Source organism: Pantoea sp. B_9 (genome assembly GCF_008632015.1).
In the GTDB taxonomy this organism is placed as follows: Bacteria; Pseudomonadota; Gammaproteobacteria; order Enterobacterales; family Enterobacteriaceae; genus Pantoea; species Pantoea dispersa.
In genome coordinates, this window is record NZ_VWVL01000003.1 from 1 (window position 1) to 57671 (window position 57671).

Consider the following 57671-nt stretch of genomic DNA (forward strand, 5'->3'; position numbering starts at 1 on the left):
TGATTACATCGAAATGTTTTATAACAGTAAGCGTCGGCATGGCTCGAGCGATCAGATGCCACCAACTGAATACGAAAACAAATATTATCAACGGCTCGAAAGTGTCTAGATTATCCGTGGCGATTCAAAACCGGGCAAAAGCCCGGTTTTGTTTTTACAGATATCATCTGATGCTTAAGCTGCAGCAAACTGTTTCCGTACGGCCAGGGCTGTGCGGCGGAAGGCCACGCCTTTTTCATCAAACAGATGTGCGTGCTGTGGCGGGATCATCAGCCCAACGTCATCACCCAGGCTCAGCTCCAGCTCTTCCGCATGTTTAACCAGAACAGGATCGAAGCCTTCTACCGCAATGTAAAAGTAGGCGGCTTCCCCCAGATGCTCAATGTGCTGGATTTGCCCTGTAAGATGCGCCTCAGACTTACTGCACAGACGCAGATGCTCAGGACGAATGCCTACTTTCACCTTCTCACCGGACTGCGCCACGGCGGTATTGACCTCAACATCAATGACCTCTCCTGCATGACCCAGCCGGACTTTGCTGCTTTGCGCGCCGCTATTGATCAACTCTGCAGGAAGGAAGTTCATTTTGGGTGAGCCGATAAAGCCGGCGACAAACGCATTGACCGGGTGGTGATAGAGTTCAAGCGGATGACCCACCTGCGCAATTGAACCTTCATTGAGCATGGCCGCGCCACTGTTCAGCAGCACAATCTTATCGGCCAGCGTCATGGCTTCAACCTGATCGTGCGTGACGTAAATCATCGTATTGCCAAGTTTATGGTGCAGCCTGGCGATTTCCACGCGGGTTGCTACACGCAGCGACGCGTCCAGATTCGACAACGGTTCGTCAAACAGGAACACCTCCGGGTTACGCACAATCGCGCGCCCGATGGCCACGCGCTGACGCTGTCCACCAGAGAGCGCTTTCGGAAGACGCTGGAGTAACGGCTCAAGCTGCAGAATTTTGGCCGCATTCAGCACGCGAGATTCAATCTCCGCCTTTTCGGTTTTAGAGAGCTTTAGGTTAAACGCCATGTTGTCGTAAATGGTCATGTGCGGATAAAGCGCGTAGCTCTGGAAAACCATCGCTACACCGCGATCGGCGGGTGCCAGCTTATTGACGACCTCATCGCCGATGCGAATTTCACCGGAGGAGATGGTCTCAAGCCCGGCGATCATGCGCAGCAGCGTAGACTTACCGCAGCCTGATGGCCCGATAAACACGCAAAACTCGCCGTGTTTAATTTCAAGATCGACCTGATTGATAACCTGCGTATCGTGAAAGCGCTTAAACACATTGCTCAGACGTATACCTGACATAATTCAATACTCCTCTCTTCTGAGCTACTTGACGCCGCCCATGGTTAAACCGCGCACCAGATGTTTTTGTACCAGCAGACCGAGCACCAGCATCGGCAGCATCACCAGGGTTCCTGCCGCAGTCAGCGGCCCCCACTCTGTCCCCTGGAAGGTCAGGAATGAGGTGATCGCAACTGGCAGCGTCTGTGTAGAGTCGCCAGAGAGCGTCAGGACAATCTGGAATTCATTCCAGATAAAGAACAGCGTCAATACGCCTGATGCGGCCAGGCCGGTTCTTGCCAGCGGCAACATGACACTGCGAAACACGCGCCATTCGCTGGCACCATCAACGCGCGCCGCTTCACGAATTTCAGGTGGAATATCTTCAAAGAAGGTGGTGATCATCAGAATGGTAAATGGCACGTTAGCTACGGTGTAAACCAGAATCAGCACCAGATAGTTATCCGTCATGCCAAGCTTCGTAATGAGGTAATACACCGGGATAACCAGCATAATGACCGGTGCGTAACGCAGGCTCATGATGAACTGCTTAGCCTGTCCTTTTCGCTCAATAAAGAACACTAGACCGTAGGCGAAGAGCGACCCGAATACCAGGCACAGGAACGTTGAGACCAGCGAAATCAGTAGACTGTTACCGAATGCGCGAATGAAATCGCCATTGCTCAGCACCTGTCGATAGTTGTCCAGTATCGGCGTAAACCAGAGCTTTGGTGGCATGGCGAAGGCATCTAAGTACGTTTTAAATGACATTGTCACGAGCCAGTAGATCGGCAGCAGGAAAAACGCCAGTATGACTATCAGCACCAGCCAGAAGCCGGTTCTCCGGCAGATAAACTTCAGTGAATCACTCATCTTTCATTACCTTCTTACTGGCGAATGACAGCACCACGATCACCAGCAGCGTGTTAATGATGGCAATCACCACCGCTGCGCTGATACGAAAATCCTGGAACCCGGTAAGGTAGGCGTACATGTTGGTGGTTTCCGTCGCCAGGGCCGGGCCGCCACGGGTCATCACATAAATCAGGTCGAAAGATTTGAACGCATCAATCATGCGCAGGAATAGCGCCATAAGAATGATGGGCTTCATCATCGGCAGCTTGATGAAGGCCAGCAGCCGCCAGCTACGTGCACCATCCAGCTCTGCCGCTTCAAGAGGTTCATTTGGTAATGCGTCCAGTCCTGCGGATACCAGCAGGATAATGAAAGGCGTCCACTGCCAGATATCCGCCAGTATCAGCGAGGCCATTGCCGTGCCGGGATTGCCTAACCAGTCAATTGGCGCGATGCCAAACATGCCCGCGATCCAGTTGAACAGCCCGGCATTAGGATCGTAGAAAATACGCCAGATAAGTCCCGCCACGATGGGGGTTACTATCATGGGTAAAAGTAACAGCGCTCGTACCAGCTTGCGGCCAAAAAAATCGCGGCTGATGAACAGCGCAATGGCACTGCCCAGTACCAGCTCTGCCACCGTGGATCCCGCCACATAGACCAGCGTATGCCACAGAGAGAGCCACATGCGGGGTTCTTTCAGCACCTCAATGAAGTTCGCCAGACCGATGAAATCAAACGGCGGTGGCGACATCAAATCGATGTCATACACGGACAAATAGATGGCGTAACCCAGCGTGTAGAACGAAACCAGCAGCAATACAATCAATAACGGCAGTGTAAACGCCTGCTGCGTGAGTTTTGCTTTCATAGTTTTACCTGGACCTGCGTAAGAAATTCATTTCCCTCAGCACGCCTGAACGCACTGAGGGAGAAAGGTTAACGAGACAACGCTTTATCGTTACGGGTGTTCGCGGCCTTCAGTGCGCTTTCAACAGACTGGGTGCCAGCCAGCGCTTCAGACAGGGCAATGCCGGTGATATTAATGATCTGTGTAGCCTGCGGCACGGTAGGCAGATATTTCGCGTTCCCGTTCTTCAGAGCAGCAAGCATGCCGTCCTTGAAAGCGCCATAGCGCTGAGCAAAAGCATCACTGTTAATGGCACTGAGCGAACTCACACCAGCGTTGGGATTCAGCTCAACTGATTTCATCTGCGTCTGGCTGGCGGTTGCCCAACTGATGAATTTCCAGGCGGCATCCTGATGCTTACTGTCACTGTTGATGAACATACCGTGAACCTGAAGTGCGCCGCTGTTCCCCGGATGATCACCCGGCTGTGCAGGAACCGGGGCATAACCGACTTTCCCGACGACTGAAGATTGTTTCGGGTCTTCATTGAAACCACCGTTCACGGTAGAGTCGATGGTCATCGCCGCTTTGCCCTGCTGGAACACCAGACGGTTTTCCTGCCAGCCAAAGTTAGCCGCACCAATCGGGCCGTAATTTTTCAGGATATTCACGAACGCATTTGTAGCTGCAATCGCCTCGGGTGATGAGATGGCAGACTTGCCGTTACTGTCGATCCACTGGCCGCCGTAGCCCCACAGGAAGGCAGCCCACGCAAAGGTGTTCTGAATACCCTGTGCGCCGCGAAGAGTGATACCCGCGACCTGGCCGTTCGTTTTCTCCTTGATGGTTTTAGCGGCTGCGGTCAGCTCATCAAAGGTTTTAGGCACGGCGATACCGTACTGCTCGAACAGGTCTTTGCGATACATCAGGAAGGTACTTTCCCCGTATACCGGTAGGCCGTAATAAGCATCTTTATAACGCAGCGTATCTGCATAGCTCAGTACCAGATCCGCTTTGTCATAAAATTTGGTATCACTCTTCATCCACTTATCAACGGATGTGATATAGCCTGCCGAGGCGTAACCTACGGCGTGAACCCAGTCGTCCATAACGATGTCGTAACGTCCGCTGTGCGAGGAGAAGGCCAGCAAGGCTTTAGAGGTAAGATCGTTGTAAGGTACTATTTCTGCCTGAACCTTAATACCGGTCTCTTTTTCGAATTCCGGCAAAAGCGCTTTGATGGAATCACTGGTGCTGTGTCCTTCAAGCAGTACACGAAGAGTTTCCTCTGCGCTGGCGTTACCTGCCAGCAGAAGTGTGCCAATAACACCTGCAATACCCATTTTTTTTATGCTCATCTCATCACCTGGTTTATTCAGTCAGAATGTCAGACCCGGACGATTTCGCCGGTACGGGCGGAGTCCATAATGGCAAGCGTAATGCGCAGCGCCTCGTTAGCTTCTTCACCGGTCGCGACTGTCGTCGTGCCGTTGCGGACATCACCGAGGAACGACATCAGCTCTTCACGCAGGTCGCCTTTGATTTCACCCTGGCTCAGCGGCCAGTGCTGGGTGTCGATATAACGGTTAGCCGTTTCGGACGCGTGATACAGTCCTGACTCACCGCATTCAATTTCAATCAGCCCTTTTGTCGACAAGATCGACATTTTGGCATCGAGCAGCGTGCGTGAACCGGCCGGCAGTGCCCAGGAGCTTTCCAGATTCACGACGGTGCTGTCCGCGAAGCGAATGATGGCGAACACGGAATCTTCGGTACCCAGATGGCCAAGCAACTTGTTGGTGGTCTGCGCATACACACTCACCGGCTGGGTGTGCTTCAGCAGCCACAGGATCATGTCCACGTCGTGTACCGTAACGTGCAGCGGCAACGGCAGGCTGCCACCGTAACGGGCCGGACCTTCAATCGCCGGGCTGTTACGACGAGCAGTAATGTGGCTGACTTCGCCTGCGCTACCGGTCGCCAGAATTTCCTGAGCACGTGAGTAGCGCGGGTCGAAACGCAGCAGGAAGCCAATACCCAGCTTCACATTGGCATCGCGGGCAGCGCAGATGATGGCTTCGCCGTCTTCCATCGTTGCGGCAATCGGTTTTTCCAGGAAGATGTGCGCACCCACTCGGGCGGCCGCCAGGGCCGGTGCCAGGTGGAAATCATCCTTAGTGCAGATGCTGACGATGTTGGGTTTTTCCTGATCCAGCATCTGGTTAAAATCTTCATAGCAGTTCAGCTTCGGGATCCACTCCTTCAGCGCTTCACTGCGGGACAGGTCCGGGTCGGCCACGCCAACCACATCAACGCCATACATCTGCTGCCAGATGCGGGCATGCATTGCTCCCATGAAACCTGCGCCAATAACGCATACTTTAATAACGCTGTCTGTCATTTCACTTTCCTCAGTACCTGGTTTGAAAACTACATAACGTTCCCGTGGCATATCAGATGATTCAAATAAAATGCCAGAATAAGTCCAGATTAATACCAAAGTAAAAATTAGTTGTATATCAACGCAATCAGCGTTAAATCAATATTTTTGCAACATATTTAACCTGTTATAACGCCTAATCCTGACTACTGTCCAGCACGATCATGGTGCTTCTGGTCAAAATCAGAGCACCATCACGGTGCGAGAAGTATGTCTTTAAAATACCAATTTACAGATCTGGTATTATTGTGGTTATCTGATGGGTAATTGCAAAACCAACAGGAACGAAAGATGACGCTCGATGTGAATAAACTTAAAAATCAGTTGGTTGTTTCGTGCCAGCCCGTAACTGATGGGCCAATGGATCACGTCGACATCGTGGTCGCGATGGCGCGTAGCGCAGAACTGGCAGGCGCGGGTGCCGTGCGTATCGAAGGTGTGGAGAACGTGAAGCAGGTTTCTAAGTCGCTGGAAATCCCGGTGATTGGTATTGTGAAGCGTGATCTGGATGATTCGCCGGTGCGCATTACACCTCTCCTGCAAGACGTTGTTGATCTGATAGCTGCCGGAGCCAGCATTATTGCAGTGGATGCTACCGATCGTCAGCGCCCGGTTCCCGTTACAGATCTCTATAAGCTTGGCCGTCAGTCAAATGTGTTACTTATGGCCGACTGCTCGTCACTGAAAGATGGCATTGCTGCCGCTGAGATGGGCTTTGATTTTATTGGCACCACCCTCTCAGGCTATACCGATGAAACAGCCGATCAGCCGATGGATCGACCAGACCTTGAACTCATCTCAGCGCTGGCAGCTCGCGGTTATCGTGTGATGGCGGAAGGCCGTACCCGCACGCCGGATCACGCCGCAGCAGCGCTGAAAGCAGGCGCGTTTGCAGTAACGGTCGGATCTGCCATCACCCGCGTCGAGCACATCACTGATTGGTACAAAGCAGCACTGGCTGACGTGATTAAGGGGAGAACAACGGCATGATACTGGCGCTGGACATTGGCGGGACAAAACTGTCCGCCGCATGGATTGAGGGGCAGGAATGTATTGCTCGCAGGCAGGTACCCATGCAGCATGATGAGGCGGGTTTTCTGGCGGCGTTACGCGAGGTCACCCAATCAGACTATCCAGTTGAGCGCGTGGCTGTTGCCGCAACGGGTTATTTGCGCGAAGGCCGCGTATGGTCGGTTAATCTCAACACCATCCCCTTCTGGAAAGGTTTTGCGCTGGGCGAAGCGCTGGAGAAGCAGTTTAACTGTCCGGTGATCATGCTCAATGATGCGCAGGCTGCGGCGTGGGGAGAATACCTTCCACGCCAGCATAATCGTACAGATCTGCTTTTCATTACCCTTTCTACCGGGGTCGGAGGTGGCCTCATTTGCGACGGGAAACTACGGATTGGTCCGCAGGGGCTGGCCGGACATATCGGGCATGCGACGGTGAGCGTTGCACCGCTGGATGCGGACGCAGGGCGCTGTGGTTGTGGACGCACGGGTTGTCTGGAACATATCGCTTCCGGCACTGCCCTTGCCCGCCAGGCCACGGCACTTTTTGGTCGCAGGATCGACAGCCGCGAACTGTTTTCCCTGGCGGCAGATGAACCACAGGCCAGTGCGATCCTCGACAACGCAGCCGCGGCTGTAGCACAGGCCATTGCCGATACGCTCATGGTTGTGGACATCCAGGAGGTGGTGCTGGGTGGAAGCGTAGGTCTGGCAGAAGGCATGATAGCGCGGGTTAATAAGGCACTTCAGGCCTTCCCGGCACTGTTCAACCTGCCCGTGACGGCAGCACTGGGCGAGGGTGATGCCGGTTTACTGGGCGCTGCTGACTGGGCACAGCGCAATTAGATGGCACAGGTTTACTGGCCCGACGAGATATCTCGCTGTAGCTCAACCAGAAAGTCGTAACTGTCGCCCCGGTACCAGGTATGGGTGTATTCAATCGGTCGGCCATCTTCCAGATAGCAGTGGCGTTCTACGTGTAATGCCGGGCTGTGCGCTGGCATATCCAGCAGATGGCTGTGTTCGCGGTTTAGCGGTTCTGCACGAATACGCTGAAGCGCCCGAGCAGGCATGAACCCATGCAACTGAAACACGGCATACAGGGAATCTTTTAGCTCATTCATATCCGGAATAAACGTCTGTGGCACAACCGCAATTTCAACGGCCATCGGACGATCGTCGACAGTTCGCAGGCGCTTCAGACGCCAAACCAGTGCGCCAGGAGAGAGGTTGAGCGCAATGATTTCCGAAGGCGATGCGTGCGTCAGCTCTTTCTCAAGCCATTGGGCACCTGGTTGATAGCCACGTGAAATCATGTCCTCACTGAAACTGGTCAGCGATGACAGCGGCTTTTCAACTCTGCCAGCGACCGTACTACGTGCACCGCGTCGCTGAATAATGATCTGCGCATTCGCCAGTTCGCTCAATGCCCGGCGCACCGTCACGCGAGACAGGTTCAATTGTTCTGACAGCTCGCGTTCGCTTGGAATCGCGTATCCGGCTTTCAAATCACCGCGGGTGATCATGTCGCGAAAACCTTTCTCGAGGCGAAGATACAGCGGGCCGACGGCACGATTTGTATCGTCACAGTAAGTTTTCAGTGTCTCGATGAATTTCTTATCCATGCTCAGCCGTCCCTTCCTCATGAGAGTTCAAAGATACCTGATGTTTACCTGCTGGCATAGGGATGAAACTCCCGTTTTAACAAAACTGGTATCCTCTGGTATGGTTCGCGTTATTTTACCAGGATGCAGCAATGATGAGGGGCTGCGAGAAGATCCCGGCATTCATGAAGAATAATGAAAGGTCGAAAAACTACCAGTTTGACCTGCCGGATTCAGGCCAGACATTTCAGCTACTGATCCGGCTGAAGACTTAAAACAGCACAGGTAGCGTCGCACTGGCCGTCGGCTGGCTTGCCGTTGAATACGGGTTCCTAAGTGCCGTAATTTAGACTCAAACCCCGATGGCTTTATAAAATTGACATCAATGACACAGATATCAGATTAGAGAAACATCGCTGAGTGAAATCTACAGCAATATTCATTGATGTCCGCTCCTGGCACAAAGCGCGCCGTCTGGTCAGGTTAGAAACTATTTTGCCCGGTCAATGCTGACATATAGGCATCACCCCATAGCCGACATCCCAGGCTGGACTTGTCTACTTCAAGGCAGAGATCGACATCCGCGGCGAATCCACGTTGCATCAGCTCTATTGCAGACAAACACTCCCGTAGAAGCACCAGGTTTTGCTTCTGGTAATGCTGCCAGACAGCCACCGCAGCCTCTGCTTCTGGTGAGCAATTTTGACGCCCCATTGCAGCGATAATTCCGCCAGCAGCCACATAATCCTCAATACCGGGGCGAAGGCTCCCATCGGGCCAGCGTTCTCCGCAGGGAATTACCAGCACACGGCCGAAGGAACGGCAGGCATTCGCGGTCGCAGATATGTTTCTGAAACAGCCGCTCAACACTGCTATTCCAGCATCCCTTGCTTTGAATGAAACGGCTGAACCGTTAGGCGATGGGAGGACCAGTTTTTCACCCTCGCTTATGTTTCTTAGCGAAGCCGGCGATAGGCTGTAACCTTCACCGCTGAATCGTCTGTCCGGACTCGCTGTGCTGGCTCCCATTTTCAAACCATATTCAATAGCAGAAGCATCTTTCCAGGGGTACGGATAGACACAGGCACCATTATTGACAGCCATACTGACGCAAGTTGAGAACGACATAACGTCAACAATGACAACGCAGTCGACCTCCCCGGCAAGATGCTCTACCGCAGGCAGGCCCCACTCAAGACGAACCGCAAATTTTTCCTGACTGAACCATTGCACGAGGCTTTCTCCGTTATTCCCACGCCCTGTTTTGCATCACCACCCGGTACCCGTCGGGATCGACGAAGGTTTGCCCATTCACATCCCAGTAAGGATTGAAAGAATTCGTCCGTTTAAAACCCGCGTCAATCATGGTTGCACATGCCAGCTTCCATGCATTTTCATCCGGATAATAGAGGACGAGGAGATCGTCTTCGGTTGGGGAGGGTTGAACGGGATGTCCCGGGCAGCAGGTGAATTCGAGGTGCCAGTCGAGGTCTTTTCGCCCCAGCATCACGCCATTGAAACCGTCGTGATCGTGGAATTCGGCAATTTTTTGCAGACCCAGTCCCTGACTAAACATCAGCACCGATCGTTCAAGCTGGGAGACGGGTCTGGCAATGCGCATGTGCGTAAACATCTGGCTTGACTCCTGAAAACGTTTTTCTGGGTGTTGTTAACCCGGTAGAGTTTACACATGATCGGGCTGGTCATTTGTCGATGAGAGCCTGCGCAACCTGCCCTGCCCGCGTTGCGCACGTCAGGCTACAGCACCGCGGCGGTATAACCCGAATGGCAGCAACGGTTATTCAGGTTTCCCGATCGGCGCGCTGCGCAGCGGGCGACAAATCACGGTCATGGCAACGGCGCTGCACAGGGGAAACAGCGCCAGCAGCAGCCAGGGATAAACAGCCTGCGTTGAAGGGACAAGCGCGTTGTCCAGCAGCGGTCCAAACATTAAATTGCCGGCCAGCACCGCGAAGCCGCCGGCGGTGGCCAGGGCGCCGTAATGTGCACCCAGCGTCGCGGGGTCGGCAAAACGGGGAATCAAATCCTTGGCCGACGGCACCAGCAGCATCTGGCCGAATGTCAAAAACGTCACCAGACACACCGCAGGGATCAATCGCAGCCAGCCGTCAGGCGGGGTTGTCGACGCGAACAGGGCCACGCTGGCAAACGCGGCGGAGAGCAGCAAAAAACCCACCGGTAAAACTTTTACCGTCCCCACGCGTCGTGCAAAGCGCGCCAGCGGCAGCTGAAAAGCGATGATCAACACCGAGGCCAGCATAAAGAGCGGGCCGAGATCTTTCTCGCTGCCGCCTGCCCGCCGAATCTCCACTGGCAACGCCAGATACAGCTGGTTGTAGCTCAAAAGCCACGAGCTGTAAGCCACGATGAAAGCGACAAAACGCGGCTGGCGGAAGGTCATCCACCAGGGGACAATTTTCAGCGCCTGTTTGCTGTTACCTGTAGCAGGGAGAAAAAAGTACAGCACCATCAGCGCGATGACAAAGACCGCGGCCCCTGCCAGCGCCACCTGGCGGAAACCGAATCCGGTCAGCAGTGCGCCAGCCACCGGGCCCAGTACGGCACCGAGTTCGCCGCACACCGCAAACAACGCAAACCACTCAGCGCGGCCGCGCTTGCCTTTGGCCTCGCTTTGCGTTCCCGCTTTGGCCAGCAGCGCTTCAATTGACGGGGAAAACAGCGCACCGCCGATGCCCGTCAGACAGGCACCCAGAATAATCGGCCACAGCGATTGCCCCAGCGCCAGCAACAGATAACCCGCAATCCGGACCAGACAGCCACACAGGATAATGATCTTTGCGCCGTACCGGTCAGAGAGCGCACCGCCCAGCAGAAACATCCCCTGCTGGGAGAAGGTGCGTAATCCCAGAATCAGCCCGATAACGCCGCCGGAGAGCAACATATCATCGCGTAAGAATATCGCCAGAAAGGGAACGACCGCGTAAAAGCCAATGTTGAAAACAAACTGGCTGCCCAGCAAAACGCCCGGGCGCAGGGTAGAGACAGGACGCAGCGAAAACGGAAGCATGCTACCTGACCCTAAAGAATAAAATGAATGTGCTTCTTGCCATGAAAGCGGGAGATCTCAATTTTGGTTTTCACCCGGAATACCTCCCAGAGCAGCGCCTCGGTCAGGATATCCTGCGGCGTGCCGGTTGCGATGATTTGACCGTTCTGCATCACGATCAGCGAATCACAGAACATCGATGCGTGGTTGAGATCGTGAATGGCGACAATGCTGGTAACCGGTAACTCGCTGATCAGCTGCATTAATTGCATCTGGTGATGGATATCCAGATGGTTGGTGGGTTCGTCCAGCAGAATTTCGCTCGGCGTTTGCGCCAGTGCGCGGGCAATGTGCACACGCTGACGTTCGCCACCGGAGAGACTCAGCCATCCCTGCTCACTTTTCTCCAGCATGTCCACGCGCTGCAGAGCGGCCGTCACGGTCTCGTCATCGTGCGCGCTCCAGTTAGAAAACGGCGAATGATGCGGAATGCGCCCCAGTTTCACCACATCGCGCACACGCATATTGGCGTCGGTCATGCCGTGCTGCTCGACGAATGCCACCCGACGACCAAGCTGTTTGCGGGCGATGCGGGCGATATTTTGCCCGTCCAGCGTCACATTGCCGGCATCCGGGCGCCGCAGACCGGCGAGGATGCGCAGGAGGGAAGATTTGCCGCAGCCGTTTGGACCAATCAGCCCTACAGTTTCACCACGGGAAATGTGCAGCGATACGTTATCGACGATGACCTTTTTTCCGACCTTCCAGCTAAGGTTGTCAGCGGAGATACTCATTATTTATTCCCCGAACGCCAGATAATCACCGCAAAGAACGGCACGCCAACCAGCGCGGTCACCACGCCTACCGGCAGGCTTTGCGGGGCAATCAGCAGGCGTGAAGCAATATCTGCCAGCACCATCAGAATGGCACCGGCCAGTGCGCTGGCAATCAGCAATGTGCGATGCAGCGGACCAAAGAAGAAACGCATGACATGCGGCACCACCAGGCCAATAAAACCAATCGAACCGGCCATGCTGACGATGGTGGCGGTGATAAGCGCGGTGGTGATAAAGAGCGCAAGGCGCACCTGAGGCACCGCAATACCCAGCGAGGCAGCCGCATCGTCACCAAAAGTGAACGCATCCAGCGCCCGGGAATAGTAGAGGCAAATGCCTAGTCCGATGGTCACTACCACCAGCACCAGCTGGAGTTCCGGCCAGCGCACGCCACTGAAGCTGCCCAGCAACCAGAACATCACATCGCGCGCCTGCTGCGCACTGGCAGAGGTGCTGATGGTATAAGCGGTGATGGCATTAAACAGCTGGGAAGCCGCAACGCCGGCCAGGATGGTGCGCTCATTACCGCCGCGTGCCCCTTTCGTCAGAAAAGCGACAAAGGCAAAGGCGGTGAAGGCGCCGGCGAAGGCACCCGCCGACAGCGAGACGGCTCCGCTGCCGATGCCCATGACCACCACTGAAACCGCCCCGGTGGAGGCTCCGGCAGACACACCGAGCACGTAAGGCTCGGCCAGCGCATTCTTCAGCAGGCTTTGTAAAACGGCACCGCAAATCGCTAATCCGGCGCCACAGCATGCCGCCACCAGCGCGCGACTCAGGCGAAAATCCCAAATCACACTCTCGTAGATGCGGGTCAGGGGAACATGCGTCAGCCCGATTTTATTGCTGATGGCATAAAAGACGCTTTCCAGCGGGATCGACAGCTCACCCACGCTGACGCCCGTCGCGATCACCAGCAATAATAACGCCACGGCAGCCACCAGCGAGGCGGTCAGGAACAGCCCCTGTCGCGCCTGAACAACAGCGATGGTCATCAGTTCAGTTCCAGTTTTCTCAGCTGCTCACCCACCTGTTCGGCTCCGTAGATAGTGCGGATGGTCGGGTTCATGGCCTGGCCATCCATCACTACGATGTGGCCTTTTTTCACCGCATCCAGCTGGCTGACGGCGGGATCGCTTTTCAGGAATTTGATTTTCTCTTCGGCTTTATCCAGCGCCCAGCGATTGCGATCGAGACTGGAGACCACGATCACATCCGGATTGGCAGCAATGATGCTCTCCCAGCTGACCGTCGGCCATTCGGTTTCTGACGTTATGGCGTTGTGCCCGCCCAGTACGTTAGCGATGAATCCGGATGGACTGTTTTTACCGCCCACATAGGCATCTGCAGACGGTGACGAGCTTGAGAACCAAAACACAAACGAGAGATCTTTCTTGCTGCTACCAAACTCCTGACGCAGTGCCGCTTCACGCTTTTTGAAATCGGCAATCACCGCCTGGCCACGATCTTCCACGTTGAAAATTTTGGCGAAGTCCTGAATCTCCTGATACAGGTACGTCATATCCCACAACTGCTGGCGACTGCCATACATATCCCCTGCGGCTTTTTTGGTGGCGCACATTCCTGGCGACACATAACTGTTCACGCCAAGGGTGATTAAATCTTCGCGTTTTGCCACCTTGCTCTCGGGTCCCAGCAGCAGCGGCGTCTGGGCAGGAACGAAGTCCGGGTTTTGCGCCAGCACGGATTCAAGGGTGGGGATTTCAACCGTCAGCGTTTTGATTTTTGCATTCTGTTCGGCCAGCTGTGGCAACACTTTCGTTGGCCAGAACGCACTGGCGATGACCTTATCCTGCAGGCCGAGCAGCAGCAAAATTTCTGCGGTATTTTGCCCCAGCGCCACCACGCGCTCAGGCGGTTTAGTAAAGGTCTCTTTATAGCCGCAGTTTTCAATCGTGAGAGGATAGGTGGTGGCCAGCGCAGAGCTAACCGATGCAAACACCAAACATAACGTGCAGATGACCTTTTTCATTTACCCCTATCCCCATTGATATTGTTTTGAGAAGCCCGCGCCGCTTTAATGCAAATGAAACTCATTAACGAAGCGGGCTTTTATACAATGGGCATTTTAAGGTGTCAACGGGAGATTGTTTCCCAGAGTTATCATCGTCATGGACCTGCCAGGATCGCATACCGGACGTTCTGTAAAAGCCTGTCCGCAGCCAGCCGGTCCCCTTCCCCGCTGACGTCACACATTTAATACGCAGAGCGTGCCAGGCCAGCATTCGCTTCGCGGCACCGGGTAAGCGGCGTCCACCGATTCAGGCCTGACGCTGACCGCACTCAGCGATGTTTACCGGTTGCCTGCGCTTTTCTGACAGCTGCAGACTGAGCATCGCCAGCAGAATAAAGACCACCGACATGCCGATTAGCCCGTAAAAGCCGGCCAGTGGATATATCCATGATGCGACCGCCGAGCCAAAGCCGATACCGCCAAACATGAAGGCACTGGTCAGCGCCAGCGCAATGCCGCGATGGCGGACTGATGCCAGCTCGACGATCCGGCGCTGCTGGCTGGGCCAGAGCAGATCGGTGGCAAACGCCCAGACCACCAGTGCCGCCAGCAGCACGCCCAGCGCTTTCGGCAGCACGGCGATCAAGGCCGTATCGACGATGAGCAACGTCATGCCGCTCAGCAGCAGCTTCTCAGCGGTAAAGCGTGTCGCCACGCGGGTGACCCAGAGATTGCCCAGCACGCCGGCAACGCCCAGCACGGCCAGCGCTGCGGAGACCGCATGCGTGCCGCCAGTGTAGGTGTCGCGAATGAGCGGCGCGATAAAAGCGTAAAAGCTGTAAACGCCGCAAGTAATAAAAAACACCACCAGGAAGGCCGTCAGGTATTTACCATCGGCCAGCACGCCGGCCATCTCACGCAGGCGGATGCGCGTCCCGGCACTGTCATCCGGCACCGTCAGCAAAATGTTCAGCCCGCTCAGCAGACTTAGCAATCCGACCAGCACAAACAGGGCTTTCGCGCCCCACAGGCTGGCTACCCAGGCGGCGAGCGGAATACCGGCAAGGCTTGCCATCGATACTCCGAGCAGTACCATGCCGATGGCCCGGCCGCGCTGCTGTTCATGGACCAGTTCGGAGCCCAGCGCAACCAGCACCGGACCGATGAACCCGGCGCCGGCCCCCATCAGGATGCGTGAGGCGAGCAGTGCGTTGTAGCCCGGCGACAGCACAAACGCGAAGGCGCCCAGGCTAAACAGCGCAATACCAGTGAGCACCAGCCGGCGACGGCGCAGGTGACCAAACAGCACCTGTACCAGCGGAGCCGCCAGCGCGAAGGTGAGTCCGAAAACACTCAGTAAGCGCGCGCTCTGCGCATCAGTCAGCTGCCAGGCTGCTGAGATGGCCGGCAGACTGCCAGCGACAGACAGCGCGCCGGTAGCCTGTACGAAGTAGGCAATGCTCAGCGCACGCAGCGCGCGGCGCTGGGAAGAGGTGATGACAGCGTTCATTATTTCTCTCCGGCATAAACTTCAGGGGCGCTGCCCCTGAAATGTTTACTGAACAGGAATCGGGTTATCCGCTACAGACTGGTTGAACTGATTCACCAGCGTATGCTCGTTCGCGCCCGGGTTATCGCGCACCGGCAGCACGCGGTCGACAATCGCTTCGATGGTGTCGGTACCCAGCTTTTCAAACGTCTCGCTGATGAAGGCGTCCAGTGGCATGGCGCGCGGGTCGCCGCTTTTGTAAATCAGATCGGTATCCACCCACGGCGGTGAAATTTCAATGACCTGCACGCCGGTATCACGCAGCAGGAAGCGCTGCGACAGGGTATAGGAGTGAATTGCGGCCTTGGTGGCCGAGTAAAGCGCGTTGGTCGCCAGCGGCAGGAAGGCCAGCACCGAGCTGTTGTTAATCAGCACCGCGTCCGGCTGCTGCTTCAGGTGTTCGATGAAAGCTGCACTGACGCGCACCGGGCCCAGAATGTTGGTGTTGAGCAGCGTCACCGCCTGCGCGTCATCCAGTTCGCCCGCCGCGTTGTCAAACGGCATGATGCCAGCATTATTGATGACCACGTTCAGGGCCGGATAGCGCTCCAGCACACTCTGTGCCGCGGCCTGAATGCTGTCGGCGCGCGTGACGTCCAGCACCACATAGCCCATGCCCGGACTGGCGGCGGTGACTTCCTGCAGCAGCGCCTCGCGGCGTCCGGAGATAATCACCTGGTTGCCCAGCTGATGAAATTTTTCTGCCATTGCGCGGCCGATGCCAGAAGTGCCGCCCGTGATGAAGATGGTGTTATCGGTCAGTTTCATGATCTGATTCCTTAATGGGACAGTTATTGGGATTGCGATTCTGAATAAGGGGGGCGTTCAGTGCACAGAGACGGGCCGATAGCGTTCAGCCGGCGCGTCGCTGCCGAGGTGCGGCATCATGGCCTGACGCGCCTGCTCATAGCGGGTCCAGAGCGCTTCGTCCTGCAGGGACGGAATGGTAACGAGCTCGCCGCGGGCGAAGCCGGTGAGCGCCGCATCAACCATCTCCTGCGCGCTCATGACGATGTTCGGGTCAAGCTGGTCAACCGGCAGACCGCCGTTATCCCAGAACGGCGTCGCGGTAGCGCCAGGCAGTACGGCCTGCACCTGAATCCCCTTACCGGCCAGTTCATGGTGCAGCGACTGACTGAACGCCAGCACGTAAGCCTTGCTGCCGCCGTAAACACCGTTCAGCAGCTCAGGCGCAATGCTGACGATCGAGGCGATGTTGATGATGGCACCGCGTCCGCGTGCCACCATGCCCGGCACCAGCGCATAGGTCAGGCGGGTCAGCGCGATGACGTTGAGGTTAATCATGGCGTTCATCTGCGCCACGTCGCTGTCCAGCAATGGGGTATGGGTGCCGATGCCGGCGTTATTCACCAGCAGCGTAATGCTCGCGTCCTGACGCAGCTTCTCTTCCAGCGCGTTCAGCTGTGCGGCATCGGCCAGGTCCGCGGTGATGACTTCCACGCTGCGGCCGCTGTCGGTGGTGATGTGTTCAGCCAGCTGGTTCAGACGGTTGTGATTGCGGGCCACGATGATCAGGTCATAGCCCATGCGTGCCAGGCGGCCGGCGTACAGTGCGCCCATACCGGTAGAGGCGCCGGTGACAACGGCAGTGCCGCGGTTGGTGTGTGTCTGCTGCGTCATGATATTCACCTTGTCAGTTATCGGGTTGGTGAATTCATAGTACGCAGTCGCGCACCGGCGCGGCTGACGAGAAAGGTCGTGATTTCGGACAACATGATGACCGGGATTTCGGCCATCGTGATCAGAAGGCGTTCAGGCGTGACAGCGCGCGTCAGGCTTTACCGGTGCGCAGCGACTGCGGCGGGATGCCGTAACCGCGAATGAAAACTTCCCGCATATGGCGGCGATCGCGGAAGCCGGATTCACGAGCTATCACCTCCATTGGCAGCCTGCTCTGCTCGATCAGCAAGCGGGCGTTTTCCAGTCGTAATCCCTCAATGGCTTTGGCCGGCGACTTGCCCGTCTCAGAGCGGAACAGGCGGCTGAGCTGCCGCGCGCTGAGGTGAACCGCATCCGCAAGGTCTTCGATGGTCAGCGCTTTGCTGAGATTGTTGCGCGCATATTCCAGCGCCGACTGCAGCCGGTCGCTGCGCGGAGAGAGCATCAGCATCTCAGAGTGCTGCGTCTGTCCGCCGGAGCGGCGGTGATGCATGACCAGCAGGTGTGCCACGCTGCGCGCCACTTCGGCACCGAGATCTTTCTCCACCATTCCCAGCGCCATATCCAGCCCGGCGGTGAGTCCCGCCGAGGTCCAGATGTGATCGTCAATAATAAAGATGCGGTCTTCTTCTATCCGCGTCGTCGGGTGCAGCAGTTGCAGACTCTGGGCATGTACCCAGTGCGTAGTGGCACGGCGCTCCGATAACAGACCGGCCTGCCCCAGCACGAATGCGCCGGTACAGATCCCGGCCACCCGGCGGGCCCGGGGTGCGTGCACCTGCAGAAAATCAACGATGCCCGCTGTGGCCGGCATCTCCAGCGGCGCCATCACGCCCGCGACCAGCCAGGTATCCATTTCCATCTCTGCATGAATCGGCTGGCTGTCCACGCCGAAGCCGGAAGAGGACTGCACCGTGCCACCGCGCTCTGAATAAACCGTGCAGTGGTAAAACGGTTCGCCGTTTACCTGATTGGCAAACTCAAAAATACTCAGCGTGGATAATCCCAGAACCTGGAAATGATCGGAAATCAGTAAACCTACCCGGTGCATTATCGTCTCCTTCAGTCGTCCGGCACCGTCTGCCACACTGTGTCCGGCCTGATGTTAAGCAGGGTGAGCCATGACAATAACCCGATTTCGCTCAGCGGTATCACCTGCGGAAAAATAAAAAAGGCGATGACACCGACCTGCTGCGGATCTTCTGCGCCGTTTTATGTTAAGAGTACCCGATCGGGCAGTTCGCCAGGCATAGGGTTTTAAACAGGCGGCCATTGCCCAGGTCATCAATCAGAGAAAAACCATGAAAAAATCGATCGTTCCTGAAGAATTTCAGCACTATTACCATGACTGGCACTTCTCTCCCGTTATCGAAGCCGATGGCACCCTGTATCTTTCCGGGGTGACGGCAGCGCGGAAAGACAAACCGATAAGTACCCACCCTGAAGAACAATTCCATGATGCGTTTTATAAGCTGGGTGTGTATTTAAACGCTGCCGGACTGGACTATGAACATATACTGGAGATGACCACCTTTCATATCGATCTTAAAAAACACATCGGGGTATTTTCTAAGGTCAAAGATGTGTATATCAAAGCTCCCTACCCGGCATGGTCTGCCATCGGCGTGTCAGAGTTCATTCCGGAAAACGCCCTGGTGGAAATGCGGATTGTGGCGAAAAGGGTGCTTCAGGCGGATGGGCAAAAATAACCGCAAACGCCGCTTACGTCACAGGGCTGTGATTACAGCCCTGCTTCTTCGGCAATTATTCGACTTTTCCCTGCATCAGCTGCCGGTATTTCATGCTGTCGTGGTACATCTCATGGAATACACGGTATTTACGGTCGTAATACTCTTTGATTTTGTTGGTCTGCGGCGTGATGGTCTTACCGATGCGGCTCATGGCGGCCATCGCTTCGGGTAAAGAGTCGTACGCACCCGCCGCCACGGTGCCCATCATGGCGCTGCCGAGCAACATGGCTTCACTCTCTTCCGGTAACAGCATTGCGCAGCCCGTCGCGTTGGAATGTTCCTGCACAAAGATGGGATTTTTGGTGCCGCCCCCGCTGGCCATAATGGTATCAATGCAGTAACCACTCTGGTTCATGGTCTCAATAATGTGGCGAGTGCCAAGCGCCAGCGCCTGAATGGTGGCGAGATAATGCAGCGCCATGTCTTCCGGCGTGCGTGACAGTTTCAGGCCAGTCAGCGTGCCGGTCAGGGTCGGATTGGCACGCGGTGAGCGGTTGCCATGGAAATAAGGCAGCATATGAATGTCTTTGGTCAGGAAGGCAATATTCTCGGGTTCTCCCGCCATCTTGCGCAGTATGCCGTTGAGCACTTCATAGATGGTTTTGCCGCTGTCTTTGCCCTGCTTGAGCAGATCCTGATAACACGGATGCGACTGAATCACATGGTCAATCAGCGCGCCGGTGGTGGATTGTCCGCCTTCGTTCAGCCAGTAATCCGGCAAAATCGCCGAATAGTACGGCCCCCAGATGCCGCCGATATAGCGCGCGCTGCGCGACATCGCCATATGGGCCGTGGACGTGCCGCCAATCAGCGCAATGCGGTTGTCAAAATCCGCTGATTCGCCAGATGCGCCGCTGGCACCAAGAATACCGAGGCTGCCGGCGTGCGCATCAATAATCGAAACGCTGACCGCCGTGCCCGCCATTAACCCCATCTCTGCAGCGGCGCGCTGCGTCAGGCCATGCCCCAGCGGCTCACCCATGGTTTTCACTTCGCTGCCGATCTTTGCCGCGTTGTTTTCCAGTAAATCCTCCAGGCCAATCTGGCGGAAATAGCTCGGATCCCAGCGGTCTTCATGGCCGATATAGGTCCATTTGCAGACGGTTGAGCACAGCGATCGCGTAGTATCCTGGGTGGCACGCCAGGTGAGGAAATCCGGCAGGTCGAAAAGATGCCCGACGTTACTCCAGGTGGTCGGCATGTGCTGTTTCAGCCACAGCAGTTTGGGGGTCTGCATTTCCGGCGAGATAATCCCGCCGACAAACTCCAGTACGCGATGGCCAGTGGCATTGATGCGTTCTGCCTGCGTGATAGCGCGGTGATCCATCCAGACAATAATGTTCTGCTCGCTGCGCCCGGTCGGACTCACGGTCAGCGGTTTGCCTTCTTTATCCAGCACCACCAGCGAACAGGTGGCGTCAAAACCGATGCCTTTGACCTGAATCGGGTTGATATCCGCCTGACTGACCACGTCTTTAATCGCGTTACACACGGACTGCCAGATCTCATCAGAGGATTGCTCAACAAAATCAGCTTTCGGGCGGTAGAGCGTGATCTCCCGGCTGGCCTGGCCGAGCATACGGCCAGTCATATCGAAGACGCCCGCGCGGGCGCTGCCGGTTCCTACGTCGACGCCAATAAAATAACTCGCCATGTTCTTTCCTTTCTTGAAAAGCTTTCGCTTATGATTTTCTGTTTTGCAGAGCGATAAACAGGATCAGGACACAACCCCACAGCGCCATGGTCAGGTAACTACTGACGCCCATCAGATTCAGGCCGCTTTCCAGCATTTGCAGCACGATGAGCGCCAGCACCAGCCCAATCACCCGGCCAAAACCGCCGTCAGGGTTAATGCCGCCAAGCACCGAGGCCAGAATGGTCACCAGCAAATAGGAGTCGCCGTAGCCAGCCTGTGCCGAGTTAAATTTGGACATCATCAGCAGTGCCGCGCCCCACCCCAGCAGAGCTGAAAGCACGTACACCGCGATGGTGACTTTATGCGTGTTGACCCCACTGAACCGCGTCGCCTGCTCGCTGGAACCCATCAGATACAGGCTGCGGCCGAGCGTAGTGTGTTCCAGAAACACCCACAGCAGCAGCGCCACCAGCAGGAATAACACCAGGGCGACCGGAATACCCAGCAGACTGCCGTTGCTGAGGTACTGAATTACCGGCGGGAAGCCGGAAATGACCGCGCCGTTGGTCAGCAGAATATTCAGCCCGGCGATCAGCGTCATGGTGCCGAGCGTCGCCAGAATTGGTGAAACCCCGATAAAGGCAATCAGCGCGCCATTGAGCACCCCAATCACCAGCGCCACACCCAGACCCGCAAGCAGCGCCAGTGCGACATATTCCGGCTGGTTCGGATGCGCCACCAGAATCGCCGCCATCACCAGCGAACACGCGTTGGCACCGGCAATGATCGAAAGGTTGATCCCGCCGGTCAGCATGGTAATACCCATCCCCAGCGCCAGCATGCCCAGAATCGGTAACTGCGAGGAGATCGACTGGAAATTGCCAACGCTGTAAAAGCTGCCACCCAGCGTAAAGGAGAACAGCACGGCAACGGCCACGATGATCAGCAACTGCAAACGGATGATGCGGTCGCCGGGGAAGAATCGGTTTAAGGTGGTCATGTCACATCCCCTTCGCCAGTTTGCGTTTTTCGTTCCACGCGGTGCTGCTAATGCTGACCAGAATGATCGCGCCGCTGAACACCTGATGCCAGTAAGATGAAATGCTCAGCAGGGTCATGCCATTTTGCAGGAAGGCCAGCAGCATCACGCCCAGAATGGTGCCGGTTAGCGAGCCGCGCCCGCCGGTCATGCTGGTGCCGCCTAATACCACCGCCGCCAGCACCGTCAGTTCATAACCGAGCAGGGAATTGGGTGCCACCGACTGGGTAATTTGCGCCTGTACCACGGCAGCAATACCCGCCAGCAATCCCATAAAACCGTAAACGTAAAAATGCAGTCGCAGGATGTTCAGACCAAGACGCGATGCGGCGTCACGGTTGCTGCCCATGGCGTAAATCTGGCGGCCCACGCGGGTGCGATTCATCAGGACGCCGGTAACGATGATCACCCCCAGCAGGCAAAGCAGCGGCAGTGTCAGCCCATAGTCGTAACCGTCGGCGGCGGTGAAGGAGAACCAGCTGATCCCGTTCATAAACCAGTCGGGGAAACCGTACAACCAGGTACCGTTAGTCAGATACACCAGCAAACCGTAAAACAGGTTCAGCGTCGCGATAGTGATAATGATGGCCGGCACGCGCAGCCAGTACACCAGAAAACCGTTGACCAGGCCGAGCAGCAACCCGATTCCCATCGACATGGCAAACGCCAGCGGAAAGCTGCCACCGTGATGAATGATGTAGCTCGCCATCACGTACTGCCCGATGGAGGTGACAGCGGGAAAGGAGATGTCGATGCCGCCGGCAATCAGCACCACAAACAGTCCACAGGCCAGAATGCCCAGAATGGCATAGCTGGTGGCGACGTCAGTCAGGTTACCCAGCGTCATAAATTCACTGCTGCTGGCGCTCAGACCCACCACCAGCAGCAGCACCAGTAATCCCAGCCAGAATTCGTGCTGGGTAAACAGTTTCGATAGCGATTTGTTACCCATTAATCACCTCCGCAATCTGCGCTTCGCTGCTCTGGTGCGGCGCGAACTCCGCTACCAGTTCGCCTTTGCGCATCACCAGCACGCGATGGCTGTTGTAATACGCTTCCGGGATTTCATCGCAAATCATCAGCACCGCCATGCCGGATTCCGCCAGATCGCGGGCAATACGGTAAATGCCTTCTTTATTGGCAATATCCACCCCTACCGTTGGTGAATCGAGGATCAGGATATGGGGCCGCGTCGCCACCCATTTGGCGATGGCGATACGTTGTGCATTGCCGCCGGAGAGCGTTTTAACCGGTAAACTGCTGTCCGGGACTTTAATGTTCAGGTCTCGGATCAGGTCTTTAACCACCGCCGCGGCTTTGCGGTGATCCATCAATCCGGCACCGGTATGCAGCTTGTCGAAAATCGATACCAGCGTGTTGTCATAAATGGATTGATCCATGATGAGCCCCTGCGTCAGCCGGTCTTCCGACACATAGGCGATGCCGTGACGAATGGCGTCGCGGTTAGAGTGGAATTTCACCACCTTGCCGTTAATGCGGATCTCTCCGCTGTCCGGCTGGCTCATGCCAAACAGGCTCAGACAGAGTTCCGTGCGGCCCGAACCGAGCAGGCCGATAATCGACGTGATTTCTCCCTGGCGCAGCGACAGCGAAATATTGTGATACTGCCCTTTGCGGCTCAGCTGGCTGATTTCCAGCAGTGGCGTCACATCGGCGGGCGCCCGGTGCGGCAGATGGCTATAGGTGAAACGCTGCCCGGTCATCAGGAACGCCAGTTCATGGCTGTCGAGTTCACTGGCCGGATAGGTGCCGACCAGTTTGCCGTCGCGCATCACGCTGATACGATCGGCCACTTCCATCACTTCATCGAGACGGTGACTGACGAACACCACGCAGATTCCGGCGGCTTTGAGTTCATTCACCACCCGCAGCAGACCATTCACCTCGCTGCGGGTCAGTGACGCCGTCGGTTCATCCATAATCACCAGACTGGCGTCAGCAGCGATGGCACGGCATATTGCCACTAACTGGCGGTCAGCGATCGACAGCTTTTCAACTTTACGATCCGGATCCAGAGCAACGCCGACCCGTTGCATCGCCGCCAGCGCTTTTTTGCGCATTGACTCGCGATGTACCCAGAAATCACCGCCCGGTAAATAGCGGTGAATAACGATATTTTCGGCGACTGACAGATTGGGAAATAACGATAAATCCTGATAAATAACCTGAATGCCGTAATAAGAAGACAGCTGTGGCGTCAGGGTATGAAAGAGTTTTCCGTCCAGCGTGATGGCCGCGCCTTTTTCCGGTTGATAAACCCCGGAAATGACTTTAATTATGGTACTTTTGCCGCAGCCATTCTGCCCGGCCAGACAATGCACTTCACCTTTATTCAGCGTCAGGCTGACATTATCCAGTGCTAATACGCCGGGGAACTTTTTACTGATTTTTTCGAGGCTGATAAAGGCCTCAGCATTGGCGGGGGACGTGCTGAGCGTATTCATCATAGATCCTTAAGCCTGCCCATCCTATTTCCAGCCGGGTGTTGGCGATGTCGCTTATCCGAATCATTTATATCTCATCGAATTTCACTGACTTTCGCCGCGCCTGACGCGAATTATTCAGGGTATATGTTTTCAATTTCTGAGTAGAAGTTCAGATACAGCACAACATACAACGCCGTATCTGTTTCTATTTGCCTGGTGTGGCGCTGGAGATAATCTATCTCCGTTAAATTAAGGTGTTAAACATTCTGATCAGAAGCCAAGTGATTTCGCATTCTCTGGCGTTACTTCGAGAATTTTATTAAAGCGAATCACTTTCTTTTCCATATCGACGTCGGCTTTGCCCAGACCTTCAATGCTCAGGTCTTTAGTGACTTCTTTACCCTGCAGCAGCTGATCGGCGACCGAAACCAGGGCGTAACCGGCATCTTTTGGATCCCACAGCAGGACTTTTTTGATGTCACCGCGCATCAGATATGGCGCAGCCTGAGCCGGCATAGCGATACCGACAACCGCGATCTTGTTTTTCGCGCGCTTCTGCTGAACCGCCTGACCGGCACCGATCGGACCGAGCGAGCCGAAACCGATAATCCCTTTCAGATCAGGATAGGTTTTCATCAAATCCAGCGTGGTGGAATATGACTTATCAATATTTTCAGCCACTGGCAGGCGTGACGTGACTTCATGCATGTCCGGGTATTTTTCTTTCTGATATTTGATCGCCGCATTGGCCCACGCATTATGTAATGGCACGGTCAAAGAGCCGACATAAATGGCATAACCGCCTTTGCCACCCATATCTTTTGCCAGCTCGTCCATATTGGCTTCCGCATATTTCTGGCTGTCGATGGTTTCAACATCCCACTGACCAATTTGCTGGTCCGGCGATTCATGGGTTAATACAACGATGCCCTGGTCGCGCGCTTTTTTCAGTACCGGCTCCAGTACTTTGGCATCGTTTGGCACCACAATGATGGCGTCAACTTTTTTGGCAATCAGATCTTCAATCACCTTGACCTGCTGCGCCGGATCGGGCGTCGAGGCGCCAACCTGATAGGCGTTAACATCCAGTTTCTGCGCGGCTTCTTTTACGCCGACTTCCATGCGGGTGAACCACGGAATACCGGTGACTTTGGCCACCACGGCGATATCGTAAGGTTTGGCAGCGAATGAGGGTGTTGTGAATAACATGCACGCTGAAACCACACATGCACTGACTAATGCGAGGTTAAATTTCATTTTGGTACCTTTCTGATGAGGTTCTGATATAGGGAACAGGCGGTTGCTATTTAATTCACGCTCAGAGATTAACTTACCCGTACATAGGTTTTCGCGCAGATGTGATGGAAATGTGAGCAAAGCCCATAAATGTTAATATTAATGATTAAATATGTTAAATAATAGTTAATTTAGAGAAAGTTGTGGCACGATTCTGAGCTTTATGATGGCTTCTGCTGCCATTTTACAACATAAAAAGATCTATTAATTAACAACAATGTTACATTTAAAACACTCCGCAACGGGTTTTATGACTGCAAAGTCACCGCGATGTCTTTTAAATTGCACGGATTGTGAACAGCGTCACGGGAGCAGGCGAAGAGGTTTTGCACTGCCTGTGCAGATGCTCGGGCATGATGTAAGCCACATCCACACCAGAGGCAGGTCGGGCATGCACGCAGCTATGGTTCCTTATGAGCGAGGAGCGGACAGCGCTCAAAGATCAATCTCATACTCAATAGCCTCTTTAATTTTCGCCAGGGCCTCGCTCAGCTGATTCATCGTGACTGAGCCAAGAGCAAGACGAATAGCATGCGGCACACAGTTTGAGGTGCTAAAGGGTTCTGCTGTGGAAACAGAGATATGTTGCTGCATCAATCGGTAAACAAGCCTGTCAGCCCTCACTTCCTGAGGAAGTGATAGCCAGATAAAGTAAGAGTCGTCATGGCTTACCCATTCACAGTTCACAAGTATTTTGCGCGCCAGCGCCTGCCGGTGACGCGCGTCCCGTCTTTTCAGCGCCTCAAAGCGTTTAAGTGTGCCATCTTTAATCCAGTCGCAGACAATCGAAACCATGAGGGAGGGAGTATTCCAGGTCGTTGCCCTGATGGCTCGCTCCAGGGCGATTCGCATTTCAGCGGGACACACCACGGCACCGACGCGCAGGCCAGTGGCAACACTTTTAGCAAAACCGGTAACATAAACGGTTCTTTCGGGCGCATAAGTGGCAAGCGGCGGCGGTGGACGACGGACAAGAAATGCATAGGCCGCGTCTTCGATGATAAGAAGATCGAACGTTCTGGCAATACGGGCCAGCTCCCTGCGCTGGGCATCATTCATAACCCAGCCAAGCGGGTTATGCAGTGTTGGCATGGTATACACCGCGCGCAGGCGCCTGCGTTGGCAGATTTGCCTGAATGCCGTCAGGTCCGGTCCACTGGCATCAGCGGGTATTGCCACCAGTTCCAGATGATAGAGAGTGGCCAGGGCTTTGAAGCCAGGATAGGTCAGAGCATCTACAGCCACTACATCCCCGGGTTTTAGCAGCCCCATGACAGCAACGCTAAGACCATGCTGCGCGCCATTTACAATTAAAACCTCATCAGCAGATGCGGTCAGGCCGGAGTTACTAAGCCACAGCGCGATTGTCTCCCTGTCGCTTTGCCTGCCAGCGTGCGGCTGGTAACGCAACAGTGAAGCCAGATCGCCAGATGTGGCCAGCTGTCGCATTGCTTCGCGTAACCGTTCCGCCTGGTCCGGTAGCGAAGGATAGTTGAAGTTCAGATCGAGCACGTCAGACGCCACTGCGTGCTGATCCAGACCCAGCCCTGCGGGCAGCGAAATTTCCCTGACAAATGTTCCTCTTCCGGTTTCTCCGCTCACCAGCCCCATGGCCTCCAGCTCTGCGTAAACACGGGTAGCCGTTGCCAGCGACACGTGCTTTTCAGCCGACAGCGCTCTGTGGGTAGGCAGGCGGGTGCCCGGCAGGAGCGCGCCTCTTTGTATCGCGGAAGCGAATTCATCCACGATGACTTTGTATCGAGCTTTCATGAATTGTATCTATGACAATTATTTGATTGTCATAGATGCTGTTACTTAGCATGGGCGCTGTCAACGTTATCAGTTAAATCATTTTTCGAACTTAATGAGGTCATTTGTGACAGCTACCAGGGTAAAAAATACACATACTGGCCTGAAGTCAGGTTGGATGAACGGGCTGGCAGGCGTGATCATCTTCAGTGGCTCTTTGCCCGCAACACGCATAGCAGTGCGGGAAATGGATCCCTTTTTTCTGACTTTTTCACGCGCTTCAATTGCCGGTGTGCTGGCCATTATGATGATTCTCTTTTTGAGTCAGGCTCGTCCTCAGCGACATCAGCTGATTTCTCTGGTTGTCGTTGCTGCAGGTGTAGTGGTTGGTTTTCCTCTTCTGACAGCCATGGCGCTGCAGCATGTTACCTCCGCTCACTCTATTGTCTTCCTCGGTCTGTTGCCCCTCGCGACGGCTATTTTCGGCGTTGTCAGAGGAGGCGAAAGGCCCAGGCTGGCTTTCTGGGTTTTTTCTGTTGCCGGCAGTCTGCTGGTGATAGGATTTGCCCTACTCCAGAAGGGTTCTGTATCAGTAACCGGCGATCTTCTGATGCTGGCTTCCGTGGTTGTGTGTGGCCTCGGCTATGCCGAAGGGGCAAAGCTTTCGCGTGAATTGGGAGGATGGCAGGTTATCTGCTGGGCACTGATTATTTCCCTGCCGTTGATGCTTGTTGCCACCCTGGAGACCTTGCCGGAGCGCATTGGCGAAATAAGCCTGCAGGCGTGGCTTTCACTGGGATATGTATCGCTATTCAGTATGCTGATTGGTTTCATTTTCTGGTACAGGGGACTGGCTGCGGGCGGCATCGCCGCTGTGGGACAATTACAGTTGCTGCAGCCATTCTTTGGTCTCGGACTTTCAGCAACGTTACTGTCTGAAACGGTAAGGCCGATGATGATTCTCATAACACTGGGCGTGATCCTGTGTGTCGTTGGCTCGCGCAGGTTTGCAGATTAGTCCTTAGCCTCCTGTCGTCTGGATTTACGTAAGTGTCCGCGTTGGGCAAAAAGTGAACCACAATATGCGACGATCAGCCTGATTCTTAATACCGGTACAGTTCATGCTATAAACGATGAAACTTTTCATTCACCGACGATTGAGGGAATTTTCATGTTTGCGGTTGAGGAAATAAAAAAGAAGTATCCTGGCGCAGATGCCTGGCAAATGGGTGACAGTGCGGAACTGGCCAGCAAGCTGGCGGAACTGGTAAAAAAAGGCATCAAAACAGCTTCCTGCGGATCGTTTACCGCTTACCAGCAGGAGGAGTCTGCTCCGAAGATTGGGAGCTATAACATTATTCTTGATGGTCAGAATACCCCGGTCTGTGTGATCAGATTGATTTCACTGTGGCTGGTGCGTTTTTGTGATGTTACAGAAGAGTTTGCCCGCAAAGAAGGTGAAGGCGATTTAAGTCTTGAATTCTGGCAGAAAGAACACCAGCGCTTTTTTAGCCGTGAAGGTCATTTTTCAGAAGATATGGAGTTGATTGCTGAAGAATTTGAAGTGGTGGAAGTGCTGTAAGATCAGGCAAAAGGTCAGCATTTTATCGGCGGCCATCAATAATAATGTCCGCTTTTAGCCTACAGAGGACTTAGCACAAGTCCATTTCTGCTATGAGCGCGAAGCGGTCATCCGCTGTTTATCGACAAAAATGCAGGCTTATAGCGTGGTTGCTTATTTATCAATGGGAAGCTGGTTTCTGTACATCTGTTGCTGTGTATGAATCGTAAATACATAGTTTAAACCGAATTGCATAGTGCTTGTTCCTGTACAAATCCCATCGCATTTATTGTGTAGCAATAAAGCTTTCATTTCATATAGTTGGATGGTCAATTTTCGAAACTCAGCAGGTAATCGAATGATCTTAAGTGTTAATCACGTTGGTTTTTCAGTTAAAAACATTGAAGACTCCGTGTTCTTCTGGACTCATATCCTTGGAGGTGAATTAATACGCGAAGGAAAAATGTCTGGACCCATAATCGATGAAGTCACAGGTGCAAGGGGAGCTGATGTACGGATGGCTTTGCTTGAACTGGCTGGTATCAAAATTGAATTACTACAATATAGTAATATAGAGCAGCCAGCAGAACCTTCAGCACCTTATATCCCAGGCTACGCTCACCTTGCTTTTACAGTTGAAGATCTTGATACACTGTTGAGCAAAGCATCGGACTATGGCTGGAAGACGCCGGGTAAACCTCAGACAGTGTTGACAGGCCCCATGAAGGGAACCAGAGTAATATATTTACAAAGCCCTGATGGTCAGACGCTTGAATTAATGGAGCTTAGTCATTTAAGCCCATAGATTATCATCTGTTATCCTCTAATTAAAACAGTGACGTTTTCGATGTCCGCTTCTGACACACAGCCGACAACAATCGCTTTACCCGGCAGGCCATAGAAGATCATGAACCGATCTGTTTTGCAAAAACACGGCGATTAGCACTACATCAGTGAGACATGCTTCTGCTTTAAAACCATGCGCAGCTCTTTATCAGGCTCGCCATCGACAATCAGCGTACTGGCCAGATCCAGATCCCCAATCGCGAAGGCGGAGGCGGAATTGAGTTTCTCTTTTGACACCATGACAACGGTCTCGGCGGCTCTCCCCGCCAGCGCGCGTTTTATGCCGGCCTCTTCATAGTTGCCGGTCGTGAGACCGGCGGTTTTATGCACGCCGGTAACGCCCATAAAAAACAGATCAGCATTAATACGCGCAGCTGCCTCATGAACAGCCGATCCCACCGCGACCACCGAGTGGCGATAGAGCAGCCCGCCCAGGGTTATCACTTCTACCCGCGGAAAATCCACCAGCGCAACTGCAATACCGGGGCTGTGGGTGATCGCCGTGAAAGCCAGGTCTGCTGGTAGCAACTGCACCAGTTCTGCTGTGGTGGTTCCGCCGTCAATAATCACCACCTGACCGGGTTGAATCAGCTTCACCGCCTTTTGCGCCACACACTGCTTGGAACTCATTTGCACGTTTTTGCGTTTTTCGAAGGATGCCAGCGCGGCTGACACCGGCAGCGCGCCGCCGTGCACGCGCTGTAACAGTCCTTCAGCGGCCAGCTCCCGCAAATCGCGGCGTATTGAGTCCTCGGATATACCAAAACGCTGACTGAGCTCACCTGACATCACCTGATTTTCAGCCGCCAGAATCTTCAGAATCTGTTGTTTACGCTGGCTCGATAGCATAATTACCGCTCACGTTTTTTCTTGAATTTGCACGATTATGCATGATAGCGTCTGTTTTGTCATCTTCAGGAGGCAAGCTATGCAGCAGAAAATACGCAATATCCGTGAGCAGCTGTTGTCCGACAACTGGTACACCCTGAAAAAGTACACCTTCGAATTGCAGCGCCGTGACGGCTCGTGGCAAGAGCAGCAGCGTGAAGCGTATGACCGCGGTAATGGTGCCGTCGTGCTTCTGTATAACCGCCAAAAGCGCAGCGTGGTGCTAACCCGCCAGTTTCGTTTGCCGATTTTTATTAATGGTCACCACGGTTTTTTGATTGAAGCGGCTGCCGGGCTGCTCGATAACGCTTCGCCGGAAACCCGCATTGTCGCGGAGGCAGAAGAAGAAACCGGTTACCGGGTGCAGCATATTGAAAAAGTCATGGAAGCCTTTATGAGTCCGGGTTCGGTTACCGAGAAACTCTATTTTTTTATCGCCGAATATGCTGATGACGATCGCCAGAGCAAAGGCGGTGGCCTTGCCGATGAGGGCGAGGATATTGAAGTACTGGAATGGCCTTTGACTCAGGCCCTGAGCGCAATTCGCAGCGGGGAGATTATGGATGCGAAAACCATAATGTTACTGCAATACGTTGCCATGAATGTCCATTTTGAGGAGCCAATACCATGCTGATCCTGATTGCCGGCCCTGTGCGCAGCGGCACCGAAGGAGACCCGGTCTTAATTCACGCCAATATACAAAAACTAGACGAAGCCGCACTGCAGGTTTATCACAGAGGCCATACGCCGCTGATTGGAGAATGGCTGGCATTACCTCTTGCCGCCGCCGCAGGTTCACAGGCAATCGGTGATGAAATCAGTGAGACTTATCTTTATCCGGTTGCACATCGGCTGATTCAACATTGCGACGCGATCTTACGTATGCCGGGCGCGTCGCAAGGCGCCGATAACGATATACGGATTGGCAGAGAACGCGGGTTAAAAATTTATACTCACATAGATGAGATTCCGATCGGGTGATTATGCTTTCACTGGATGGCGACGATGCCAGCGCGGCCATTCAGGCTTATGGACATTTGGCTTGTCGCCGTCATTCAAACACGAGTATTTTTCGCGAATAAAACAAACTCATTGATGCTGGGGAAATATGCCACTATTCCTGATGGCGGTTTCTCTGCATCGTCTGTTGCAGTGATTCATAACTTACCGCAGCGATGTCGGCTGCTGGCACACAATGAAGGCATTATTTATGAGTGATTCTGCATCTACATCCATCGGTCTGCTGCTGTTCCCTGCGCTTACGCAGCTTGACCTGACCGGTCCGTTTGAAGTCTTTGCGCGGGCACCAGACACGAAAGTGCATCTCATCTGGAAAAATCTGGAGCTTGTGGTGTCAGACCGGGGGATGGCGATTCAGCCAACCACCACATTCGACACGTGTCCTGCGCTGGATATCATCTGTATTCCCGGCGGGCCGGGGCAGATAAACCTGATGGAGGATGAAGAAGTCCTTTCGTTTATCCGGGCTAAAAGTAAACAGGCGAAGCTGGTAACGTCAGTATGCACCGGATCGCTTGTGCTGGGCGCGGCCGGTCTTCTTGAGGGATATAAAGCGACGACGCACTGGGCTTCGCTGGATCAGCTGGCGCTATTGGGCGCAGAGCCGGTAAATGAGCGCGTTGTACGCGACCGCAATCGCATAACGGGCGCCGGTGTGACTTCAGGTATCGATTTTGCCCTCAGCGTCGTATCAGAGATGTTCGGACCGAATATCGCGCAAAACATTCAGCTGCATATGGAATATGACCCTGCCCCGCCCTTTGACTGTGGCTCGCCCCGCTCCGCATCTGAAGAACAGCTGAAAAAAGCTCAGCAACAGGTTGCGCCATTTATTGAAAAGCGGCGGCAGGCGACGCTGAAAGCCGCAGCCAGACTGCAGAAATAACGGGCCGGCACGGAGCGGACTTCCCCACCGACCGATGTCCTTTATGAGCGAAAAACGGACCTACAGGTAACAGTGAATAGGCTTCGGTCGTCATAAATTTATTTTGCATTAAAGAACGTGCCCTTCAGAAATTACACCGTTACGTGGCTTGCGATGATAGGGTAACATTCTTGCCACATTAAGAGGAAAAACGAATGATTGTAAGGACCTGGCACGGTTGTGTTCCGCTCAAACACGCTGAAGATTTTGCGAAACACCTTGAGAAGACAGGTGTGGAACATTCACGAAGCATTGCCGGGAATATAGGCGCTTATGTGCGCAGGGAAACACAGGGCGACTGGGAGCATTTCTTTCTGGCAACTTACTGGAAGGATCTGCAGTCAGTAAAGACCTTCGCGGGAGAAAACTATCACGTGGCAGTGACGTATCCGGACGACGAACAATTTGAGTTACTTTCCGATCCGTACGTTTTTCAGCACACCGTGGAAACCGTTTTACCGCTTTAGCCCCCTTTCAGGGCGACTTAGCGGTGATCCTGATGCGTTTCTAAATTAATACCAGGCGTCAATGTCCGCTTTGCGCGACGAGCGGACATTTCTCTCAATAGTCACAAGCCGGCAGATGCCCCCCTGGGTTCAGAGGATGAGCAGTGGAATGCCCGCGTTCAGAGTGAGTCCCAGACATGTCCGGCTTATTACATTACTGATATTTCAGAAATGAGGTGATGGTTAAGATTGCCGCCTCGTTCTATATTTCAATAAGGCAACACATACTATTAAGGACATCTGTCATGCTCACGCAACGCACGCTTAAAACAACCTTTGCTCTGATGATTGGTTTCGCCGTTTTTGTTGCACCGGCTTATGCAAACCCTGGCAATGGCAATGGCAATGGCAATGGCAATGGCAATGGCAATGGCAATGGCAATCACGGTAATAATGGCGCGCACGGAAATAAAGAGCAGGGTTACGCATCGTCGAGAAACGAACATGGACATCGCAAGAACGCCCGACACCCCGATCATGTTCAATCTGATATCAGCTTCTCTCAGGCACGAGCGCTCGCCGTCAACTATGGCCTGGTAGGCTATCAATCTCTGCCGCCGGGAATCGCTAAGAAAGTGGCGCGTGGGAAAGCATTGCCACCGGGTATTGCTAAGAAAAATTTGCCAGCATCGATGATAAATGCGCTGCCTCATTACCCCGGCTACGAGTGGCGCGCGGTTGGAGATGATTTAGTGCTTATTGCGTTGAGCACAGCAGTTGTGACCGCCGTGATTAACGGTGTGTTCAACTAACCACAGACTGCAAGCCCGGCTAAAAGAGATCGCCGGCAAAGTCATGTATACGCAAACAACCTGTTTCCCGAATTGCTTGCAAATCAAACGGATGATGTCCGCTTTTCGCTCAAAGCGGACATCGGTCTGTTCGTCAATTCGTTCTATGGCAAAAGCCGATGTTTACGATTATCCGACTCAAATGCCCCCAGACGAAACTCACATAGTGCTGTATTTAGCGGCTATTTACTGAGTGGGAAAAGGTGAATCAAATTAGCGGCCAGGGGATAAATACCTAATGATCGCGTTGAAGCCCTGAGGTCGTCAATGGAGGCGCCTTCTTTCGGCATGCTTCCTCCCCACACCGTAATTCCTTCCGAAAGATGTGACGGACGCTGCTGGCTTTCGTCACTGATTTCAACAGTTTCACCATTACTTAGTGTGATAATCAAAGACGCAACATCCTGTGTTTCGGATGTTCCATTTTCTTTTTTAAGTGTAATTTTCATTAGCATTTTCTCCGTGATGATAATTTATATAACTATAATACCAGGTGTTTGGCTCTCTCACGCTTATTACATTAATGTTGTGTCCCCTTCTCGCTCATAGCGGATATTTGCGAACTATAAAAATGATAATTATAAAATTGGTTATTACAAAGTTGAATAATCCGTTATCTCTTTCATACCTAATAAATAACTTTAGCTGAGGAGGAATGATGTCAGACGATGGCCAAAATGCCTCGAAGCTTGATATCTCTCTGCTGCGTCGGGTGATTTTTGTGCGGCTTCGTGCCTTGAGAAAGAGATGCTGCGCATGTGCATCAAACTGGATAAGCAGTGGGCAAATCTCTGCCAGATTTACGCTGATATGGCATTAATGTGGTCATGCAAGAGATAGCCAGCCACAGACAGGCAGTTTTCGTTCTCCCTCTTCCCACCGCCTGAATGTGTCTTAGCTCTTCTGAGTTACCTGAATTTCAGGGTTTCAGAATGACTTTTGTCCAGCCATTATCACGATCATCAAAATGCTTATAGCCTTCGGCAGCGTCTGCCAGAGCAAGTCGATGCGAGATGATCTGCGCCGGATTGGCTCTGCCCTGATGGATAAGCCTTGCGAGCTGGCGGTTGTACGCTTTGACACTACACTGACCGGTCTTGATTGACTGACCTTTAAACCAGAAATTCCCAAAATCGAAAGGCACTTTACCCTCTTTGGCCAGGTCGGTCGCGCCTCCGGGATCCTGCGGAACAAAAACGCCGACCGCACCGATGCCGCCCGTGGCCTTGGTTGACGCGACAAGGCTGTTAAGCGTGGCAGAGTTATCCTCGTGGCCATGTTTATTGCAACATTGATACCCCACACACTCGCAACCGCAATCCGTGCCGCGCCCGTCGGTTAACTCGAGAATTTTGTTTACTGCCTCATCGCCCACACCATTGATCGCTACTGCACCCAGTTGTTCGGCCAGCGCCAGTCTGTCCGGATGGGTATCAACCACAAACACCTGCGATGCGCCTTTAATCATGGCCGAGTGAGCCGCCATCAAGCCGACCGGACCTGCGCCGTAAATCGCCACACTCTCTCCGGGGCGCAATCCTGCCAGTTCAGTGGCATGCCAGCCGGTGGGGAAGATGTCGGAAAGTAAAACGTAGTCCTCCTCTTTTTCTACCGCATCCGGCGGCAGCACCAGACAGTTAAAGTCAGCATAGGGAACACGCAGTAACTCCGCCTGTCCGCCATCCCATTCGCCCATTTCAGCAAAGCCATAGGCGGCCCCGGCCGTACCCGGATTTGCCGTCAGGCAATAGCCGGTTAACCCTTTCTCGCAATTTTCACAGAATCCGCAGCCGACATTAAAGGGCAGGCAGACATAATCGCCAACTTTAACCCGCTCAACCGCGCTGCCGATTTCAATGACCTGCCCCAGATTTTCATGGCCAAAGATGCGACCCTGTTCGAAGCTGGTTCGTCCTTCGTACATATGCAGATCCGAACCGCAGATATTGGTGGTGGTAATACGGACAAGCACATCGGTAGGACGAACGATTTTAGGATCCGGAACCTCTTTGACTGAAACGTCAAAAGGTCCGTTATAGACAACTGCTTTCATGATGTTCTCCTCACGTGCATGATCAGTTATGAAGGCTGCGGCTGCGTGACGCTTTGCGGTCGCCTCCCTCTCAGTGATGCTGCTTTTTCAATCAAACGGCTTGATTGAATGTGTAAGTGTAGAACAGCGCATGAAGTCGCCCGGGGGCATTAATATTATGTAACTCTATGAATTGTAAGCACCGTTTCGCTAAACGCCCTTTATCTCCCCCTTCTTACAGGCCCCTGGCGCACCACACCGCTACGCTGACTTAGCCTTGCGCTGAATCCCGTAACCGCTATTGCCCTCAACCTCCGCCCTGCTATTCCCTGCTTTTTATCCAGCGACCCGGTGCGGCGCTGTCCGGACTGGCGTTTATCCTGAAGGAAAAGCGCACCTTGCTGAGTGCCGCGGCTTTCATCATTATTTTTCTGCATTTCATCCTGAATGCAGTATTTGCCGTGCGCTTATCGTCATTGATTTTTCCTGAACCCCGACGCACTTCCAGCATAAGCAGGCGCTTTTATTAACACATAAAAAAGCCCACTCCAGGGTGGGCTTAAGCGTACATACGGTGACCAGCGTCATGCAATTAATCAAATATACCGGAGGGGCAGTAATTGCCTTCCCATCCAACTATCTTAGCGCCTGGATCCAGATCTCTCACCGATACGCTATCCCCGCCAAATTCTGAGCCAGTGACGACGATATCGTAATCATGATTTGGCTGAGGAATGAATCTGGTGGAGACAGATCGTTCTGTATTTTGGTAGTAGCCCGGCTGAGTCCAGTAATGAATTATACTTATCAGTTGCCCCGGCTTGATCGTAAATTCATTTATGAAAGCCCCTTTATTGTTACTTGATTCTGGCATTCCGATTTTTTTATTTCCTGACACAGGAATACCGAGAATAGCCAGACCAGCCGTAACCCGGCGCTCTAAAACTTTTTTATAACAGCCACTCGGCTGTTTTTCGTAAAATTGCAGGGCTGTATTGCCCTCAGATGCAGCACGAACCCTGGCTGCATCTGAACCTTTATAGTCTTCCAGAGAAGGCCTAAACCCAGCCGAACATCCACTTAACAACGTTACTATTATTCCTGTAATAACCAGTTTTCCATACATGCACATCTCCTTACGTTTCTGTCGCTCCTGTTTTTATCGGCCTGTGGGTGTGAAATCTTTAACAGAAATTAAGCCAGCCATCCGGGGATAATCTGTCCCTGAGATACCTGCCTGACATCTGAACAATGTCCGCTCCCGGCACCAAACGGCCCTCCCCCTTGCGAACTCCGTTATCAACAACGCGCTGCCATCATAGCTAAAGCAAAGCATCAGGTGATTATTGAGACTTAACCTGTTAGTTTAAAACGATGAAAACTTGCTCAGCCCTGTCTTCCGCAATCATTATTATCACCTTGCAGGTTAAGGTGGGATAACGTTTGCCATTTTCCCGCCGGTAAGGCGGGCCTTACCGGTAATCAACCAGTGAGGTCAGTTATGAACACCACCGATGTCGCATCACCTGAAAAAGCCACGCTTCACCTGTTATGTGGAAAAATTGCGTCGGGTAAATCTACGTTATCCGCAAAATTAGGCGCTGCACCGCGCACTCTCATTATCAGTGAGGATCGCTGGCTTGCAGCGCTCTATGCCGATGAAATGCACACGGTTGCGGATTACGTGCAGTATTCCTCTAAGCTCAGAAATGCCATGAAACCGCATCTGGTGTCATTACTTAACGCGAGGATGTCGGTAGTCCTGGATTTTCCGGCTAATACACCCGCCAGTCGTGAATGGATGATGAGTATCATTAAAGCATCAGGGGCTGCTAACCACCTGCATTTCCTTAACGTCCCTGATGAGGTGTGTAAGAGCCGATTACGTGCCCGTAACGCAGCCGGCACTCACGATTTTGCCGCTTCAGATGAACAGTTTGAAATCATAAGCCGTTATTTCTCAGCACCAGCGGCTGATGAAGGTTTCAATATTATTGAATACCGCTCTTAAGCCGCCGGGTTGCGGCTTATGACGTACTAATTCCATGACGCAGCCGGATTCTGCGCCATTAAACGGCGCCCGATAACGGCGCCGTTTGCTCATCAAGGCTGGTTACCCCTCTCCCCTGCCGATTTGCCAGATGCCGGTTGGCGGGGTGCCGTTGACTTTCCAGTCACCGATGTCGCGCGCTTTGTAGATCACCGGGTTATGCGACGAGACGGTGCGCGCATTGCGCCAGTGACGATCCAGCGCTTTGCTGACGCGCGTATCCGACGCGCCAAGCGCATTAAACAATTCGGTGGCAGCACGCGGTACCAGCTCGCTGGCGATCACCTGCGCCTGTCCGGCCTCGGCTTCCGCCAGGTTGTTGATGGCGGCGATGGCCGCTTCATCGGCACTGACGTGCGCTTCATACGCTGATTGCAGTGAATGGGTAGCGCGAATCACCGTGGCTTCGACGGCAAATGCCAGACTGGTGATCTCGCCTACCACCTGCAGCACCTGCGCATCCTGCCGCGAGGCCGCTCCGTTGCCGTGACTGTAAACGCGGTTGCGTGCGGCAACGGCTGCCGCGCCGTCCCGCGCGACCGCGCGCGCAATGCCCGCCAGCGTCGCCAGCAACACGTGCTGGTAATACGCGGTCTGATAACGGAAGCGCGTGGCAAAATCATACACGTGCTGCGTCTCCACATGCGCGTGCTCGAAGCGTGTTGTGCCGCTGCCGGTCAGGCGCTGGCCAAATCCGTCCCAGTCATCTTCGCGCGTAACGCCCGGCTGATGCGTATTCACCAGCGCGATCACGTCACCCTGATTGTCATCGCGGCGCGCGTAAACATCTATCCAGTCGGCGAACAGCGCACCGGTACTGTAAAACTTCTCGCCATTCAGCGTCCAGCCATTGGCGGCAGGCGTAACGCGGGTGATCACGTCGCCCAGCCTGACGTTGCCAATCTCCGTCCAGCCGCTGCCCACCAGCTCGCCATCAACAAAGCGGCGAAACCACGCGTCGCGCTCCGCATTGTCCGGCTGGTTGAGCCGGTCCTCGACAAAAGCAAAGTGCGCGCGCAGCGCCTGCGGCAGGTTGGAATCCGCTTCCGCCAGTTCAATCAACAGCTGAAACAGCTGCGGCAGCGAGGCGCCCCAGCCACCTTTTTGCTGTGGAATACGCACCGTGCCAAAGCCGGCCTCCTTCAGCCACTGCAGTGGTTCATAAGGCAAGGTACGCGTACGCTCGCGTTCCGCCGCGCCCGCCGCGATGCGGGCAAACAGCGGTCGGAAGTGCGCCGCCAGCGTGTCATAGTCAGTACCGGTAGAGAGAATGCTCATGTTTTACTCCTGAGGGGAAAGGTCGTCGATGTCGTGGCGGGTCGGTTCGTGACGCACCGCCAGCAGGAAAAAGATCGGAATGATGGCGGCCAGCGATACCACCCAGAACATGTTGGTGCCGAGCGCCGCCTGCAGAATCGGCAGAATGAACAGCGCCAGCGCACTGCCGATGCCCGACAGCGCACGGCTAAAGCCGACGCCGGTCGCGCGAATCGAGGTGGGATACGAGAGCGCCGGATAGACCATCAGCTGTGCGCCCGGCCCGAATCCTTCGGCAAACAGCCACAGTCCGAGCATCAGCACCGCAAACACGATGCCCACCAGCGCCTGCGGGTGGCCAATCAACGCCAGCGCCACCAGAGCAAAAAACTGCAGCGCAAAGCCAGCGATCGCCACGTGGCGTGACGGATATTTCCACGCCAGGCGCATCCCCAGCAGCCCGCCGGTAAAGGCAAACAGCGCGTTCAGCCCCAGCGAAGCTGAGATGGTCTCGAACACACCGGCACCGAGAAATTGCGCCAGTATCGACGGCAGGAAGAAGGCGATGGCGGTGTACTCAAACGAAATACAGATATTCATTACGCCGGCAACGAGGGTGCGTTCACGCCACGGCTTCTGGAACAGTACGCGAAAACTCACCTTCGGCGCCGCCGCCGCGGGTGGCGTTTCCGGTTCTGCTTCGTGAGCATGAATACCGTACGAATCACGCAGGATACGCACCGCCGAGGTCAGATCGCCCTGATTCGCGGCCCACAACGGTGATTCATTCATGAACTTACTGCGCACCGCGATGATCAACAGCGCAGGTACCGCGCCAAACAGCAGCGAGGCGCGCCACAGCCAGTCGAGATGATCTTCAGGCAGCAGAAAATAGAGGCCAAAAATCAGCAGGAAACACACAGTGGAAGCCGCATACCACATCGGGCACCAGGCCGCGAGCCGTGCGGCTTTGTTACCTTTGCCAGCGAATTTAGAGAATTCCGCCAGATAAGACATCGCCACCGGCAGATCGATGCCCACGCCAATGCCCATCAGGAAACGCGCGCCAATCAGCACCCAGACGTTGGGTGCTAAGCCCGCCGCAATCGCCGATACGACAAAAAACAGCATGTCGGCCATGAACACCGAATAGCGGCCGTACTTATCCGTCAGCCAGCCACCAATCAGGTTGCCGACAATGGTGCCAACCATGATGGATGAGGTGACCAGCCCGGTGGTGAACGGCGATAGCTGGAACTCGCGCACCACGTCATCGATGCCGTACGACAGTGTGGTCAGGTCGTAGGCGTCGAGGAACACGCCACCCAACGCGAGAAACACAATCATGCGCGCATAGTTGTTTTTGCTACTGCGGGTGTTGATCAGCCTTGCCACATCACTGACCGAACGTACCGGTTGCGAAGCCGGCAAGGTGTTTTCTAAAGGAAGAGTACTCATAACGCCTCACGTCTGTTTTTGTTGTGCAGGTGAGGTGGTTATAAGCGCTTTATGCAGGAAACCAAAGCAACAATATTTGCTATTAATTACAATATAATCAATAAGATAACAAATAAATCAACACTAAAACCCGGACGCGCAATGCGGGTCCGGGTAGCGTATTCGGCAGTAAAGTTATTCAGCTGAAACCGGCACCAGCACGCCTTTGACCAGCGGGTCATCGGTGGTTTTTAGCCACTGCTGTACGCGCGGATCGGCGAAAGCCTGTCTGAGTTTGACGATGTTCTCCTGCTCCAGGTAAGGCGTACCGATCACCAGCTGCGAGGCAAAGGTGCGCGGCGCGGGCGGGAACAGAATACCTTTGTCACGCGGGACTTTACCGGCGTCAAACTGCGACACATAACCAATTGCCGCATCGACCGAATTAAGCGCCCGCGGCATGGTCAGCAGATCCAGCTCTTTGAACACGAAACCGTGCGGATTACCGACAATGTTTTTCAGTTTGGCGGTGCGCGGTTCTACCGTTGGATCGAGGGTGATCAATCCCTGACGCGCCAGCAGCCAGAGCGCCTGGCCCTGATTCGCCCCATCGTCGGGCACCACAATGGTTGCGCCCTGCGGTAAATCCGCCACCGAGTGGTAGCGATCGGAGTAAATACCAAAAGCCCACTGGAACAGAGGCAGGCTGGAAGTGAGCTGGAAGCCGTTAGCATCGACCACCTGCTTCAGCCACCACTGATGCTGATAGACCGTCGCAGCATACTGCCCTTCTGCTACCGCACGGTCCGCCTGCACCGGATCCTGCACACCGACCGCCTCCAGCTTCAGGCCGTAGTCCGGCGCGATATGCTCACCCACATAGTCGATCAGCTTCTGTTCACCGGCCATTGCCGGCTCATAATGCACTTTCAGCGTGGTGCCAAACACTACCGCCTGCGGCTGCTGGCTGCGCCAGAACCAGCCAGCGGCGGCCAGCAAAATGACCACTATAATCAGCAGCAGCCACGGCCAGCGGCGTGTTTTACGTAATTCAAACTCTTGTGTTGTCATAACGATGTCCCCTGAGGATGGCGCAAGGCCGCAACCAGCCGGTCGCCGAAAAATTGAATGGTCTGAATCAGTGCAATTAACACCACGATGGTGGCGATCATGATGTGGTTATCGAACCGCTGATAGCCATACACCACCGCCAGGTAGCCAATGCCGCCAGCGCCAATGGTGCCGGCGATGGCCGAGTACTCAATCATGGAGATCAGGTTGAGCGTGATGGCTGCGACAATCGCCGGCAGCGCTTCACTCAGCTGGGCGGAGCGGATGATCTGCCAGCGCGACCCGCCGCACACCAGCCCTACGGCGGTAACTTCTCCGGGCAGCTCGCGTAATGCGTTGTCGACCAGGCGGCCAAAGAAAGGAATCCCGGCGGCGATCATCGGTACCACCGCCGCCGGAATGCCGATGGTGGTGCCGGTGAGCCAGAAGGTAAACGGAATGATGGCCGCCATCAGCACCAGAAACGGTAACGAGCGCCCCATATTGACGATCCAGCTCAGCACCCGATGCACACCGCGCTGCGGAAACAGTCCGCGCGGCGAGGTGTTAAACAGCACCACGCCGACCACGCCACCGAGGCTCACCACAAACAGCATCACGATGCCGACCATCAGCGCGGTTTCACCCAGCGCCGGCAGCATTAGTGCCGGAATTTCAGGCCAGGGTGTGTCCTGGCTTATCACGGATACGCTCATACCGCCTCCCGTAACGGCGGCACGCTGACAGCAACGCTGGCCGCCAGGCCATACTGCTCAAGCTGCGTCAACAACCGTGCCAGCGGCACCTGCTCCTGCTGAAAATGAATGCCCACCTGCAACCGTCCGGCCTGGATGCCATTGACCCGCTCGACATGCGCACCCAGCAGATCCACCTTTAAAGCGAACTGCTGGCTGATGCGCGAAATCCAGTCGCTGGCCACCGCGACATCGGTACGGTAGCTAAGCTGCAGCACCAGTCCGGCATCACTGACTTGTGCCGTCAGCGGCAGCAGCCGCTGGCCGAGCGCGCTGTCCGGCTGTGCCAGCAGCGCACTGACGGTGCCATACTGCACTATCTCTCCATCGCGAATCTCGGCAACCGCATCCGCCGCCTGACGTACGGCATCCATTTCATGGGTGATTAGCACGATTGCCAGCCGGTAGTCGTCACGCAGTTTTTTCAGCAGCTCAAGGATGGTGACCGTCGCTTCCGGATCGAGGCCGGAGGTGGCTTCGTCGGCCAGCAGTACAGAGGGACGCAGCGCCAGCGCGCGGGCAATACCGATGCGCTGCCGCTGCCCACCGGAGAGTTGGGCGGGAAAGGCGCTGGCTTTGTGGCTCAGCCCGACACTCTCCAGCAGCTCGCCGACGCGGGCGCGGATATCGCGCTCGATCACGCCAAGATAGCGCAGCGGCAGCGCGATATTTTCCCAGGCACTTTTACGCTGCAGCAGCGCGGAAGACTGAAATACCGTGCCGATGGCCCGGCGCGCGCGGCGCAGCGCTTCGCCATCCAGCCGGGATAAATCGCTGCCGTTGACCCGGATGCTGCCGCCACTCGGCTGCTCCAGCAGGCTGATGCATTTCGCCAGCGTAGATTTTCCGGCACCGCTCGGTCCGACCACAGCGGTGATGCTGGCTTCTGGCACCTGCAGCGTGATGTTTTTCAGCACGTCGGTGACGCGACCGTCCGGCGCACGGTAGTGCTTACTCAGGCGCTCGATTTCGATCATATAACCTCCTGCTGCTGCGCGCTGCGTACACGATAGCCAGCACCCGGATGCGGCGCGCTGAGCTGCGGCCCGGCGGCAAACAGCTTTTCGCGTAGCGTGCCCGCGGCGTAATCCTGTTTGTAAACGCCGCGTTTTTGCAGCTCCGGAATCAGCAGCTCGACCACATCCTCAAAGGTTTCATGGGTCAGCGCATACGCCAGGTTGAAACCATCCACGTCGGTCTCTTCTACCCAGCTCTGCAGCTCATCCGCCACCGTTGCCGCACTGCCCACCAGCAGCGGGCCAAAACCGCCGATGCCCACCCAGTCGGCCAGCGCTTTCACCGTCCATTGACGATCGGGATCGGCAGTAGAGAAGGTTTCAACCGCTGACTGAATGGCGTTGGTGTGCAGGTATTTAAGCACCTGGTCCGGCTGATATTGTCCAAAGTCGATGCCGGTCCAGCCAGAAACCAGCGCCAGCGCGCCTTCGTAGCTGACCCAGTTTTTATACTCCTGCCACTTCGCCTGCGCCGCCCGATCGGTTTCACCGACAATCACCGTCTGCAAGTTGAAGATCAAAATACTGCGCGGATTGCGACCGGCTTCGGCTGCACGACGCCGGATGTCGGCCACGGTTTTCTTTAACAGCACTTTGGACGGCGCGGCGACAAACACACATTCTGCGTGCTCAGCGGCAAACTGTTTGCCGCGGCTCGATGCACCGGCCTGATACAGCACCGGCGTGCGCTGCGGCGAGGGTTCACACAGATGGATGCCCGGTACGTTAAAGAACGTACCCTGATGGTTAATCGGATGGATTTTGCCGGGATCGCTGAAAATGCGACGCTGACGATCGCGCAGCACCGCATCCTGCTCCCAGCTGCCTTCCAGTAGTTTGTAGACCACCTGCAGGTACTCATCGGCATAGTCATACCGGCTGTCATGATCGGTTTGCGCTTTATGACCAATGTTGCGCGCGCCGCTCTCCAGATAGGAGGTGACGATGTTCCAGCCAATGCGGCCTTTGGTCAGATGGTCCAGCGTCGACAAACGGCGCGCGAACGGATAAGGATGCTCAAACGACAGCGAGGCGGTTAAGCCGAAACCGAGGTGCTCTGTGACCAGCGCCATCGGCGTAATCAACGCCAGCGGATCGTTCACCGGCACCTGAGTGGCCTGGCGTATCGCCGCGTCACCGTTGCCGTTCAGCACATCGTAAATGCCGAGCACATCGGCTATGAACAGGCCGTCAAACTTGCCGCGCTCCAGCAGGCGCGCCAAATCAACCCAGTATTCCAGATCTTTATACTGCCAGGAGCGGTCACGGGGATGGGCCCAGAGTCCGGGCGACTGGTGACCGACACAGTTCATATCAAAGGCATTCAGGCGTATTTCGCGTTGCGATGGCATAGCAATCTCCATAGCGAGGCCGTGATCGTGCAGCGACCCGGCGTTCGTCAGTTAATTTTCAGGATGTTGAGTGTTCAGGAGGCGGAAGGGGGACATCGCTCAGCGTGAGCGACAGGCAATACCTTAAGAATTTCATCCGCTACGGCGGCCGCGTGATCGGCCACCTGCGGCAACCCCATCAGCTCGCCAAATCGGGCGCGCGCCGCCGGGCCCACGACAAACAGGCGTGCGTTGGGCTGGCCGTGCCGGTTGAGGGTGCGCGAGTGGTGATCCACATCAATGCCGAAGCCGAGCGCATCGGCGCGTATCAGGCCCTGCTCGCTGAGCGATTGCAGCAGCGGCTGGCTGGTCGTCAGCGCTTCATGTCCCGGTCCGGTCGTGACAATCAGTTTATCCAGCAACCGGGTGTGCGTTGTGCCGTCGCGCTGGCGCAGGGTGATTTCCAGCTGCTGCGCGTGGCTGCGTATCGTTTCCAGCCGGGCGGCCAGCACCTGCAGTGTGCCCTGCTGCTGTCGCTGCGCGATGACGGCGGCGACCTGCGGGGCAATGCGATAACGGTGCACATCCCACCATGAACGCAGATGACGCGCAAAGCGTCGCTGTTCAGGCAGCGGAAGTGACTGCCAGATGGCTTGCCCCTGCACACGCACCTCATCAAGCACACGCTGCCACGGCAGCTGCTGCGCGGCGGCGCGAGCGACTTCATTACGAATATGCCGCAGCCAGCGACGCGCGCTGGGCTGAGATTGCGCGCCCAGTGTCCACTCCGGCCATTCGCCGCTGAGATTGGCGCGTGACAGTTGTCCGCGCCGTGAGAACGCCAGCAGCGGCCCCTGATGCTGACGCGTCGCCAGCGAAGCCACCACGTCAGCCATGCTCAGGCCGGTGCCGACTATCGCCACCGATGCGTCAGGCTCAACATTATCCAGCACGCCTGGCTGCCACGGGTTAGCAATCAGCGCCGTATGGTCGGCAAACGGCTGTAGCATGCGTGGCAGCGACGGCGGTGGATGGCTGATGGCCAGCGCCAGGATGTCGCCAGTCAGGGTTTCACCGTTACTCAACAGCAGTTGTTGCCCTTCCCATGCCAGCGCACGCGCCTGAACGTGACGCAGAGTGACATGCGGATGCGCCTCAGCGGCGGCGGCAAACTGCTGCGCCAGATAGCGACCAAACAGCGCACGCTGCGGATACACCGCGCCATCGGCGCAGTGTGCTGCTGAGTCCAGTGAACATTCCGGCTGCTGACGATACCAGCGATCAAAGGCGCCCTGCTCTTCTCCGCTGAGCTGCATACGCGCAGCCGGCACGTTGATGCGGTGTGCCGGTTCCGGCGTGGAATAGGCAACACCGGCGCCGAGGCTGGCGCGCGGTTCGACCACTGTAATCAGTAGCGGCGCGAGCGACGTGCGGGCGAGGTGAATCGCCAGCGCTGTGCCGCTGAAGCCCCCGCCGACAATAATGATGTGCGCTGTTGCCATCGCCTTCTCCTGCATCAGCTGGCGCTCGTCTGTTTCGCCGATGGGCGCTTATCGCCGCCGATGGTTTCACCAAACGGGCCAGTGTTAATGGTACGGGCGCGCTGCTGCTGACCGTGGGCCAGCGGTAGCAGCGGCAGCAGCAATTCAGCCACGCGATGGGCCTCTTCCAGATGCGGATAGCCCGAAAGAATGAAGTTAGTCACGCCGAGCGCCTGGTATTCCCGAATGCGTTCAGCGACCTGCTGCGGGCTGCCCACCAGTGCAGTGCCGGCACCGCCGCGCACCAGTCCGACGCCTGCCCACAAATTCGGCGCAATGTAGAGATTATCGCGCGAACCGTTGTGCAGCGCACTCATGCGCGCCTGACCGGCGGAATCCATGCGGGCAAAAATCTTCTGCGCCTGAGCGATGGTGTCGTCATCCAGATGGGCAATCAGTTTATCCGCCGCCGCTCGGGCTTCTTCTTCGGTTTCACGCACAATCACATGCAGGCGGATACCGTATTCGAGTTTCCGGCCGCGTGACTCAGCGCGCTCACGTACGACCGCCAGTTTTTCTGCTACCTGCGCCGGTGGCTCGCCCCAGGTGAGATAGGTGTCAATCTGCTGCGCCGCCACGTCGATCGCTGCCTCCGATGAGCCACCAAAGTAGAGCGGTGGACCGTTTTCCTGCACCGGTGGAAACAGCACCTCAGCGCCTTCAACCTGAATATGCTCGCCCTGATAATCCACTTTTTCGCCGCGCATCAGCCGGCTATACACATCCAGAAACTCGCGAGTCACTTCATAACGTTCACTGTGGTTGAGGAAGATGCCGTCGCCTTTGTTCTCCACCGGATCGCCGCCGGTGACCACGTTAATCAGCAGACGGCCTTCCGACAGACGATCCAGCGTGGTGGCCATGCGCGCTGCCAGCGTGGGTGGCTGCAATCCCGGACGGACGGCGACCAGATAGCGCAGCCGGCGCGTCATGGGTGCCAGCGCGGAAGCCACCAGCCAGGAATCCTCACAGCTTTTCCCTGTCGGAATGAGGACGCCGTAAAAGCCCAGATTGTCGGCGGCCAGCGCGACCTGCTGTAAATAGGCTAAATCAACCGGGCGTCCGCCTTCTGTGGTACCCAGGTAGCGGCCATCGCCGTGCGTCGGCAGGAACCAGAAGACATTTATGCTCTCGTGCGCAGAATCGGCCATTATGCTTATCCTATATAACTTTATGAGAAAACGTTCATTCATAACTTTCTATTTGGTTATATAGGCGTAAGCGAAAAGCATGCCAGCTTTTAACGAAACAGAGATTGTGCATTTTCAGTCAGTTAGGTCATCAGAGCGCGTAATGTCTGTTGCAATTGCAACGCAACGCCAACAGCATTTGCTGCATATGCAACTGCTTATGCTTTTTTCCTGCTGTTCATTGCCACTTACCGGGTTTAGCGTGATGGCAGACCTTTACAGGAGCCACCCTCATGCTGACACCTTACAATCAACCGGATTCACCTCGCCTGGTCGACCCGGCATCGCTGGCTTTCCAGTCGCTGCTGGATAAATTCGCACCCACCGACGCCACGGTGCTGATTGTGGGCGAAACCGGCACCGGCAAAGAGGTGGTCGCGCGGTATCTGCATCACCACAGTCCACGCCGGCATGCCCCGTTTCTGGCCGTCAACTGCGGCGCCCTGACGGAAAGTCTGGCAGAAGCTGAATTGTTTGGACATGAGAAAGGTGCCTTCACCGGCGCGACTCAGGCGCACCCTGGCTGGTTTGAAGCGGCGCAGGGCGGCACGCTGCTGCTGGATGAGATCGGCGAACTGAGCCTGCCGCTGCAGGTCAAACTGCTGCGCGTCCTTCAGGAGCGTGAGATCACACGCGTCGGTTCACGCAAGGCCATTAAAATAGACGTGCGGGTTATCGCCGCAACCCATGTCGATCTGGCGCAGGCAATTCGCGAACGGCGTTTTCGTGAAGATCTGTTTTATCGCCTGAACATCGCCGTTGTTCCCCTGCCACCGCTGCGCCAGCGTCGCGAGGACATCCCGCTGCTGGCACAGCATTTCCTCTCCCTGTACGCACGCCGCCTTGGCCGTCCGGCGCGTCGTCTGTCGCCTGACGCGCTGGAAGCGCTGCGCGATTACAGCTGGCCCGGCAATATTCGTGAGCTGGAGAATACGCTGCACAATGCGGTGCTGCTCAGTCGCGATGAGACATTGACACCGACGCAGCTGCGGCTGGCAGGTTACAGTGAACGTGGATACAGCGAATCGGACGATTCGACGCTGGATAGTTTCCTGCGCCAGCAGATTACACGCGAACCGCAACAGCTGTTTGATCGGGTGATTCAGAGTCTGATCAGTAACGCACTGGAAATTGCGGACAACAATCAGACGCAGGCCGCCACGCTGCTGGGCATTAGCCGGCACACGCTGCGCACGCATCTGGCACAGATGGGCGTCATAAAAGGGCGGCGCAAGTCTGCCGTCATGGCCTTCGCGCACGCCAGCGGGGCCGCGCGCCCTGAACGCGAGTTGCGTATCGGCTATCAGAAATTTGGCAATCTTGGCGTGTTGAAAGCGCTCCAGACGCTGGAAAAGTGCTTTAACCAGCAGGGTATCAGCGTGGTGTGGAGTGAGTTTCCTGCCGGTCCGCAACTGTTGTATGCGTTGCAGAATAATGAGATTGATTTCGGCACCACCGGTGAGGTGCCGCCCATCTTCGCTCAGGCCAGCAGTAACGCCGTGACTTATATCGCCTGGGAGCCACCCGCACCGGGCAGCGTCGGGATTGTGGTGCCACGCGACAGTACTATCCACAGCCTCGCAGATTTGCGGGGTAAGCGTATCTCGGTCAATAAAGGATCGAATGTTCACTGGCTGCTGTTGCAGCTGCTTGAGGAAGCCGGCATCGGTCTGGATGAAATTAAAGTGGTGTACACGCCGCCGAAATATCCGCTCACAGCCAGCGATTATCTAGCCGTTGATGCCTGGATGATGTGGGATCCGCTGCTGAGTGCCGCAGAAAGCAACGCCGATTTGCGCGTGCTGGAGAAGGGCGAAGGCCGGGTGCGCAACCACCAGTTTTATCTGGCGCGCCATGATTATGTGCAGCAGCATGACGACATCGTGCAGCAGCTGGTAACGAGCCTGCAGCAAACCGGGACCTTTATTGATAATCATCGCCATGAAGCCGCCACTATGCTGGCGCAGGAACTGGGGCTGGAGTTCGCAGCCGTGGAACGTGCCTTATCCCGTCGCAGCCACCAGACGCGGGCCATGGTTTTCCACGTCATCAAAGAACAGCAAACTATCGCTGACCGCTTTTATGCGCTCGGTTTGATTCATAAACCGGTGCGCGTGCGTGATGCAGTGTGGCAGTCGCCCAGCCAGACGGCGCTTATGGCATAGCGGCTACAGTAAAAGTTATCCACGTTTTCTGTGGATAACACATTGAATATCGTCTGGCTAAATCCCCGTTTTTCTCACGGCAGCATGAGGATTTACTGTGAAACTCGGGCGATTTCAGCCTGAAATCCTGTAGATAAAAACCCTGTTTTCAAACAGTTAGAGGTGAAATCGCCATGGCGAACGTCGCCTGATTCTGGCAGATTTGGTTAAGGATTCCTCCTGCTGCTTTCACTGTTGCTTTCGCATCCAGCAAAGCTGGCTACCTTCAAAGCTTCAACCAGCGATGGCGCGGTTTCACCATATTATATTGAGGGATTGGCGATTTCAGCCTGAAATTCCGGCTAAGGTTGATTTGATTTCATGCACTTAGCGCTGAAAACAGGCTGGCGAAGGATGAAATTACGGGGGAGAAATCAGGTGGTGAAGTAACAATCTGTAGCGGCACGGTTCAGGTTGTACGGGATTGTGCTACTACAGATTGCTGGTCATCGGAGGTAAAGCGCTACTACTGATTGAGATACTTATTCAGCGTCTCGGTGATAACGCGATCCAGCTCTTCCTGTAATTCTCTGGACTGGCGGTTAAACTCATAGCTAAACATGCGTCCGCGCGTTTTCTTACGGGCGTAACGGTCTTTATCCGCGAAGGTCCACAGCGGTGTCGCCACCACTTTATCTTTAGCCGGCGCCTGCACCAGCGTCTGGCTGCCGTTACGAACCAGCCGCAGGATGCCATTCTTGACTTCGTCTTCCGCCAGGCCTTCACGCGCACAGACGCTGTCCACATCCATACCGATGGTTTCAATCAGAGCGTCTACCGTCTGACCGGTTTCCTGCAGTTTTTCGTAGGCCTGCAACAGCGTTTTGTAGTCAGGATAGGTCAACTCTGAATGGTTCGGGAACAGGGTGACTAGTTCCAGCGGCACACTGGCAGCCTGCAGCGCGCGGGTTACTTTTGCCTGAGACAGCCCTTCACTCTGCGCAATCTCTTTTTGCGACAGGCCGCTGTCTTTCAGGGACATCAAACGCATGCCGACTTCACGCAGATTATGCTCACGCGCGGTCTGGATATCCTGCGCCAGACGACGGGCTTCTTCGGCAGAGATGGCAACGTCGGTAACCAGCACATCCAGCCCGGTTTTACAGTGCAGCGCGGCCGCCCGACGACGCGAACCATCGAGGATTTCAATCCGATCGCCACGCTTCACGCCAATGGCCGGGAAGAACTGCTGCAGTTTAATGGTACGGATGATATCGCGCAGTGATTCTGGCGTGAGACCGGACTGGTCACGGCCGTTGGTTTCCATCACCACGTACGTTCTTTCTTCTATCTCTTTTGCGGTGATGTGTTCCAGGGTGAACACGGCGCGTTTACCGGTGGAAAGTATAAACGTTTGGGAGTGGCCATCCTCGCTAGGTTCATTTTGTAACGGGCTCTGGCTGAAGGTGCGGCCAATAGTGATTCTTTTTGCGCTCATAATAACCTCAGTTCAGGCGGATAAATTCAATACGATCAAAGACGGCTTTGGCAAAGTCTTCTGCCGCCGAACGCGCGTTTTTCAGGGCTTCGCTGCTGCCGACATAGGTAGATGGGTTAGCGGAGATAACCGTATCAAACGATTCACCGCAGCGTTCAAAGCCATCCAGCCGCGGCAGCGCCGCATCCAGCATATCGCCGCCAAATATCTCTTTCGCCAGGCTGTGACACATCTTGTGGTCCGCTTTATTCGACAGCTTGGACATAAAACCAATATTGCCCTGCAACCGGCAGGTGGCACCCGACTCTTCGATGATGTCGATAAGCTCGGGCAGGCGCGTCAGATACTTCAGCGTGGAGTGGAAATCAACCTGTGCCGGCGGCACCGGCGTCATCAGCAAATCGGAAGCGGCAATGGCGTTTTTCAGGAAGGCATCCAGATGTGGGCCGCTGTCAATAAAGATGAAGTCGTAATCCTTTTTCAGCTTAGCCACCACGTTTTCATACAGCACTGCATGCACGTTTTGCTGCGGCAAATGCTCCGCACACAGCTCTTCCCAGCGTGAAGCAATGAAGGCGTCATCGATTGAGGCGGGCAGTACGTCAACGCCAGGAATAATCGATGGCACAATAAATTCGCTTTTCAGCTCTTCGCGGCTGACGTTTTGCAGCATCGCCTGTGCTGCGGTGGCCTCAACCAAACCGACCGAACGTTCATGATTCAGGAACATGGTGGCCGAAGACTGCGGATCGAGATCGATCACCAGGATACGTAAATCTTCAAACAGCAGGTGCGGATGCGCGCGCAGCGCGTGCGCCAGTGATACGGTGGAAACGGTTTTAGACACACCGCCTTTCAGGTTACCGACAAACAGCGTAAACGCTTCAGGATGGCGATCGCGGTATTTCGGGACGCCGCGATGATGGTAGATGTCGATAATATTTTGGATCGACATCGCGTACTTGGTGGAACTGCCGGCCGCGCGCTTATCAAACGGATAGCCGTTTTCTTCCATCTCGTTAACCGCGTAATCGACACTGGCGCGCGTCAGCCTGGGCAACTTGGCTAACGCCGCTTTGGCATAAACCTGGTAAAAAGTATTCTCGTGCAACTCTTCTTTTTGCGCCTGAATCTGCTCCGTCAGGCTCATCAGCATTCTTTCTGAGCGTTGAGCGACTTTCAGAACCTGCTTCTCATCGTTAGCCATACTTGCTCCACACATGTAGGATTTATGACTTTATACCGAAATCCTGCACATGAGGCAAATCTATCTCATCTGTTCATCATCGGCTCGCGTTGTAAAAAGACCTTTTGCAATAGGGGGTTAAACCAGACGTTCACTGCAGTCAGTAGCGCGCGTTGATTGATTACTCATCAATTGATGAAAATGTGATCGGCGTAAGGGCAGCACTCTGCCACTGTTCACTGTAATCTGTAACCGACATGTCTGGCTGAAGCGGTCAATTACGGTGAAATACGGCGCGCCGTTACCTGACAGAGCAGCCCGCACGTTCACTGTAATCAGCGGGTGGCGTAAAGAAATGGAATGTGTTTACTGTACTCAGCGTAACATTCACTGCAATCAGTAACCCTGCCGGAAGATTCACTGTAATCAGTAACTCTTTAGCGCAGGAACAGCGCTACCGGCGCCAGGTGAGCAAGTGCGCAAAAGTAAATGTTCACTGTAGTCAGTGATTCCGCGCATCATCCGCTCACCAAATGGTCAGGATTCACTGTAGTCAGCACAAGCCCACTACATTCTTCCCTCACTGACTGCCTGCAACGCACGGTATGAGGGGGTGCTGCCAGCCAGTGAGAAGGGGAGAAGCTGCACACGATGAGAATTACGCGGTGTGCGATTTCGGGCTGGGGAGCATCGCCTGCAGGAAGATTGGGTTGCGTCGCGGCGAGCATCGTGCAGTGCCATGTTTAGAGCCACCTTACTGGCGGTAATCTGCCAGCGCATCGATTGATGCAGATATAAGATTCACTGTAATCAGTAAACTGCGACGTCTATGCCACCGACATTCACTGTAGTCAGTAAACTATGAATGCCTTTTCGTCAATGTTCACTGTAATCAGTAATGTGACCGTTATCAGATATTCATAACCTGATCGCTGCGGCGCATTCACTGTAGTCAGTAGAAGGAAAAGCGCGTTTAAGCCTGAATTGCTGACCTGCCTGACTGAGCATTCACTGTAATCAGTAGCCGGGTTCGCGCGCGCTGCGCTTTGAGGCAGCAGTACCTGACGCACACGTTCACTGTAATCAGTACATGCCCGCTTAGCCTCAGCCCGATAACGTTCACTGTAGTCAGTAGCTGGCTTTCCTTCCCTTACAGGCCAATGCCAGCGGTGAGGGTAGGGGAGTGTTGAGAACGTTCACAGCAATCAGTAAAAGTCAGACAACGCAGAGGGCCGTTTCGTCATGAAATGACGTTCACTATAATCGGTAATCCCTCCCACGATTCACTGTAATCAGTGATAGTGACCAACCCTGTCACTTTTACTGGTTACTTTTACAGCATAATTACTGAATACAGTGAATGTATTACTGTATATCGTTTATTACGTTTAATTTTCAGTCAAATACGATAAAGCGTTCACTGTAATCAGTGAGGTCGTATGCATTTGTGTTCACTGTGGTCAGCAGAATCGCCCGGCAGACCAGACATTCACTGTAATCAGCCAGACGGTATCTGAAGGCACAGACAAGATGTCTGTCAACCCACCTGGTAAGTACACACTATCAATAAAAGCGCTGTTAGGCAGGAAAAGGAAGGTTGGAGGGTTTTTACGGAACAGGCAATACCGGCAGCGACCACTGATTACAGTGAATGGTACCGATTACAGTGAACAGATTAGGTTGTGCTGATTACAGTGAATGAGGGGAAAGCAGCAGTGTCACTTTTAGGCTCAGTGACACTACGCGAAGAGAGCTGACTGATTACAGTGAATGGGTGAAGTCAGTCTTCGAAATCGAGGTCTTCCAGCGAATCGATACTTTCCAGATTGCTGATACCATCGAGTTTGGGTGTCCGACTGTGGATGATGAAAAATACCGAACGGCCCCGTTTCACTTCGGAGTAGTCCAGATAGCCAATCTCTTTCAGCTGCTCCATGGCGCGCCGCACCACATGGTTTTGCGTGGTGGTTTTTGAGCCGAGATTAAGACGCATGCGTAAGCGCGCCAGGGAGATAGGCGCCGGATTAGTGGGCAGGCTTTCCAGGTAGGTATACAGCGCCTGCGCCGACTCCTTACGCTTGAGGCGCGAGATAGCACGCAGCTGCAGCAGCACCTTGTGGTCGAAGTTATACAGCTCAAACAGCTTAGGATCGGCCTGAATACGCACCAGATCTTTCTCACGATCGTAGTAAGCCGACTGCACCAGGTGCGTGTGGTAGGCTTTACCATTCCCCTCAAACGACAGGGTATTGGTTGCGATACGTCGCAGCGAGGCGTCAAGACGCTTACGCAGCGCCGCGGACGAGTTGGCCGAGGGAATACCGCACATCTTGACGAAATCGATAAACGGCAGCGTGACGGTGTCGCCCTTAGACGGATAACGCGAGAAAGACTGAATGATGCCGGCCCAGGTTTTGAAATCATTATCCATATCCAGCCGTGCGCCGGTGATGGTAATCTTTTCATAGCCTTCCGCTTTCACCAGCGACAGGTTTTTGAGCTCTTTGGTGGCATCGGTTGAAGCCATCGCGCCGGATTTTCCGCGCGCCGTTGACTTCAGGGTAGGAACAAACAGACCCAGGCGCATCAATGCGACCGGTTGTACGGTGTTATTTTTATTGGGATGAAGCTGAATAACTTCACCACTGTTTTTCGTCACCGACAGAAAAGGTTCAAGTAACGCCTTGTTTTCACTCTCTTTATCTGCCATAGCCTGAGATCTTCATTCTGTGGATGAAAAGGATCGGTATCTGATTACAGTGAACATTAACACTGTTTATAGTGAACATTCTACTGTCTATAGTGAATAAAGTACTGACTATAGTGGACACTTTACTGATTATAGTGAACACGATCACCTTCTCAGCCCTTGTCGGGTGCGGCCTGCCGCGATCGGGGATCTCTTAGGATCTCTTTTAGATCTCTTTATGATCTTTCTTTAAGATCTAATCACTGTATAAGTGGATAACCCGTTGAGGCGACTGATGCTGATAAGCGTTACCTGCAGAATACTCGCTTACGTCTTTAAATCACCCTGTGAGGGTGGAAAGTGAAAATCTTCCGGCCTGCGCTGTCTCTCAATTCATTTCAGGTGAACAACTTGCTCTCATCTATTCATTTTTCATCACCTGATGGCTGGCGTAAGGTAGATCCTACTCTGATCAACCCGAATATCTGACGAAGGCATCTTATGACTGATCACGTTATTTCACGTAATCCCACCAGCGGCGAAATCATTGCCACTTATCCCCTGCAAAGTGCAGCCGAGCTGGAAACGGCTTTACAGCAAAGCGCCAGCGCCTTTGCGCAGTGGCGTAACACAGAGATGGCACAGCGCGTGAAGGTGCTGCGCCAGCTGGGTGAGCAGCTGCGCCAGCGTCAGGATCAGCTGGCTACGCTCGCCACGCTGGAAATGGGTAAACCCATTGCGCAGGCGCGTGCCGAAGTCCTGAAATGCGCCAGCCTGTGTGACTGGTATGCTGAACACGGACCGGCAATGCTGGCCGATCAGCCCACGCTGGTGGAAAACCAGCAGGCCTGGCAATCGTTTCGTCCACTCGGTGTGATCCTGGCGGTGATGCCGTGGAATTTTCCTTACTGGCAGGTCCTGCGCGGCGCGGTCAGCATGCTGCTGGCGGGCAACACCTACCTGCTGAAACACGCTCCAAGCGTCATGGGCTGCGCCTGGCTGATGCAGGAACTGTTTACCGCAACCGATTTGCCGCGCGGGGCATTCAATGTAATCAACGTTGATAACGACGGTGTTTCTGCAGCCATTAAAGATCCGCGCGTCGCGGCTATCGCCGTGACCGGAAGCGTGCGTGCTGGTGGGGCTATCGCCGCTCAGGCCGGTGCGGTATTGAAAAAAACCGTGCTGGAGTTAGGCGGCGCCGATCCTTTTATCGTGCTGGCGGATGCCGATCTGGATGCGGCAGTGGCCTCAGCGGTCACAGGACGCTACCAGAACAGCGGGCAGGTGTGTATGGCAGCCAAACGCTTCATTATTGAAGAGAGCATCGCAGAAGCGTTTGAGGCGCGTTTTAGCGCAGCCGTGCAGGCACTGAAAGTGGGCGATCCGCTGCAGGAAGAGACTTATATCGGTCCGATGGCACGCTACGATCTGCGCGATGAACTCGATCATCAGGTGCAGGAAACCCTGCAGCAGGGTGCACGTCTGGTGCTGGGCGGCCACAAGATCGAGGGCGTCGGCAACTATTATGCGCCAACCATTCTTGCCGACGTCACGCCCGCGATGACCGCTTTTCGTCAGGAGATCTTCGGGCCGGTGGCGGCGATCACCGTCGCGCGCGATGCGCAACATGCACTGCAGCTGGCGAATGACAGCGAGTTTGGCCTGAGCGCCACCGTGTGGAGCGGCAATGAAGCGCTGGCGCAGGAACTGGCAGAGCAGCTGGAAACCGGCGCGGTGTTTATCAACGGCAACGGCGCCTCAGATCCGCGCGTCGCTATCGGTGGCGTGAAAAAGAGTGGTTATGGCCGCGAACTCTCCAGCTTCGGCGTGCACGAGTTCTGTAACATCCAGACGGTGTGGAAAAACCGTCGCTAACCCGGCCGGGGCGCGCCATACTGTGCGCCCCAACTTTCGGAAGCAATCCTTGTATGCAGACGCCAGGCATTCTTATCCTTGCTGCCGGTCTCGGCAGCCGCTTTCGTCAGGCCGGCGGTACCGGACATAAACTGCTGGCGCCGTATCCTGACGATAATGGCGTGCCTCAGCCGCTGCTGAAGCTGACGCTGCAGCAGGCGCAGCGCAGCGGTTTGCCGCTTCTCCTCATTATCCGGCCGGAAGATGGCGCCATTCAACAGCTGGCACAGCAGTGCGGCGTCGCGACCTGCACTATTGCCAGCGCCGGCAGCGGTGAAAGCATTGCCGCTGGCGTGCGGGCCACCGCCCACTGGCATGGCTGGCTGATCGTACCGGGTGATATGGCGTGGGTGAGGGCGGAGGATCATCAATGCGTGGCGCAGGCGCTGCGCAACGGTGCGCCGCAGGTACGGCTCAGCTGGCAAAATCAGCCGGGCCACCCGGTGGGATTTGCCGCGCACTATGGCGCGGCGCTCGTTCAACTGCAGGGCGACAGCGGTGCCCGCGCGCTGCTTGACCCGGCTATTCTCATCACTCTGCCGGCCCATCAGGGCACGATCCGCGACGCGGATCTGCCACGATCCGGGGCAAGCCGCTGACCGGCAGCACGCCTGACTGGGTCAGTGGCTGCCGGGATTAGTGCGTACCTGCGCCACCTTTTCAGTCAGATCTTGCCACGCCGGTTCATCAGGCGCGTAGCGCTGGCGCAGCCAGGCAGCAATATCCGCAACCTGCTTATCCGACAAACTGGCGGCAAAGCCGGGCATATAACCGAGCGCATCGGTTGCCGGTTTGTCGATACCGTGCAGCACCACCTGTAACAGATTATCCGGCGTCGCGCTGGTTATGCTGCTGCTGTTGGCCATCGATGGGCTGACGCCAAACAACTGCGGTCCGCCCTCGCTGGCGCTGTGGCAGGCCTGACAGGCGCCTTTAAACAACCGTTCCCCCGCGGCAGTGTTCCATGCCGGTTTTGCCGCTGGCGCAGCGACAGGGC

Annotated in this window: 54 protein-coding genes (1 of these 54 running past the window's edge); 16 read left to right on the forward strand and 38 right to left on the reverse strand. The window is 55.0% G+C overall.

The window, feature by feature from the left end; translation table 11 throughout:
* Window positions 1-109: IS3 family transposase (locus F3I21_RS10155; RefSeq protein ID WP_146068640.1), on the forward strand; the 109-nt coding region annotated here is incomplete at its 5' end.
* Between the two features lie 65 nt (window positions 110-174).
* Here F3I21_RS10155 and F3I21_RS10160 read toward each other — a convergent pair.
* The 5 genes from F3I21_RS10160 to F3I21_RS10180 all read right to left on the reverse strand — a co-directional run bounded on the left by F3I21_RS10160 (window position 175) and on the right by F3I21_RS10180 (window position 5405).
* Window positions 175-1320, reverse strand: coding sequence for an ABC transporter ATP-binding protein (locus tag F3I21_RS10160; RefSeq protein WP_150058810.1), 1146 nt, complete (start codon window positions 1318-1320; stop codon window positions 175-177).
* A gap of 24 nt (window positions 1321-1344) precedes the next feature.
* Window positions 1345-2172, reverse strand: coding sequence for a carbohydrate ABC transporter permease (locus F3I21_RS10165; RefSeq protein ID WP_058781342.1), 828 nt, complete (start codon window positions 2170-2172; stop codon window positions 1345-1347).
* Window positions 2165-3025 (reverse strand): carbohydrate ABC transporter permease, encoded by an 861-nt coding sequence (locus tag F3I21_RS10170; RefSeq protein WP_058775541.1) that lies wholly within the window; start codon window positions 3023-3025, stop codon window positions 2165-2167. Before F3I21_RS10170 ends, F3I21_RS10165 begins: the two co-directional genes overlap by 8 nt.
* 68 nt (window positions 3026-3093) lie before the next feature.
* Window positions 3094-4362 carry a sugar ABC transporter substrate-binding protein gene (locus F3I21_RS10175; RefSeq protein ID WP_150058811.1) on the reverse strand — a complete coding sequence of 423 codons (1269 nt, stop codon included), beginning with the start codon at window positions 4360-4362 and terminating at the stop codon, window positions 3094-3096.
* Between the two features lie 29 nt (window positions 4363-4391).
* Complete coding sequence (locus F3I21_RS10180; protein ID WP_150058812.1) at window positions 4392-5405, reverse strand: Gfo/Idh/MocA family protein; 1014 nt, start codon at window positions 5403-5405, stop codon at window positions 4392-4394.
* A 330-nt stretch (window positions 5406-5735) separates the two neighbouring features.
* On the opposite strand from F3I21_RS10180, the gene F3I21_RS10185 reads away from it, so the two are divergent.
* Entirely contained in the window at window positions 5736-6434 is a 699-nt protein-coding gene (locus tag F3I21_RS10185; RefSeq protein ID WP_150058813.1) for an N-acetylmannosamine-6-phosphate 2-epimerase, read from the forward strand.
* Window positions 6431-7300, forward strand: coding sequence for an N-acetylmannosamine kinase (locus tag F3I21_RS10190; protein ID WP_150058814.1), 870 nt, complete (start codon window positions 6431-6433; stop codon window positions 7298-7300). The genes F3I21_RS10185 and F3I21_RS10190 overlap by 4 nt, the downstream gene beginning before the upstream one ends.
* A gap of 11 nt (window positions 7301-7311) precedes the next feature.
* Here F3I21_RS10190 and F3I21_RS10195 read toward each other — a convergent pair whose 3' ends face one another.
* The 11 genes from F3I21_RS10195 to F3I21_RS10245 all read right to left on the reverse strand — a co-directional run bounded on the left by F3I21_RS10195 (window position 7312) and on the right by F3I21_RS10245 (window position 18177).
* A complete protein-coding gene (locus tag F3I21_RS10195; protein ID WP_190286085.1) occupies window positions 7312-8079 on the reverse strand; it encodes a GntR family transcriptional regulator in 768 nt (255 codons plus the stop codon).
* A gap of 462 nt (window positions 8080-8541) precedes the next feature.
* Window positions 8542-9291: a 2-phosphosulfolactate phosphatase gene (locus tag F3I21_RS10200; protein WP_150058816.1), complete on the reverse strand. Its 750-nt coding sequence runs from the start codon at window positions 9289-9291 to the stop codon at window positions 8542-8544.
* Window positions 9292-9304: 13 nt separating this feature from the next.
* Window positions 9305-9691: a VOC family protein gene (locus tag F3I21_RS10205; RefSeq protein ID WP_150058817.1), complete on the reverse strand. Its 387-nt coding sequence runs from the start codon at window positions 9689-9691 to the stop codon at window positions 9305-9307.
* 165 nt (window positions 9692-9856) lie between these two features.
* Window positions 9857-11107 (reverse strand): MFS transporter, encoded by a 1251-nt coding sequence (locus F3I21_RS10210; protein WP_150058818.1) that lies wholly within the window; start codon window positions 11105-11107, stop codon window positions 9857-9859.
* Between the two features lie 11 nt (window positions 11108-11118).
* Complete coding sequence (locus F3I21_RS10215; protein WP_150058819.1) at window positions 11119-11880, reverse strand: ABC transporter ATP-binding protein; 762 nt, start codon at window positions 11878-11880, stop codon at window positions 11119-11121.
* Complete coding sequence (locus F3I21_RS10220; protein WP_150058820.1) at window positions 11880-12917, reverse strand: iron ABC transporter permease; 1038 nt, start codon at window positions 12915-12917, stop codon at window positions 11880-11882. Before F3I21_RS10220 ends, F3I21_RS10215 begins: the two co-directional genes overlap by 1 nt.
* Complete coding sequence (locus F3I21_RS10225; protein ID WP_150058821.1) at window positions 12917-13915, reverse strand: ABC transporter substrate-binding protein; 999 nt, start codon at window positions 13913-13915, stop codon at window positions 12917-12919. The genes F3I21_RS10220 and F3I21_RS10225 overlap by 1 nt, the downstream gene beginning before the upstream one ends.
* Window positions 13916-14204: 289 nt before the next feature.
* Window positions 14205-15407 (reverse strand): MFS transporter, encoded by a 1203-nt coding sequence (locus F3I21_RS10230; RefSeq protein WP_150058822.1) that lies wholly within the window; start codon window positions 15405-15407, stop codon window positions 14205-14207.
* 45 nt (window positions 15408-15452) lie between these two features.
* Window positions 15453-16214 (reverse strand): SDR family oxidoreductase, encoded by a 762-nt coding sequence (locus F3I21_RS10235; protein WP_104093497.1) that lies wholly within the window; start codon window positions 16212-16214, stop codon window positions 15453-15455.
* Between the two features lie 57 nt (window positions 16215-16271).
* Window positions 16272-17087 (reverse strand): SDR family oxidoreductase, encoded by an 816-nt coding sequence (locus tag F3I21_RS10240; protein WP_150058823.1) that lies wholly within the window; start codon window positions 17085-17087, stop codon window positions 16272-16274.
* Between the two features lie 151 nt (window positions 17088-17238).
* Window positions 17239-18177, reverse strand: coding sequence for a GlxA family transcriptional regulator (locus F3I21_RS10245; protein ID WP_150058824.1), 939 nt, complete (start codon window positions 18175-18177; stop codon window positions 17239-17241).
* Between the two features lie 250 nt (window positions 18178-18427).
* Here F3I21_RS10245 and F3I21_RS10250 point away from each other — a divergent pair, with 250 nt between their 5' ends.
* Window positions 18428-18835 carry a Rid family hydrolase gene (locus tag F3I21_RS10250; RefSeq protein WP_021508771.1) on the forward strand — a complete coding sequence of 136 codons (408 nt, stop codon included), beginning with the start codon at window positions 18428-18430 and terminating at the stop codon, window positions 18833-18835.
* 55 nt (window positions 18836-18890) lie between these two features.
* Here F3I21_RS10250 and F3I21_RS10255 read toward each other — a convergent pair whose 3' ends face one another.
* From F3I21_RS10255 to F3I21_RS10280, 6 genes are all read right to left on the reverse strand, one after another.
* Window positions 18891-20531, reverse strand: a complete 1641-nt coding sequence (locus tag F3I21_RS10255) for an FGGY-family carbohydrate kinase (RefSeq protein WP_104187689.1) — start codon at window positions 20529-20531, stop codon at window positions 18891-18893.
* A 28-nt stretch (window positions 20532-20559) separates the two neighbouring features.
* Window positions 20560-21513: an ABC transporter permease gene (locus F3I21_RS10260; RefSeq protein WP_058758909.1), complete on the reverse strand. Its 954-nt coding sequence runs from the start codon at window positions 21511-21513 to the stop codon at window positions 20560-20562.
* A gap of 1 nt (window position 21514) precedes the next feature.
* Window positions 21515-22504 (reverse strand): ABC transporter permease, encoded by a 990-nt coding sequence (locus F3I21_RS10265; protein ID WP_021508774.1) that lies wholly within the window; start codon window positions 22502-22504, stop codon window positions 21515-21517.
* Complete coding sequence (locus tag F3I21_RS10270) at window positions 22497-24017, reverse strand: sugar ABC transporter ATP-binding protein (RefSeq protein WP_088517486.1); 1521 nt, start codon at window positions 24015-24017, stop codon at window positions 22497-22499. Before F3I21_RS10270 ends, F3I21_RS10265 begins: the two co-directional genes overlap by 8 nt.
* Window positions 24018-24269: 252 nt before the next feature.
* Window positions 24270-25256: an autoinducer 2 ABC transporter substrate-binding protein gene (locus F3I21_RS10275; RefSeq protein ID WP_150058825.1), complete on the reverse strand. Its 987-nt coding sequence runs from the start codon at window positions 25254-25256 to the stop codon at window positions 24270-24272.
* A gap of 474 nt (window positions 25257-25730) precedes the next feature.
* On the reverse strand, window positions 25731-27065 hold the full coding sequence (locus tag F3I21_RS10280) for a PLP-dependent aminotransferase family protein (protein WP_150058826.1): 1335 nt from the start codon (window positions 27063-27065) through the stop codon (window positions 25731-25733).
* A 106-nt stretch (window positions 27066-27171) separates the two neighbouring features.
* Here F3I21_RS10280 and F3I21_RS10285 point away from each other — a divergent pair, with 106 nt between their 5' ends.
* The 3 genes from F3I21_RS10285 to F3I21_RS10295 all read left to right on the forward strand — a co-directional run bounded on the left by F3I21_RS10285 (window position 27172) and on the right by F3I21_RS10295 (window position 29410).
* A complete protein-coding gene (locus F3I21_RS10285; protein ID WP_370515617.1) occupies window positions 27172-28062 on the forward strand; it encodes a DMT family transporter in 891 nt (296 codons plus the stop codon).
* A gap of 153 nt (window positions 28063-28215) precedes the next feature.
* Window positions 28216-28626 carry an ASCH domain-containing protein gene (locus F3I21_RS10290; RefSeq protein ID WP_058758914.1) on the forward strand — a complete coding sequence of 137 codons (411 nt, stop codon included), beginning with the start codon at window positions 28216-28218 and terminating at the stop codon, window positions 28624-28626.
* Between the two features lie 337 nt (window positions 28627-28963).
* On the forward strand, window positions 28964-29410 hold the full coding sequence (locus F3I21_RS10295; protein ID WP_150058827.1) for a VOC family protein: 447 nt from the start codon (window positions 28964-28966) through the stop codon (window positions 29408-29410).
* 140 nt (window positions 29411-29550) lie between these two features.
* Here F3I21_RS10295 and F3I21_RS10300 read toward each other — a convergent pair whose 3' ends face one another.
* Window positions 29551-30300, reverse strand: coding sequence for a DeoR/GlpR family DNA-binding transcription regulator (locus tag F3I21_RS10300; RefSeq protein WP_150058828.1), 750 nt, complete (start codon window positions 30298-30300; stop codon window positions 29551-29553).
* A 79-nt stretch (window positions 30301-30379) separates the two neighbouring features.
* Here F3I21_RS10300 and F3I21_RS10305 point away from each other — a divergent pair, with 79 nt between their 5' ends.
* From F3I21_RS10305 to F3I21_RS10325, 5 genes are all read left to right on the forward strand, one after another.
* Window positions 30380-30973, forward strand: coding sequence for an NUDIX domain-containing protein (locus F3I21_RS10305; protein WP_150058829.1), 594 nt, complete (start codon window positions 30380-30382; stop codon window positions 30971-30973).
* On the forward strand, window positions 30967-31320 hold the full coding sequence (locus tag F3I21_RS10310; RefSeq protein WP_150058830.1) for an NUDIX hydrolase: 354 nt from the start codon (window positions 30967-30969) through the stop codon (window positions 31318-31320). The genes F3I21_RS10305 and F3I21_RS10310 overlap by 7 nt, the downstream gene beginning before the upstream one ends.
* 229 nt (window positions 31321-31549) lie before the next feature.
* Window positions 31550-32245 (forward strand): DJ-1/PfpI family protein, encoded by a 696-nt coding sequence (locus F3I21_RS10315; RefSeq protein ID WP_150058831.1) that lies wholly within the window; start codon window positions 31550-31552, stop codon window positions 32243-32245.
* Between the two features lie 194 nt (window positions 32246-32439).
* Window positions 32440-32751: a hypothetical protein gene (locus F3I21_RS10320; protein WP_088517478.1), complete on the forward strand. Its 312-nt coding sequence runs from the start codon at window positions 32440-32442 to the stop codon at window positions 32749-32751.
* Between the two features lie 284 nt (window positions 32752-33035).
* Window positions 33036-33542, forward strand: coding sequence for an anti-virulence regulator CigR family protein (locus F3I21_RS10325; protein ID WP_150058832.1), 507 nt, complete (start codon window positions 33036-33038; stop codon window positions 33540-33542).
* A 221-nt stretch (window positions 33543-33763) separates the two neighbouring features.
* On the opposite strand, the gene F3I21_RS10330 is transcribed toward F3I21_RS10325, so the two are convergent.
* The 3 genes from F3I21_RS10330 to F3I21_RS10340 form a co-directional block, all read right to left on the reverse strand.
* Window positions 33764-34030 (reverse strand): hypothetical protein, encoded by a 267-nt coding sequence (locus F3I21_RS10330; RefSeq protein WP_072208583.1) that lies wholly within the window; start codon window positions 34028-34030, stop codon window positions 33764-33766.
* A gap of 470 nt (window positions 34031-34500) precedes the next feature.
* Window positions 34501-35634: a glutathione-independent formaldehyde dehydrogenase gene (locus tag F3I21_RS10335; protein ID WP_150058833.1), complete on the reverse strand. Its 1134-nt coding sequence runs from the start codon at window positions 35632-35634 to the stop codon at window positions 34501-34503.
* 571 nt (window positions 35635-36205) lie between these two features.
* On the reverse strand, window positions 36206-36739 hold the full coding sequence (locus tag F3I21_RS10340) for a hypothetical protein (RefSeq protein ID WP_058776167.1): 534 nt from the start codon (window positions 36737-36739) through the stop codon (window positions 36206-36208).
* 375 nt (window positions 36740-37114) lie between these two features.
* On the opposite strand from F3I21_RS10340, the gene F3I21_RS10345 reads away from it, so the two are divergent.
* Window positions 37115-37624 carry an ATP-binding protein gene (locus F3I21_RS10345; RefSeq protein ID WP_150058834.1) on the forward strand — a complete coding sequence of 170 codons (510 nt, stop codon included), beginning with the start codon at window positions 37115-37117 and terminating at the stop codon, window positions 37622-37624.
* A 102-nt stretch (window positions 37625-37726) separates the two neighbouring features.
* On the opposite strand, the gene F3I21_RS10350 is transcribed toward F3I21_RS10345, so the two are convergent.
* From F3I21_RS10350 to ssuD, 8 genes are all read right to left on the reverse strand, one after another.
* Window positions 37727-38941: an acyl-CoA dehydrogenase family protein gene (locus F3I21_RS10350; RefSeq protein WP_058776165.1), complete on the reverse strand. Its 1215-nt coding sequence runs from the start codon at window positions 38939-38941 to the stop codon at window positions 37727-37729.
* 3 nt (window positions 38942-38944) lie between these two features.
* Window positions 38945-40378 carry an MFS transporter gene (locus tag F3I21_RS10355; RefSeq protein ID WP_150058835.1) on the reverse strand — a complete coding sequence of 478 codons (1434 nt, stop codon included), beginning with the start codon at window positions 40376-40378 and terminating at the stop codon, window positions 38945-38947.
* Window positions 40379-40552: 174 nt separating this feature from the next.
* A complete protein-coding gene (locus F3I21_RS10360; RefSeq protein WP_058780977.1) occupies window positions 40553-41428 on the reverse strand; it encodes a MetQ/NlpA family ABC transporter substrate-binding protein in 876 nt (291 codons plus the stop codon).
* On the reverse strand, window positions 41425-42123 hold the full coding sequence (locus tag F3I21_RS10365) for a methionine ABC transporter permease (protein ID WP_104093475.1): 699 nt from the start codon (window positions 42121-42123) through the stop codon (window positions 41425-41427). Before F3I21_RS10365 ends, F3I21_RS10360 begins: the two co-directional genes overlap by 4 nt.
* The gene (locus F3I21_RS10370) at window positions 42120-43139 is read right to left on the reverse strand and encodes a methionine ABC transporter ATP-binding protein (RefSeq protein ID WP_150058836.1); all 1020 of its coding nucleotides are present in this window, start codon (window positions 43137-43139) and stop codon (window positions 42120-42122) included. Before F3I21_RS10370 ends, F3I21_RS10365 begins: the two co-directional genes overlap by 4 nt.
* On the reverse strand, window positions 43136-44530 hold the full coding sequence (locus F3I21_RS10375; RefSeq protein WP_150058837.1) for an LLM class flavin-dependent oxidoreductase: 1395 nt from the start codon (window positions 44528-44530) through the stop codon (window positions 43136-43138). Before F3I21_RS10375 ends, F3I21_RS10370 begins: the two co-directional genes overlap by 4 nt.
* 74 nt (window positions 44531-44604) lie before the next feature.
* A complete protein-coding gene (locus tag F3I21_RS10380) occupies window positions 44605-46011 on the reverse strand; it encodes an FAD/NAD(P)-binding protein (protein ID WP_150058838.1) in 1407 nt (468 codons plus the stop codon).
* Between the two features lie 14 nt (window positions 46012-46025).
* Window positions 46026-47201 (reverse strand): FMNH2-dependent alkanesulfonate monooxygenase, encoded by a 1176-nt coding sequence (gene ssuD / locus F3I21_RS10385; RefSeq protein WP_058758931.1) that lies wholly within the window; start codon window positions 47199-47201, stop codon window positions 46026-46028.
* A gap of 272 nt (window positions 47202-47473) precedes the next feature.
* Here ssuD and F3I21_RS10390 point away from each other — a divergent pair, with 272 nt between their 5' ends.
* The gene (locus tag F3I21_RS10390; RefSeq protein WP_150058839.1) at window positions 47474-49405 is read left to right on the forward strand and encodes an aliphatic sulfonate ABC transporter substrate-binding protein; all 1932 of its coding nucleotides are present in this window, start codon (window positions 47474-47476) and stop codon (window positions 49403-49405) included.
* 505 nt (window positions 49406-49910) lie between these two features.
* On the opposite strand, the gene F3I21_RS10395 is transcribed toward F3I21_RS10390, so the two are convergent.
* The 3 genes from F3I21_RS10395 to F3I21_RS10405 form a co-directional block, all read right to left on the reverse strand.
* The gene (locus F3I21_RS10395; protein WP_150058840.1) at window positions 49911-50882 is read right to left on the reverse strand and encodes a ParB family protein; all 972 of its coding nucleotides are present in this window, start codon (window positions 50880-50882) and stop codon (window positions 49911-49913) included.
* A 7-nt stretch (window positions 50883-50889) separates the two neighbouring features.
* Window positions 50890-52089: an AAA family ATPase gene (locus tag F3I21_RS10400; protein ID WP_058758933.1), complete on the reverse strand. Its 1200-nt coding sequence runs from the start codon at window positions 52087-52089 to the stop codon at window positions 50890-50892.
* Window positions 52090-53848: 1759 nt separating this feature from the next.
* Window positions 53849-54778: a RepB family plasmid replication initiator protein gene (locus F3I21_RS10405; protein ID WP_021508802.1), complete on the reverse strand. Its 930-nt coding sequence runs from the start codon at window positions 54776-54778 to the stop codon at window positions 53849-53851.
* A 480-nt stretch (window positions 54779-55258) separates the two neighbouring features.
* Between F3I21_RS10405 and F3I21_RS10410 the strand changes: the two genes are divergently transcribed.
* Both F3I21_RS10410 and F3I21_RS10415 read left to right on the forward strand, forming a co-directional pair.
* Window positions 55259-56635 (forward strand): aldehyde dehydrogenase family protein, encoded by a 1377-nt coding sequence (locus F3I21_RS10410; protein ID WP_150058841.1) that lies wholly within the window; start codon window positions 55259-55261, stop codon window positions 56633-56635.
* Window positions 56636-56688: 53 nt separating this feature from the next.
* Entirely contained in the window at window positions 56689-57273 is a 585-nt protein-coding gene (locus F3I21_RS10415) for an NTP transferase domain-containing protein (protein ID WP_150058842.1), read from the forward strand.
* Between the two features lie 21 nt (window positions 57274-57294).
* On the opposite strand, the gene F3I21_RS10420 is transcribed toward F3I21_RS10415, so the two are convergent.
* On the reverse strand, window positions 57295-57671 hold the 3' portion of the coding sequence (locus F3I21_RS10420) for a molybdopterin cofactor-binding domain-containing protein (RefSeq protein WP_150058843.1). The gene runs 3190 nt beyond the window's last position; the window shows 377 of its 3567 coding nt (coding positions 3191-3567); its start codon lies beyond the right edge, outside the window; the stop codon is at window positions 57295-57297.

Bases quoted from the DNA above. Each gene is read 5' to 3' on its own strand.
- F3I21_RS10300 (WP_150058828.1), bottom strand. From the start codon at position 30,300: ATGCTATCGAGCCAGCGTAAACAACAGATTCTGAAGATTCTGGCGGCT.
- F3I21_RS10380 (WP_150058838.1), bottom strand. From the start codon at position 46,011: ATGGCAACAGCGCACATCATTATTGTCGGCGGGGGCTTCAGCGGCACA.
- F3I21_RS10160 (WP_150058810.1), bottom strand. From the start codon at position 1,320: ATGTCAGGTATACGTCTGAGCAATGTGTTTAAGCGCTTTCACGATACG.
- F3I21_RS10290 (WP_058758914.1), top strand. From the start codon at position 28,216: ATGTTTGCGGTTGAGGAAATAAAAAAGAAGTATCCTGGCGCAGATGCC.
- F3I21_RS10170 (WP_058775541.1), bottom strand. From the start codon at position 3,025: ATGAAAGCAAAACTCACGCAGCAGGCGTTTACACTGCCGTTATTGATT.
- F3I21_RS10210 (WP_150058818.1), bottom strand. From the start codon at position 11,107: ATGCTTCCGTTTTCGCTGCGTCCTGTCTCTACCCTGCGCCCGGGCGTT.
- F3I21_RS10315 (WP_150058831.1), top strand. From the start codon at position 31,550: ATGAGTGATTCTGCATCTACATCCATCGGTCTGCTGCTGTTCCCTGCG.
- F3I21_RS10325 (WP_150058832.1), top strand. From the start codon at position 33,036: ATGCTCACGCAACGCACGCTTAAAACAACCTTTGCTCTGATGATTGGT.
- F3I21_RS10355 (WP_150058835.1), bottom strand. From the start codon at position 40,378: ATGAGTACTCTTCCTTTAGAAAACACCTTGCCGGCTTCGCAACCGGTA.
- F3I21_RS10220 (WP_150058820.1), bottom strand. From the start codon at position 12,917: ATGACCATCGCTGTTGTTCAGGCGCGACAGGGGCTGTTCCTGACCGCC.
- F3I21_RS10265 (WP_021508774.1), bottom strand. From the start codon at position 22,504: ATGGGTAACAAATCGCTATCGAAACTGTTTACCCAGCACGAATTCTGG.
- F3I21_RS10415 (WP_150058842.1), top strand. From the start codon at position 56,689: ATGCAGACGCCAGGCATTCTTATCCTTGCTGCCGGTCTCGGCAGCCGC.
- F3I21_RS10400 (WP_058758933.1), bottom strand. From the start codon at position 52,089: ATGGCTAACGATGAGAAGCAGGTTCTGAAAGTCGCTCAACGCTCAGAA.
- F3I21_RS10410 (WP_150058841.1), top strand. From the start codon at position 55,259: ATGACTGATCACGTTATTTCACGTAATCCCACCAGCGGCGAAATCATT.
- F3I21_RS10395 (WP_150058840.1), bottom strand. From the start codon at position 50,882: ATGAGCGCAAAAAGAATCACTATTGGCCGCACCTTCAGCCAGAGCCCG.
- F3I21_RS10370 (WP_150058836.1), bottom strand. From the start codon at position 43,139: ATGATCGAAATCGAGCGCCTGAGTAAGCACTACCGTGCGCCGGACGGT.
- F3I21_RS10345 (WP_150058834.1), top strand. From the start codon at position 37,115: ATGAACACCACCGATGTCGCATCACCTGAAAAAGCCACGCTTCACCTG.
- ssuD (WP_058758931.1), bottom strand. From the start codon at position 47,201: ATGGCCGATTCTGCGCACGAGAGCATAAATGTCTTCTGGTTCCTGCCG.
- F3I21_RS10185 (WP_150058813.1), top strand. From the start codon at position 5,736: ATGACGCTCGATGTGAATAAACTTAAAAATCAGTTGGTTGTTTCGTGC.
- F3I21_RS10250 (WP_021508771.1), top strand. From the start codon at position 18,428: ATGAAAAAATCGATCGTTCCTGAAGAATTTCAGCACTATTACCATGAC.
- F3I21_RS10390 (WP_150058839.1), top strand. From the start codon at position 47,474: ATGCTGACACCTTACAATCAACCGGATTCACCTCGCCTGGTCGACCCG.
- F3I21_RS10270 (WP_088517486.1), bottom strand. From the start codon at position 24,017: ATGAATACGCTCAGCACGTCCCCCGCCAATGCTGAGGCCTTTATCAGC.
- F3I21_RS10330 (WP_072208583.1), bottom strand. From the start codon at position 34,030: ATGAAAATTACACTTAAAAAAGAAAATGGAACATCCGAAACACAGGAT.
- F3I21_RS10165 (WP_058781342.1), bottom strand. From the start codon at position 2,172: ATGAGTGATTCACTGAAGTTTATCTGCCGGAGAACCGGCTTCTGGCTG.
- F3I21_RS10190 (WP_150058814.1), top strand. From the start codon at position 6,431: ATGATACTGGCGCTGGACATTGGCGGGACAAAACTGTCCGCCGCATGG.
- F3I21_RS10280 (WP_150058826.1), bottom strand. From the start codon at position 27,065: ATGAAAGCTCGATACAAAGTCATCGTGGATGAATTCGCTTCCGCGATA.
- F3I21_RS10175 (WP_150058811.1), bottom strand. From the start codon at position 4,362: ATGAGCATAAAAAAAATGGGTATTGCAGGTGTTATTGGCACACTTCTG.
- F3I21_RS10305 (WP_150058829.1), top strand. From the start codon at position 30,380: ATGCAGCAGAAAATACGCAATATCCGTGAGCAGCTGTTGTCCGACAAC.
- F3I21_RS10320 (WP_088517478.1), top strand. From the start codon at position 32,440: ATGATTGTAAGGACCTGGCACGGTTGTGTTCCGCTCAAACACGCTGAA.
- F3I21_RS10225 (WP_150058821.1), bottom strand. From the start codon at position 13,915: ATGAAAAAGGTCATCTGCACGTTATGTTTGGTGTTTGCATCGGTTAGC.
- F3I21_RS10405 (WP_021508802.1), bottom strand. From the start codon at position 54,778: ATGGCAGATAAAGAGAGTGAAAACAAGGCGTTACTTGAACCTTTTCTG.
- F3I21_RS10215 (WP_150058819.1), bottom strand. From the start codon at position 11,880: ATGAGTATCTCCGCTGACAACCTTAGCTGGAAGGTCGGAAAAAAGGTC.
- F3I21_RS10365 (WP_104093475.1), bottom strand. From the start codon at position 42,123: ATGAGCGTATCCGTGATAAGCCAGGACACACCCTGGCCTGAAATTCCG.
- F3I21_RS10230 (WP_150058822.1), bottom strand. From the start codon at position 15,407: ATGAACGCTGTCATCACCTCTTCCCAGCGCCGCGCGCTGCGTGCGCTG.
- F3I21_RS10340 (WP_058776167.1), bottom strand. From the start codon at position 36,739: ATGTATGGAAAACTGGTTATTACAGGAATAATAGTAACGTTGTTAAGT.
- F3I21_RS10310 (WP_150058830.1), top strand. From the start codon at position 30,967: ATGCTGATCCTGATTGCCGGCCCTGTGCGCAGCGGCACCGAAGGAGAC.
- F3I21_RS10235 (WP_104093497.1), bottom strand. From the start codon at position 16,214: ATGAAACTGACCGATAACACCATCTTCATCACGGGCGGCACTTCTGGC.
- F3I21_RS10375 (WP_150058837.1), bottom strand. From the start codon at position 44,530: ATGCCATCGCAACGCGAAATACGCCTGAATGCCTTTGATATGAACTGT.
- F3I21_RS10360 (WP_058780977.1), bottom strand. From the start codon at position 41,428: ATGACAACACAAGAGTTTGAATTACGTAAAACACGCCGCTGGCCGTGG.
- F3I21_RS10295 (WP_150058827.1), top strand. From the start codon at position 28,964: ATGATCTTAAGTGTTAATCACGTTGGTTTTTCAGTTAAAAACATTGAA.
- F3I21_RS10205 (WP_150058817.1), bottom strand. From the start codon at position 9,691: ATGTTTACGCACATGCGCATTGCCAGACCCGTCTCCCAGCTTGAACGA.
- F3I21_RS10275 (WP_150058825.1), bottom strand. From the start codon at position 25,256: ATGAAATTTAACCTCGCATTAGTCAGTGCATGTGTGGTTTCAGCGTGC.
- F3I21_RS10180 (WP_150058812.1), bottom strand. From the start codon at position 5,405: ATGACAGACAGCGTTATTAAAGTATGCGTTATTGGCGCAGGTTTCATG.
- F3I21_RS10245 (WP_150058824.1), bottom strand. From the start codon at position 18,177: ATGCACCGGGTAGGTTTACTGATTTCCGATCATTTCCAGGTTCTGGGA.
- F3I21_RS10255 (WP_104187689.1), bottom strand. From the start codon at position 20,531: ATGGCGAGTTATTTTATTGGCGTCGACGTAGGAACCGGCAGCGCCCGC.
- F3I21_RS10240 (WP_150058823.1), bottom strand. From the start codon at position 17,087: ATGACGCAGCAGACACACACCAACCGCGGCACTGCCGTTGTCACCGGC.
- F3I21_RS10260 (WP_058758909.1), bottom strand. From the start codon at position 21,513: ATGACCACCTTAAACCGATTCTTCCCCGGCGACCGCATCATCCGTTTG.
- F3I21_RS10350 (WP_058776165.1), bottom strand. From the start codon at position 38,941: ATGAGCATTCTCTCTACCGGTACTGACTATGACACGCTGGCGGCGCAC.
- F3I21_RS10335 (WP_150058833.1), bottom strand. From the start codon at position 35,634: ATGAAAGCAGTTGTCTATAACGGACCTTTTGACGTTTCAGTCAAAGAG.
- F3I21_RS10195 (WP_190286085.1), bottom strand. From the start codon at position 8,079: ATGGATAAGAAATTCATCGAGACACTGAAAACTTACTGTGACGATACA.